Source organism: Nocardia sp. NPDC058499 (assembly GCF_042719915.1).
Taxonomy (GTDB): domain Bacteria; phylum Actinomycetota; class Actinomycetes; order Mycobacteriales; family Mycobacteriaceae; genus Nocardia.
Genome location: NZ_JBHXMZ010000001.1, coordinates 446,423 through 504,093 on the forward strand (window position 1 = coordinate 446,423; position 57,671 = coordinate 504,093).

At 65.5% G+C, this 57,671-nt stretch carries 55 protein-coding genes and 1 pseudogene (2 of these 56 running past the window's edge); 31 read left to right on the forward strand and 25 right to left on the reverse strand.

The window, feature by feature from the left end:
- The 3 genes from ACFWPH_RS02040 to ACFWPH_RS02050 all read right to left on the reverse strand — a co-directional run.
- Positions 1-761, reverse strand: partial view of an ABC transporter permease gene (locus tag ACFWPH_RS02040; protein ID WP_378747586.1) — the 5' portion only. The gene continues 181 nt to the left of window position 1, outside the view; only the first 761 of its 942 coding nucleotides appear in the window; its start codon is at positions 759-761; its stop codon lies beyond the left edge, outside the window.
- Positions 746-2,092 (reverse strand): ABC transporter substrate-binding protein, encoded by a 1,347-nt coding sequence (locus ACFWPH_RS02045; RefSeq protein WP_378747587.1) that lies wholly within the window; start codon positions 2,090-2,092, stop codon positions 746-748. Before ACFWPH_RS02045 ends, ACFWPH_RS02040 begins: the two co-directional genes overlap by 16 nt.
- 328 nt (positions 2,093-2,420) lie before the next feature.
- Positions 2,421-3,464 (reverse strand): fused (3R)-hydroxyacyl-ACP dehydratase subunits HadA/HadB, encoded by a 1,044-nt coding sequence (locus ACFWPH_RS02050; protein ID WP_378747588.1) that lies wholly within the window; start codon positions 3,462-3,464, stop codon positions 2,421-2,423.
- A 234-nt stretch (positions 3,465-3,698) separates the two neighbouring features.
- Here ACFWPH_RS02050 and ACFWPH_RS02055 point away from each other — a divergent pair, with 234 nt between their 5' ends.
- Positions 3,699-3,923 carry a CopG family transcriptional regulator gene (locus ACFWPH_RS02055; protein ID WP_084493443.1) on the forward strand — a complete coding sequence of 75 codons (225 nt, stop codon included), beginning with the start codon at positions 3,699-3,701 and terminating at the stop codon, positions 3,921-3,923.
- Between the two features lie 8 nt (positions 3,924-3,931).
- Positions 3,932-4,336 (forward strand): type II toxin-antitoxin system VapC family toxin, encoded by a 405-nt coding sequence (locus ACFWPH_RS02060; protein WP_063916121.1) that lies wholly within the window; start codon positions 3,932-3,934, stop codon positions 4,334-4,336.
- A gap of 336 nt (positions 4,337-4,672) precedes the next feature.
- Here the strand turns inward: ACFWPH_RS02060 and ACFWPH_RS02065 are convergent, their stop codons facing one another.
- Complete coding sequence (locus tag ACFWPH_RS02065) at positions 4,673-5,008, reverse strand: hypothetical protein (protein WP_378747589.1); 336 nt, start codon at positions 5,006-5,008, stop codon at positions 4,673-4,675.
- Positions 5,009-5,478: 470 nt separating this feature from the next.
- Between ACFWPH_RS02065 and ACFWPH_RS02070 the strand changes: the two genes are divergently transcribed.
- Both ACFWPH_RS02070 and ACFWPH_RS02075 read left to right on the forward strand, forming a co-directional pair.
- A complete protein-coding gene (locus ACFWPH_RS02070; protein WP_378747591.1) occupies positions 5,479-6,360 on the forward strand; it encodes a helix-turn-helix domain-containing protein in 882 nt (293 codons plus the stop codon).
- Entirely contained in the window at positions 6,357-6,560 is a 204-nt protein-coding gene (locus ACFWPH_RS02075) for a DUF397 domain-containing protein (protein WP_062974153.1), read from the forward strand. Before ACFWPH_RS02070 ends, ACFWPH_RS02075 begins: the two co-directional genes overlap by 4 nt.
- A gap of 237 nt (positions 6,561-6,797) precedes the next feature.
- On the opposite strand, the gene ACFWPH_RS02080 is transcribed toward ACFWPH_RS02075, so the two are convergent.
- The 5 genes from ACFWPH_RS02080 to ACFWPH_RS02100 all read right to left on the reverse strand — a co-directional run bounded on the left by ACFWPH_RS02080 (position 6,798) and on the right by ACFWPH_RS02100 (position 11,821).
- Positions 6,798-7,100: a hypothetical protein gene (locus ACFWPH_RS02080; protein WP_378747592.1), complete on the reverse strand. Its 303-nt coding sequence runs from the start codon at positions 7,098-7,100 to the stop codon at positions 6,798-6,800.
- Between the two features lie 91 nt (positions 7,101-7,191).
- The gene (locus tag ACFWPH_RS02085) at positions 7,192-7,662 is read right to left on the reverse strand and encodes a hypothetical protein (RefSeq protein ID WP_378747593.1); all 471 of its coding nucleotides are present in this window, start codon (positions 7,660-7,662) and stop codon (positions 7,192-7,194) included.
- Between the two features lie 337 nt (positions 7,663-7,999).
- A complete protein-coding gene (gene cmdF / locus ACFWPH_RS02090; RefSeq protein ID WP_378747595.1) occupies positions 8,000-9,586 on the reverse strand; it encodes a tyrosine 2,3-aminomutase in 1,587 nt (528 codons plus the stop codon).
- Positions 9,586-11,157 carry an MFS transporter gene (locus ACFWPH_RS02095; RefSeq protein WP_378747596.1) on the reverse strand — a complete coding sequence of 524 codons (1,572 nt, stop codon included), beginning with the start codon at positions 11,155-11,157 and terminating at the stop codon, positions 9,586-9,588. The genes cmdF and ACFWPH_RS02095 overlap by 1 nt, the downstream gene beginning before the upstream one ends.
- A complete protein-coding gene (locus ACFWPH_RS02100) occupies positions 11,096-11,821 on the reverse strand; it encodes an SDR family NAD(P)-dependent oxidoreductase (protein ID WP_378747597.1) in 726 nt (241 codons plus the stop codon). The genes ACFWPH_RS02095 and ACFWPH_RS02100 overlap by 62 nt, the downstream gene beginning before the upstream one ends.
- A 134-nt stretch (positions 11,822-11,955) precedes the next feature.
- Here ACFWPH_RS02100 and ACFWPH_RS02105 point away from each other — a divergent pair, with 134 nt between their 5' ends.
- Positions 11,956-12,498: a MarR family winged helix-turn-helix transcriptional regulator gene (locus ACFWPH_RS02105; protein ID WP_378747598.1), complete on the forward strand. Its 543-nt coding sequence runs from the start codon at positions 11,956-11,958 to the stop codon at positions 12,496-12,498.
- Here ACFWPH_RS02105 and ACFWPH_RS02110 read toward each other — a convergent pair.
- The 7 genes from ACFWPH_RS02110 to ACFWPH_RS02140 form a co-directional block, all read right to left on the reverse strand.
- Positions 12,487-13,689, reverse strand: a complete 1,203-nt coding sequence (locus ACFWPH_RS02110) for a 3-deoxy-7-phosphoheptulonate synthase (protein ID WP_378747599.1) — start codon at positions 13,687-13,689, stop codon at positions 12,487-12,489. The two genes, ACFWPH_RS02105 and ACFWPH_RS02110, sit on opposite strands and share 12 nt — an antisense overlap.
- A gap of 25 nt (positions 13,690-13,714) precedes the next feature.
- Positions 13,715-15,163: an amidase family protein gene (locus ACFWPH_RS02115; protein ID WP_378747601.1), complete on the reverse strand. Its 1,449-nt coding sequence runs from the start codon at positions 15,161-15,163 to the stop codon at positions 13,715-13,717.
- On the reverse strand, positions 15,160-16,179 hold the full coding sequence (locus ACFWPH_RS02120; RefSeq protein WP_378747602.1) for a hypothetical protein: 1,020 nt from the start codon (positions 16,177-16,179) through the stop codon (positions 15,160-15,162). Before ACFWPH_RS02120 ends, ACFWPH_RS02115 begins: the two co-directional genes overlap by 4 nt.
- Positions 16,176-16,478 carry an acyl carrier protein gene (locus ACFWPH_RS02125; RefSeq protein ID WP_378747603.1) on the reverse strand — a complete coding sequence of 101 codons (303 nt, stop codon included), beginning with the start codon at positions 16,476-16,478 and terminating at the stop codon, positions 16,176-16,178. The genes ACFWPH_RS02120 and ACFWPH_RS02125 overlap by 4 nt, the downstream gene beginning before the upstream one ends.
- A 38-nt stretch (positions 16,479-16,516) precedes the next feature.
- Entirely contained in the window at positions 16,517-16,804 is a 288-nt protein-coding gene (locus ACFWPH_RS02130; RefSeq protein ID WP_378747605.1) for a hypothetical protein, read from the reverse strand.
- A 119-nt stretch (positions 16,805-16,923) separates the two neighbouring features.
- Positions 16,924-18,771, reverse strand: coding sequence for a prenyltransferase/squalene oxidase repeat-containing protein (locus ACFWPH_RS02135; RefSeq protein WP_378747606.1), 1,848 nt, complete (start codon positions 18,769-18,771; stop codon positions 16,924-16,926).
- Complete coding sequence (locus ACFWPH_RS02140) at positions 18,663-19,976, reverse strand: hypothetical protein (protein ID WP_378747607.1); 1,314 nt, start codon at positions 19,974-19,976, stop codon at positions 18,663-18,665. The genes ACFWPH_RS02135 and ACFWPH_RS02140 overlap by 109 nt, the downstream gene beginning before the upstream one ends.
- Positions 19,977-20,198: 222 nt before the next feature.
- Between ACFWPH_RS02140 and asnB the strand changes: the two genes are divergently transcribed.
- The 5 genes and pseudogenes from asnB to ACFWPH_RS02165 all read left to right on the forward strand — a co-directional run bounded on the left by asnB (position 20,199) and on the right by ACFWPH_RS02165 (position 24,732).
- Positions 20,199-22,025: an asparagine synthase (glutamine-hydrolyzing) gene (asnB, locus tag ACFWPH_RS02145; protein ID WP_378747608.1), complete on the forward strand. Its 1,827-nt coding sequence runs from the start codon at positions 20,199-20,201 to the stop codon at positions 22,023-22,025.
- Between the two features lie 101 nt (positions 22,026-22,126).
- The gene (locus tag ACFWPH_RS02150; RefSeq protein ID WP_378747609.1) at positions 22,127-22,549 is read left to right on the forward strand and encodes an organic hydroperoxide resistance protein; all 423 of its coding nucleotides are present in this window, start codon (positions 22,127-22,129) and stop codon (positions 22,547-22,549) included.
- 350 nt (positions 22,550-22,899) lie between these two features.
- Complete coding sequence (locus tag ACFWPH_RS02155) at positions 22,900-23,370, forward strand: hypothetical protein (RefSeq protein WP_378747611.1); 471 nt, start codon at positions 22,900-22,902, stop codon at positions 23,368-23,370.
- Between the two features lie 67 nt (positions 23,371-23,437).
- Positions 23,438-23,644 (forward strand): annotated as a pseudogene (locus tag ACFWPH_RS02160) (transposase); the annotation flags it as partial.
- A 398-nt stretch (positions 23,645-24,042) separates the two neighbouring features.
- Complete coding sequence (locus ACFWPH_RS02165; protein ID WP_378747612.1) at positions 24,043-24,732, forward strand: SAM-dependent methyltransferase; 690 nt, start codon at positions 24,043-24,045, stop codon at positions 24,730-24,732.
- A 293-nt stretch (positions 24,733-25,025) separates the two neighbouring features.
- Here ACFWPH_RS02165 and ACFWPH_RS02170 read toward each other — a convergent pair whose 3' ends face one another.
- From ACFWPH_RS02170 to ACFWPH_RS02195, 6 genes are all read right to left on the reverse strand, one after another.
- Positions 25,026-26,702, reverse strand: a complete 1,677-nt coding sequence (locus tag ACFWPH_RS02170; protein WP_378747613.1) for a fumarate hydratase — start codon at positions 26,700-26,702, stop codon at positions 25,026-25,028.
- 160 nt (positions 26,703-26,862) lie between these two features.
- Positions 26,863-27,396: an NUDIX domain-containing protein gene (locus ACFWPH_RS02175; RefSeq protein ID WP_378747615.1), complete on the reverse strand. Its 534-nt coding sequence runs from the start codon at positions 27,394-27,396 to the stop codon at positions 26,863-26,865.
- Between the two features lie 36 nt (positions 27,397-27,432).
- On the reverse strand, positions 27,433-28,650 hold the full coding sequence (mftD, locus tag ACFWPH_RS02180; RefSeq protein ID WP_378747616.1) for a pre-mycofactocin synthase MftD: 1,218 nt from the start codon (positions 28,648-28,650) through the stop codon (positions 27,433-27,435).
- A complete protein-coding gene (gene mftE / locus ACFWPH_RS02185; RefSeq protein ID WP_378747618.1) occupies positions 28,647-29,348 on the reverse strand; it encodes a mycofactocin biosynthesis peptidyl-dipeptidase MftE in 702 nt (233 codons plus the stop codon). Before mftE ends, mftD begins: the two co-directional genes overlap by 4 nt.
- 115 nt (positions 29,349-29,463) lie before the next feature.
- Positions 29,464-29,685, reverse strand: a complete 222-nt coding sequence (locus ACFWPH_RS02190; protein WP_378747619.1) for an acyl-CoA dehydrogenase family protein — start codon at positions 29,683-29,685, stop codon at positions 29,464-29,466.
- 161 nt (positions 29,686-29,846) lie between these two features.
- The gene (locus ACFWPH_RS02195; protein ID WP_378747620.1) at positions 29,847-31,040 is read right to left on the reverse strand and encodes an IS110 family transposase; all 1,194 of its coding nucleotides are present in this window, start codon (positions 31,038-31,040) and stop codon (positions 29,847-29,849) included.
- Between the two features lie 263 nt (positions 31,041-31,303).
- Here ACFWPH_RS02195 and ACFWPH_RS02200 point away from each other — a divergent pair, with 263 nt between their 5' ends.
- The 10 genes from ACFWPH_RS02200 to ACFWPH_RS02245 all read left to right on the forward strand — a co-directional run bounded on the left by ACFWPH_RS02200 (position 31,304) and on the right by ACFWPH_RS02245 (position 40,746).
- Positions 31,304-32,143 (forward strand): IS5 family transposase, encoded by an 840-nt coding sequence (locus tag ACFWPH_RS02200; protein ID WP_378747621.1) that lies wholly within the window; start codon positions 31,304-31,306, stop codon positions 32,141-32,143.
- Positions 32,144-32,352: 209 nt separating this feature from the next.
- Positions 32,353-33,537, forward strand: coding sequence for an IS110 family transposase (locus ACFWPH_RS02205; protein WP_378748210.1), 1,185 nt, complete (start codon positions 32,353-32,355; stop codon positions 33,535-33,537).
- A gap of 189 nt (positions 33,538-33,726) precedes the next feature.
- A complete protein-coding gene (locus ACFWPH_RS02210; protein ID WP_378747622.1) occupies positions 33,727-34,704 on the forward strand; it encodes a class I SAM-dependent methyltransferase in 978 nt (325 codons plus the stop codon).
- Positions 34,705-34,899: 195 nt separating this feature from the next.
- Positions 34,900-35,487: a mycofactocin system transcriptional regulator gene (gene mftR / locus ACFWPH_RS02215; protein ID WP_378747623.1), complete on the forward strand. Its 588-nt coding sequence runs from the start codon at positions 34,900-34,902 to the stop codon at positions 35,485-35,487.
- A gap of 145 nt (positions 35,488-35,632) precedes the next feature.
- Positions 35,633-36,541 (forward strand): STAS domain-containing protein, encoded by a 909-nt coding sequence (locus ACFWPH_RS02220; RefSeq protein ID WP_378747624.1) that lies wholly within the window; start codon positions 35,633-35,635, stop codon positions 36,539-36,541.
- 10 nt (positions 36,542-36,551) lie between these two features.
- Positions 36,552-36,962, forward strand: a complete 411-nt coding sequence (locus tag ACFWPH_RS02225; RefSeq protein WP_378747625.1) for an STAS domain-containing protein — start codon at positions 36,552-36,554, stop codon at positions 36,960-36,962.
- A complete protein-coding gene (locus ACFWPH_RS02230) occupies positions 36,952-37,365 on the forward strand; it encodes an anti-sigma regulatory factor (protein WP_378747626.1) in 414 nt (137 codons plus the stop codon). The genes ACFWPH_RS02225 and ACFWPH_RS02230 overlap by 11 nt, the downstream gene beginning before the upstream one ends.
- Positions 37,358-38,005 (forward strand): SpoIIE family protein phosphatase, encoded by a 648-nt coding sequence (locus ACFWPH_RS02235; RefSeq protein ID WP_378747627.1) that lies wholly within the window; start codon positions 37,358-37,360, stop codon positions 38,003-38,005. Before ACFWPH_RS02230 ends, ACFWPH_RS02235 begins: the two co-directional genes overlap by 8 nt.
- A 16-nt stretch (positions 38,006-38,021) precedes the next feature.
- On the forward strand, positions 38,022-40,361 hold the full coding sequence (locus tag ACFWPH_RS02240; protein ID WP_378747629.1) for a SpoIIE family protein phosphatase: 2,340 nt from the start codon (positions 38,022-38,024) through the stop codon (positions 40,359-40,361).
- A gap of 46 nt (positions 40,362-40,407) precedes the next feature.
- Positions 40,408-40,746 (forward strand): STAS domain-containing protein, encoded by a 339-nt coding sequence (locus ACFWPH_RS02245; RefSeq protein ID WP_378748211.1) that lies wholly within the window; start codon positions 40,408-40,410, stop codon positions 40,744-40,746.
- A gap of 590 nt (positions 40,747-41,336) precedes the next feature.
- Here the strand turns inward: ACFWPH_RS02245 and ACFWPH_RS02250 are convergent.
- On the reverse strand, positions 41,337-42,377 hold the full coding sequence (locus ACFWPH_RS02250) for an LLM class F420-dependent oxidoreductase (protein WP_378747630.1): 1,041 nt from the start codon (positions 42,375-42,377) through the stop codon (positions 41,337-41,339).
- Positions 42,378-42,506: 129 nt separating this feature from the next.
- Here ACFWPH_RS02250 and ACFWPH_RS02255 point away from each other — a divergent pair, with 129 nt between their 5' ends.
- From ACFWPH_RS02255 to ACFWPH_RS02290, 8 genes are all read left to right on the forward strand, one after another.
- A complete protein-coding gene (locus ACFWPH_RS02255; RefSeq protein WP_378747631.1) occupies positions 42,507-43,166 on the forward strand; it encodes a cyclodeaminase/cyclohydrolase family protein in 660 nt (219 codons plus the stop codon).
- 218 nt (positions 43,167-43,384) lie between these two features.
- The gene (locus ACFWPH_RS02260) at positions 43,385-43,666 is read left to right on the forward strand and encodes a hypothetical protein (protein ID WP_378747633.1); all 282 of its coding nucleotides are present in this window, start codon (positions 43,385-43,387) and stop codon (positions 43,664-43,666) included.
- A 274-nt stretch (positions 43,667-43,940) separates the two neighbouring features.
- Complete coding sequence (locus ACFWPH_RS02265) at positions 43,941-45,092, forward strand: glycosyltransferase family 4 protein (RefSeq protein WP_378748213.1); 1,152 nt, start codon at positions 43,941-43,943, stop codon at positions 45,090-45,092.
- Complete coding sequence (locus ACFWPH_RS02270) at positions 45,089-47,200, forward strand: glycogen debranching N-terminal domain-containing protein (RefSeq protein WP_378747634.1); 2,112 nt, start codon at positions 45,089-45,091, stop codon at positions 47,198-47,200. The genes ACFWPH_RS02265 and ACFWPH_RS02270 overlap by 4 nt, the downstream gene beginning before the upstream one ends.
- Before the next feature lie 119 nt (positions 47,201-47,319).
- Positions 47,320-48,072 carry a L,D-transpeptidase family protein gene (locus ACFWPH_RS02275; protein ID WP_378747635.1) on the forward strand — a complete coding sequence of 251 codons (753 nt, stop codon included), beginning with the start codon at positions 47,320-47,322 and terminating at the stop codon, positions 48,070-48,072.
- Between the two features lie 397 nt (positions 48,073-48,469).
- On the forward strand, positions 48,470-49,444 hold the full coding sequence (locus tag ACFWPH_RS02280; protein ID WP_378747636.1) for a hypothetical protein: 975 nt from the start codon (positions 48,470-48,472) through the stop codon (positions 49,442-49,444).
- A gap of 68 nt (positions 49,445-49,512) precedes the next feature.
- Positions 49,513-50,505 (forward strand): Acg family FMN-binding oxidoreductase, encoded by a 993-nt coding sequence (locus ACFWPH_RS02285; protein ID WP_378747637.1) that lies wholly within the window; start codon positions 49,513-49,515, stop codon positions 50,503-50,505.
- Between the two features lie 73 nt (positions 50,506-50,578).
- Positions 50,579-51,172 (forward strand): TetR/AcrR family transcriptional regulator, encoded by a 594-nt coding sequence (locus ACFWPH_RS02290; protein ID WP_378747638.1) that lies wholly within the window; start codon positions 50,579-50,581, stop codon positions 51,170-51,172.
- A gap of 11 nt (positions 51,173-51,183) precedes the next feature.
- On the opposite strand, the gene ACFWPH_RS02295 is transcribed toward ACFWPH_RS02290, so the two are convergent.
- On the reverse strand, positions 51,184-52,197 hold the full coding sequence (locus tag ACFWPH_RS02295) for an SMP-30/gluconolactonase/LRE family protein (RefSeq protein WP_378747640.1): 1,014 nt from the start codon (positions 52,195-52,197) through the stop codon (positions 51,184-51,186).
- A 168-nt stretch (positions 52,198-52,365) separates the two neighbouring features.
- Between ACFWPH_RS02295 and ACFWPH_RS02300 the strand changes: the two genes are divergently transcribed.
- From ACFWPH_RS02300 to ACFWPH_RS02310, 3 genes are all read left to right on the forward strand, one after another.
- Complete coding sequence (locus tag ACFWPH_RS02300) at positions 52,366-54,207, forward strand: flavin-containing monooxygenase (protein WP_378747641.1); 1,842 nt, start codon at positions 52,366-52,368, stop codon at positions 54,205-54,207.
- Between the two features lie 85 nt (positions 54,208-54,292).
- Positions 54,293-55,204 (forward strand): ATP-binding cassette domain-containing protein, encoded by a 912-nt coding sequence (locus tag ACFWPH_RS02305; protein WP_378747642.1) that lies wholly within the window; start codon positions 54,293-54,295, stop codon positions 55,202-55,204.
- On the forward strand, positions 55,201-56,811 hold the full coding sequence (locus ACFWPH_RS02310; RefSeq protein WP_378747643.1) for an ABC transporter permease: 1,611 nt from the start codon (positions 55,201-55,203) through the stop codon (positions 56,809-56,811). Before ACFWPH_RS02305 ends, ACFWPH_RS02310 begins: the two co-directional genes overlap by 4 nt.
- 127 nt (positions 56,812-56,938) lie before the next feature.
- On the opposite strand, the gene ACFWPH_RS02315 is transcribed toward ACFWPH_RS02310, so the two are convergent.
- Positions 56,939-57,671, reverse strand: partial view of a cytochrome P450 gene (locus ACFWPH_RS02315; protein ID WP_378747644.1) — the 3' portion only. Its footprint extends 470 nt past the window's final position; the window shows 733 of its 1,203 coding nt (coding positions 471-1,203); its start codon lies off the right edge, out of view; the stop codon is at positions 56,939-56,941.

Here is a 57,671-nt window from a genome sequence, read left to right on the forward strand (position 1 = left end):
CCGCCGAACAGGGTGCCGACGGAGGTGGCGAACGACATCGCGATGGTCGGCCACGCGAACGGCAGGATATGACGCAGCAGCACCGTCCGCTCCGGAAGGCCGTTCAAGACTGCGCTTTCCACATGCGGCGCGGCGGCGGCATCGGTCACCGCCCCTCGGACGACCCGGAGGTTCCAGCCCACTTGCGGTATCGCCAGGGCCACCACCGGCAGGATCAGCATTTCCGCACCGGCCGGGTATCCGGACCGGTCCGTGAAGGTCACCGCAGGCAACCAGCCCAGCCAGAGGGAGAAGACGAGTACGAGCAAGGTCGCGATGACGAATTCGGGGACCGCGATCACGAAGGCCGAACCGGGCTGGAATACGCGCGCGGAGCGACCGGTGGGCCGGGCAGCCCACCACAGTCCCAGCAGCAGCGCGACCGTCACCGTGACAAGCAGGGCGAGGGACGCCAGCAGCAGTGTTTGCGGGAACTTGTCCGCCAGCAGCTCGTTCACCGGCTGCCCGCGCGCAGTGGTCCCGAAATCACCCGTGACCGCGCCACTGAACCAATCCCAGAAGCGGGCGGGGAGCGGCCGATCCAGGCCGAGTTCGTGCTCCTTGGCCGCGACCCGTCCCGCGCTCGCATCCCGCCCCAGCACGGCCCGGGCCGCGTTACCGGGCAGCAGGTCGACGACCACGAACACCACTGCGAGCAGGGCGATCAGCAGTCCGATGCGACGCGCCACCGTCACGGCGAATCCGATCAACGCGATAACCACGCCCGCTCGAGCTGCACGCGACCGTATCCGCCCAGTGTCGGCAGGCCGTGCACGGACCGGGCGGCGATATCGATTCCGTCGGCCATCCCCCATACGAGGTATCCGCCGTGATCGTGCTGGATTCGCTGGATCTCCCGGCACGCGGCGGTGTACTCCGGGCCGGGCGGTGCGGCGAGGGCCTCGGTGTAGGCCTGGTCGAACGCGGCGTCACGGAATCCGGTCTCGTTCCATTTCGTCCGCGAATACATGACCTTGCTGGCGAAGAAGACCACCGAATCGTTGGTGCCCCAGTTCACCGTGTACAGCGGCGCCGTCAGCCAGGTCTCGTCGTAGAAGGCGTTGGCCTCCTGCACGACGACCTCGACCTTCAACCCGATATCGGCGGCCTGGCTCGCGAAAACCTTCGCCGATTCGACCTCACCCACCGCTTCCTGTTTCGTCAGCAGGCGATACGTCTTCGCGGTATCGAATTTCGCGTCGGCGAGCAGACCCCGGGCGCGGTCGAGATCGCGTTCGCGCTGCGGGATCGACGTATCGTATTCGGGGTCGGCGGTGCCGAGGATATCGTTGGCGACGGTGCCGTACCCCGACAGCACCTGCGCCACCATCGCTTCGCGATCCACCGCGAGCCGCAACGCCTCCCGCACCCGGGGGTCGGCGAACGGCCCGTCGGAGGTGCGCATCGCGATCGCCACCGCGACATCGTCCGGACGACGGATGACCTCCAGATCGTCCCGCGTTTCCGCCGTCCGCCCGGCCACCGCGCCCACACTCGAGGCGAGATCGATCTGGCCCGCCATGACCGCGTTGGCCATCGATTCAGGGCTTTCGAACAGCGTGACCTCGATGGCGTCCAGCAACGGGGCTTCCCGATACCAGTTCTCATTGCGCACCAGGCGTGCGTTGCCGTTGTCGTAGGACTCGAGCCGGAACGGTCCGGTGCCCACGGCCGCGGTGAAATCGGTGGTCCCCGCGGGTACCACGAACGTCATCATCCGCAGCAGCAGCGGTAACTGGCTGTTCGGTGCCGCACAGGTCAATACCACCGCGTTCGCACCGGCGGCCTGGATAGCGTCGCCGGACGGTACGGGGACCTTGGTTTCGCCCGCGATCTCCCGTAGCCGGCGCAGCGACCAGACGACATCGTCGGAGGTCACGGGGCGGCCGTCGTGGAACCGCGCTCCCTCCGCGATCGTGAAGGTCCATTTCCGCTGCTGCGCATCCGCTTCCCAGGTCGAGGCCAGCCGCGGAGCCACATTCGGATCCGCGCCGGGAACGGTCAGCGCATCGTAGACCAGCGAGGCGATCAGGAAATCACTCTCGTTGCTCAAGGTCTGATGTGGGTCCCGCTCGATTTTCGACGATTTCCCGATCGCACCGACCCGAAGTGTTCCCCCGGGCTGCGGTGGGCCGTCCGGACTTTCGGATGATGAGGAACCGTCACCGCAACCGGCAACCAGCAATACCGCACCCAGACCCAGGCCTGCCTTCAAGATATGACGCCTGTTCAGTTCCACAGCTCGACCTCATCCAGCCCGATACAAGGTTAGCCTGTGCTAACCGGAATGAGGTTACCGCAACCACCGGTCGCGCAGCAGTGCTTCCAGCGGCCGATCCCTCGGCCTGTGCCCGGGGTCCGGGTGAGCAGACCGGCGAGGACTATGCGAGGCGGACGTCCGCGGTCGCGAGGCCGAAGATCTTGCGGCCCGCGGATTTCGCGGCGATGACGACAACGGCGCTCCTGGTCGCGGGGTCGACCGATTTGATCCGGCCGGTGAACTCGATAGTGCTGCCCGCGGAACCGGATTCGACGACGGTATAGTTCGACAGCCGTACCTTGTACCGGAGCATCGCCCCCGGGTCGCCGAGCCACTCGGTGACGAATCCCGCCCCCAGCCCCATCGTGAGCATGCCGTGGGCGATCACATCCGGCAGGCCCGCGAGCGCGGCGACGTCACCGTGCCAATGAATCGGATTCGCATCACCCGAAACTCCGGCGTAATTCACCAGATCACCCAGCCGCAGCCGCACGGTTCGCGCGGCGAGTTCGTCACCGGCCGCGATGTCCTCGAATCGGAGTGCAGTGCGCAGAGCACGTGTCCGGGAAACCGTGGAAAGCCGCGGGCCGTCCTCCGGAACCGGATGTTCGGCCTGCGGCCCGTCCACACCATCGGGCGTTACCGATCCGGACGGTGACCTCTCGAGGCCGTGCATGAGCACGCGCTCGAATGCCTGGCCGATACCCGCGTCGACTTCTTCTCCGGTGACGCCGACCACCGTCGTATGCATGATGTGGACGACGTCGCCGGATTGATCGGTGAAGGTGTTGGTGACGGTGAGCAGGTCTTTGCCCGCGATGGTGCGCACCGACGAGAGTTCGACATCGCTGATCAACCGGTCGCCGGTGTGCAATGGTTTATGCAGTTCGAAGACCTGATCGGTCTGCACGAATACGTCGTAGCCGGTGATGACCTCTTGGAAAAGCCTGCGGTTGGCGAGCATCGCGGCGATCGAGACAAAGGTGGTCGGCGCAACCAGCTCACTGTGCCCGAGCGCCCATGCAGCGTCCTCGCTCCAGTGCGCCGGGTGGAAATCCTGGACAGCCCGCGCGTATTCGCGGATCTTCTCCCGGCCCACCTCGTAGTAGTCGGGTACGCGGTAGCGGTACCCCACCAGACCGGCCGTATCCAACGCTGTTTCCACCAAGCTCTCCTCGTTCCAGAATTCCTCCGGCACTCGTCGCCGACCGCCGTAGAACCACATGCATGAGCGATCAACCCTCGCACACGATATGTCCTGCGGGCAGAAGACGCTGATCACGCCTCGTTTCTGCACTGATGTTGCGGTTCCGATCCGGTTCGTCCGGATCATGTCACCGATATTGCGTGGGTCGCGGCACTGGCTCAGAGCCGACACACAAGGGTATGCTGGCATACCATGAAGCGGACGACCATCAAACTCCCAGATGACCTGGACGGCCGGATACGCCATGAAGCGGCTCGGCGGGATATGACGGTTTCCGACTGGACACGGGAAGCACTAGCAGCACACCTGCCGAACGCTGGAGCAAGAAGGTTCGGCGCGGCCGGCGCCGGCCGTAGCGGACGGTCGGATATCTCCGAGCGAGTAGAGGAGATCTTGCGCGGGGAGTGGGACCGATAGCCCGGCTCATGGTCGACGCAGGTCCACTGTATGCCTACGTCGATGCGGACGACGCACATCACCGCAGCTGCCTGGAGTTGCTCCAGAACCATCGCGGACCATTGGTCGTCCCCACGCTGGTGATCACCGAGGCGGCCTACCTCATCGGTACCCGCCTCGGTTCTGAAGCGGAGGTGCGCTTTCTCGGCGATTTCGCCGAGGGCCTGTTCGAGGTGGAACCGGTACACCCCAAGGACTGGTTGCGCATCGCCGAGCTTGTTGCCCGATACCGCGACTGGCCGCTGGGGACGGCTGACGCCTCAGTAGTTGCCGCGGCCGAGCGACTGGGTATCGAGCATATTGCCACGGTCGATCGGCGACACTTCGGCGCGGTCCGGCCGCGTCATACGGCGGCCTTCCAGTTGCTTCCGTGATCTCTACCTGGGTCGGGTATCCGCAATGTCAGGCGGCGTGTTGCTCTCCCGCGGAACGTCGACCGCCACAAAAATCGGACTCGTCGGTCATCGCTGTCGAACTCCGATAGCCATGCACAGGTCGCACTCCCGTGCAGCGCCACCATGGCCGGGCCTCGGCCTCCGTCGGTGTCCGACTACTGGGACCGACGCTCACGCAGGACACCGCGATCCCGGCCACGTACTCTCGGACTCGCCACCGCAACGTCCACGGCCGGGGCGCACAGGAGCTATTCAGGCCACCACAGGGCGACCGTGAGGCCCGCCAGGCCCAGGACCAACTGGGCCAGCGCCAGATCAGCCATCCCCTGGTCTCTCCCACGGCCGGTCGGCACCGATCCAGCGGTGACCACGTGGGTACGACCGCATCGGGGTGATCAGCACCGCGAGGTCCGTGACGAACTGCCGCACCGCATCCGCATGCTCGAAACCCGGAACCACCACAGCCTCGGCGGCGTAGTCCTCCACGTGCCGGGCCACAGCCAGCGCGGTCACGAACGGGCCCGCTCCGGTGAAAACAGTGAATACGAGCCGATACCCCTGCCGGGCCGCCAGCTCGCTCAGATCGACGGCCGGTATCGGCACATCGCGCCGGATCAGAGCTATCGCGGCGGGAAGTTCAGCAAGCGCCACGCGGACCTCCCGGCTCGGCACACCAGCACCGAAGGGCGTGCGCGATACGTTCCAACCGTTCGATCGGCGGTAGCATCGCCGCGGGACCGTCCGGAACGCCGGCCACTCCCGGCATACGGGCGGGTAGTCGATCCGGTGCTGCCGCGTCTGATGGAAGGCGTTCCCGTAATCCTTTGACAGACATGGTCAATCCTCTGCTTCCGGAATAGTGTTGGCATGCACCCGGCGCAGGGTCCGACAGTGCATCAGCAGCCGAACTGTGAATGTCGGACCACCAGCTCGCGGCGCTCCGGGCGTTGAACCGGTGTCCCCAGCACTTCTGAGGCCGGCCTGCGCCGGGTGCGTCCTCAGTAGATCTCTGCCGCAACGACTTCGACAGAGCTACCGTGGAGTTTCCATGGCCGACAGCATGGTTTTTCTCCATGGACGCATCCATATTCCATCGATCCGATTAGCGAAGGTAAGAAGCGATGCCCCCTGGATCCACCCTTCCGCGGCGCGCTCTGGGCCGCCAACTGCGAAAACTTCGTGAACGCAACGGGTTCACCGCAACGGCGGCCTCCCGAATCGCCGAGACGAGTCCCCAGACCTACGGCCGGCTCGAAGACGGCCGCATCACCAAGGTCACCGATATGCTGTTGAATACGCTCGCGAACGCCTACAAGGCCACCGATACCGAGCGACGGCTCCTACTCGCGCTGGCGCAGGAGATCCGCACATCGTCCACCAACGGGGGCGGTTGGTGGCGCGCCTACGCGGATTCATTGGCCACCAATTTCGACCATTACCTGTCACTCGAAGAAGCGGCGAACTGGGTCACCTCGTGGCAAACAACCCTGGTACCAGGGCTACTGCAGACACGGGAGTACCGCCGTGCGATCACATGGGCGACGTCTCCGGATACGCCATCCAAGGAAGTCGATCGTATGCTGGATATGGCCGCCAAGCGACAATCCATACTCGACCGCGAAGGATTCCGCTTCGAGGCGCTGCTGGCCGAGGGGGTACTGCACTACCAGGTCGGAAACCCAGAAATCATGGCGGCACAGATTCAAACCCTGCTGGAAAAGTGCGAACAGGCCGAGATCCGGTTTGTTCCGTTCCGTGCCAAGAACCCCTGCGGTCTCATTGCCTCCCCGTTTGTATTGTTCTCCTTCCCACCGCTACTGACCTCCAAGCTTCAGGAACCGCCGGTTGCCTACGTAGAGGGACTCGCCGGCGATCTTTACCTGGAACGGAGGACAGAGGTCAGCATGTATTCCCAGGAAGCCGAGAAGATCCGTCATGTAGCGTTGTCCAGGTCGGCATCGAAGAATCTGATGCTGAGGGCATTGAAGGAGTGGCAAGCGTGACCGATCAGACGGCCGCCCAATGGTTCAAGAGTAGCCGGAGCCATGGCGGGAAGGATTGCGTAGAAGCCGCCCATCTGAACGGAGGCTTCGTCGGTGTTCGGGACTCCAAGAACCCGAGCGGTCCCGCGCTGATCCTGACCCCCGGCCAATGGGATGCGTTCCTTTACGCCGCGAAGTCGGGCCGGTTCGACCGGCCGTAACCGCCGCCGGCAGATCACCCGCCGAAGATCAACCACTCGATCGCCGTACGACCTCGAGATTGGGCATTGCGGCGACCGAGCTCATCCGAGAAGTCCTGGTGATCCATTCTTTGAGCACGTGGCACGGCACTGGCTCAGAGTTCGCCGAGGACCTACTCGAGGTAGATCCCGTACATACCCCAGAGCTGGTTGCGCATCGCCGAACTCGTTGCCCGGTACCACGAACGGGAGCGGTTTTCAGTGACTGCCGAGATCGATACTGAGAATCTTCACGACGGCGTGGGGGTCACCCTGCTTCCCTTCCCGGGTTGCGTTGCAATATTGATAATCGATCCGCCCGGCACCGCTGATCTCGTAATGGATGGTGCGCGAGTACCCCGCCCATTTCGGGCCATGATGCTTACCTCGGAGCACCGTTGTGGTACCCACAGCGGGCGGTGTGCCGGGCGTGGAGGAGACATGGTCCCAGAACTGGCATGCCGAGGTGACCCCGACGCGATCCGAGAGTTCGTTCCACACGCCGAGGTACTGGCGGTGCACCAGAACGCGATAGGCCGGCTTGGTGGACGGTCGCCCGCCTGGCGAGCGGGCGGCGACGAATGGCCGATACGCACCGGGCAACGGGTGGCGGTCAGGCATCGTCGCTCGGCTGGGGAGCGTCTACCTCGATGAAATCGGACTCGTCGACGGCGCCGGAGTGCACGGCCCGGCGCAGGGGATCACGCATCACCGCCGCAGTGGTGGCCCATGCATGCAGGACTTCGCGCAGCGGACCGGGATCCTCGGATGCCACGGTGAGCACCACAGCATTGCGAATCTCGGTCAATGCCTCGGCACGGTCATCGCTGTCGAACTCCGACAACCACGCCAGTCCGCCCAGCTCCACCGGGGTCGGAGCCGCGGTGCGCGCGAGTACGGCTTCGGCGGCGAACAGCTGAGTGATCGTGGCAGTCGCTTCACGTAATGCGGCGATCCGCTGCGCTTCCAGCATGACAAGCACCGAGCCGTCGGTATCGCGCAGCGAGGCCGACGACTGCTTCGCCTCGTCGAGAAACTCGCGGCGCCGCGCGCCCGCGAGATCGCTCACCTGAAACATGGACATGCCAGAATAGTAGCAAAATCATGGCATCAAGATTCAGTGGAACCTTCCGTTGCCTACACCGAACTGCGAGGCGACACCGTAACGTCAGGGAGCCGACCAGGCGAGACGACATCGGGTGCCAGAGGTAGGCGACACGGAATGTCAGTAGGTGGACCTTCTTGACCCCGAGCCTGGACACGAGGCTTGTGATTTCCCCGGGGGCTGAGGGGTTCCGCCGGACACCGTGCCATGGGACTGGAGGTCCTCGGGAACATCGTGTCCGTGCACCGGGCTCACCTCCGAGTTCGCAGGGTTGTCGGCCTGGTGCTCTGAGAGGCGTCGGGCTCCGAACGATATCTCAGTACATCGGGATTCCGCTTTGGTGCGCCGTGTCCAGGAGTTTCCCGTGGTCAAGCGCTGCGGCAACCAGTTCGAGGTCGTCGCCCATGAATCGATCGCTGTCCAGGGCGGGAACGAGTGAACGCAACAGGTCGTAGGTCTGCTTACCCGCCGGGCTGAGTTTCCGATACCGCCCGGAGACGTCTACTGCCTGCGCCGCAGCGAGCCATTCGATCGCGAGTATCCGAGTGTTGTTGCGCAGCACACGTCGGGCATTTCGTGCGGCAATCAGACCCATACTGACCACATCCTGGTTGTCACCGTTGGACGGAATGCTCTGGATGCTCGCCGGTCCGATCGTCCGGTTTTCCGCCACCAGCGCGGTGGCTGGGTATTGTGCTCCCGCGAATCCGCTACTGAGGCCGGGTTGCCCCGCGACCAGGAACGCGGGCAGGCTGTCGTTCAGATGACGATTCAACAGTCGGTTGAGTCGTCTCTCCGACAGCACACCGAGCTGTGTCAGCGCGATGGTCACGTAGTCCATCACGAACGCCACAGATTGGCCATGGAAGTTGGCGCCGTGAAAGACCTCGTCGTCCTCGAACACCAGAGGATTGTCATTGGCTGAATTCAACTCGGTCTCCACCACGTGCACGGCGTGTACCAGTGCGTCGCGGACCGCGCCGAGTACTTGCGGAACCGCCCGGAGCGAGTAGGCCTTTTGAAGATAGGTGTCAGTGGTTCGTACCGAGTCGCCGGTTCCCTGCTGATGTCGAATCGCCGACAGCAACCCCGAGTGTCGCTGCAACAGGCCACTCCCCTCGGTCAAGGCGAGAATATTGGCTGCAGTCTCGATCTGTCCGCGGTGTGGCTTCGCCACCTCGTGGCCTTTGGCGGCGAAAGGCCCGGCCGATGCCCTCAGCACCTCCAGTACCAGGGCGGTAACCATTTCCGCCTGCCGTACTTGGTCGAATGCGTGGCAGAGAACCAGCGCCCCGACACCGGTCATCGCCGAGGTGCCGTTGATGAGTGCCAGCCCTTCTTTGAAGCGAAGCGGTAATGGGATTATGCGGCGTTCCTTCAATATCTCGTCCGCGGGTATGGGCCGACCATCTCTCAGCACGTAGCCCTCGCCGATGACCGTGCTGGCCAAGTGGGCCAATGGCACGAGATCACCGCTGGCGCCCAGGGATCCGATTTCCGGTATCGCCGGAACGATGTTCTCGTTGAGATACAGCGCCAAACGCTCGACGAGCTTCGGCCGCACCGCCGAATGACCCCGCACCAGCGCGTTCAACCGGCTACACAGGATCGCGCGGGATTCGGCTTCATCGAAAAGGGGACCGACTCCCGCGCTGTGGCTGCGAACCAGATTGGTCTGGAGTTCTGTCTCCTTTGCAGTGTCGACCAGGACATACACCATTTCGCCGTACCCGGTCGTGACGCCGTAGATCGGCTGTCCGGCGTGGACGAGCCTCTCGAGCACTGCTCGGTTGCCGGCCACCCGATCGATCGCCTCTGGGGCAATCGCGCATTGCGCTTTCTCCTCGGCGATCCTTCTGACATCTGTCAATCGAAGAGTTTGTCCGTCGATCCGGACAGCCATCAGCCGCTCCTCACACTCTCGGTTTCCGGAACAGCTTGCGGCTGTCCGGTTCCGCGTAGCAGTCTGATCAGCACTGTCATGATCACCGCGAGGACGCCGAGCAGCAGGCAGGTGGCCGCGAAAGCGGAGGCGAAGTCGTTCCACACCATTGCGCCGCCGGCGTCCTGCGGGTTAGCGCCCAGGACGATTCGATAGAGTGCTCCGACAACCGCTACGCCTAATGCCATGGCGGCCTGGGTCATGGTGTTGAGAACTCCGGAGCCCGCCCCGAGCGCCGCCGTCGGCACCTGCGCCATGACGATGCTGGTCAGCGGGGATACGATCAGCCCTTGGCCGATTCCGCCGAGTCCGATTACCGCGGCTAGCAGGGTTAGCTGAAGTTCCCTGTCGGCGTGCACGATGGCTGGCATCACGCCGTAGCCGATCGCCATCATCACCGCACCAGTGATCAGAACTCGAGTTCCGTATCGCTCCATCAGGGAGCGACTGACCAACGACGCGATGGTGAATCCCAACCCGAGCGGAACGAACACCAAACCGGTGCCCATCGGACCGAGGTCGAGCCCGGACTGGAGGTGATAGGTCAATACAAGAAAAAAGCCCGCGTTTCCACTGAAGAACACGATTACCGCGAGCATGCTGATCCGAAATCCGCGCGGCCGGAACAGCCAAGGTGGGAGCAAGGGGTCGCCCCCACGAGCATCCAGACGCCGTTCGTAATACACGAGTCCCAACACGAGCAGAGCGAACAGCGGAAAACATAGCAGGGTCCACATCGGCCAGCCGTGTTCGGGGCCGAGTGACAGCGGGACCAACAGTGCGGGCAGCGCGAGCGCGGTGAGAGCCGCGCCGACCAGGTCCAGCCGGGCGCCCTCCGGACCCCGGCTTTCCTTTACCGTTGGAACGGCCAACAGGATCGCGACTCCGATGGGGACGTTGATCAGGAAGATGGTTCGCCATTCCAATCCGGCGACGTTCCATTGCAGCAGCAAGCCGCCGCCGATCAGACCGGCGATCACGCCGAGTCCGATGACTGCCCCGTATACACCGATTGCGCGCTGTCGATCTCGCGCCTGCGAGAAGGTGCTCTGAATGATCGACAGCACCTGTGGCATGACCATGGCGGCGGCGGCGCCTTGGAGAATCCGCGCGCCGATCAGTTGGTTCGCCGTTGTACAGGCCGCGCACAACACCGACGCCACAGTGAAGGCGAGCACGCCGTAGGCGAAGACCCGCTTTCTTCCGATCAGATCGCCGAGCTTGCCACCGGCAACCATTCCCGCCGCATAGGCGACCACGTAACCGTCGATGATCAACTGGATCTGACTGAAATCTGCTTGCAGGTCCTCCTGCATTGCTGGGCTCGCCACGTTCACGATGAACATATCGACCTGGCCCATGAACGTGGCGAGCAAGACTACGCCGATGCCGATCCATACGCGCCGCGACGGCGCCTGCCTCGACAAGGACAGGGGACGGAACCCAAAGGAACTCAACGAAGGCTCGTATCTATCGGACGGTGTGTGCTCCACCGTTGACGTTGATGACTTGTCCGGTGATATGGCGGGCACCGGATGACGCGAGAAAATAGACGGTTTCGGCGATGTCCGTGGGGACGCCGGCCCGGCCGGTGAAGGTGCGGTCGATCAGAAAGTCGACGCGCTCGGCCGTGAGCTTGTCCCGAAAGAACTCGGTATCGCGGATATATCCGGGCGCGACAACATTGCAGGTGATCTCACGCGGGCCGAACTCTTGTGCCAAGTCGATATTCCAACTCGCCAGGCCGGCCTTCGCCGCACCATAGGAGCCCGCGCCCTGGTCTGCAGCGATGGAGCCGATGTGGATCACGGATCCACCTGAGGTGAGCCGGTCTCCCACTGCATGGGTGGTCAATACCGCGCTGAGTAGATTGGCGTTCAGATTGGTCGACCACCGGCTGGCAACCGCGTGGAGACCGTTTTCCGAAGGTGCATCGAAGTCGGTGTTTCCGCCCGCATTGTTGACCAGCACATCGATATGGTCCGGTAGTTCCGCTGCGGCCGCAATCAGTTGATCGGGATCGGTATTGTCACACGGCAGCGTGCGTACCCCGTCGCCGAGGTCTGCAGCGCGTTTATCCAGGATCTCTTTGCGACGTCCGGTGATATAGACAGTAGCCCCCTCGGTCGCGAACCGGGCCGCTACCGCGTAACCGATACCGGTCCCCCCGCCAGTGATCAGGACAATGCGGTCCATAGAGCACTCCTCTCCTCGTTTAGGTCTAAATGATACGGTTCTTCAGCGTCGAATACCAATCGGGTTATGCTTGCTCGGCGTCGAACCCCGGGAGGCATCTGATGGCGCCGGCATCTGAGGCAGATCGTGATCCCGTGGACGAGATCGCCGAAGCCTGGCAACGCGAACGACCCGGCACACCGACCGAGTCGATCGGCATCGTCACCAGGGTCTGGCGGCTCGCCAAACTATTCGGTGAGGACCGCCGAAAGGTACTGGCCGCATCATCGGTAGATCCAGCGACCTTGGATCTGCTGAGCACACTTCGCCGTAGTTCGCCGCCTTATTCGCTGACCACCAAGGAGCTTGCTCGACGGACCCTGGTTACCGCGGGAGCGATTTCCCAGCGAGTCGCCCGCGCGGAAAGCGAGGGCTTGGTGCGCAGACGCCCCGGCCCCGACAGCCGCAGCGTGCGGGTCGATCTGATGCCGGCAGGCCATCGCCTGGTCGAGCGCACAGTCGATCGTGTGCTCGTCAGAGAGCTTGAACTGCTGTCCAGCCTCGACGCCGAGCAACGCCGACAGCTGAGCGAGCTGCTGGCGATCCTGCTTCACGACGTGCAGGATCGGTGCAATGACCACGGCGTCTCTCATGTCGGCGCACACAATGACGGTGCGGATGATCGATCAGACCAGTAGATCGGCCACGTGGCGCACCAGTTGCTCGGCCTGGCCGGGATTCAATCGGGGGTCGCACGCGGACTCGTACCGGCTCAGGTCCGGGCCGCTGGCCAGTTCTCGGTGGGTTGCCACACATTCCGTGACCGCGTCCGGTGTGATTTCCAGGTGCAGTCCGCCCGGCCAGCAACCATGCTTGCGCAGAATGTTGCTGAACTGCTCGACCTCGTCCATCATGTCGGCAAGCACCCGTGTCTTCTGCCCGGAAGTGGTCGTGCGGGTATTGCCGTGCATGGGATCCGACAGCCACACGACGTCACGTGCGCGCCCGCCCAACGCCGTAACCAGCCGGGGCAGCCGTTCGGCAATCTTGTCGACGCCCTGTCGCACCACCAGGCACAGCCGACCTGCAGGCCGTCCTCGCGTCAGCGTCTCCACGATCTCGACGAGATCCGGCGGCTCGGTCGAGGGGCCCAGTTTGACTCCGACCGGATTGTTGATGCTTTCGGCGAATCTCAGATGTGCGTGATCGAGTTGCCGGGTCCGCTCACCGATCCACAGCATATGCGCCGACGAGGCGTAGCGCCCTCCTTTGACGTGATCAGCCCGGACCAAGGCGCTCTCGAACGGTAGGATCAGGGCCTCGTGGCTGATGTAGGTCGGCGCGAGCATCGAGCAGGTCTTGTCGCCGTCGGCCAGCAGCAGTTGACGCATGAACAAGGAGTGCAATCCTTCTGCGGCGTGGTCGTAGGCGCGAAGCAAACGTGTCGGGTCGGCGCGTCTGGCAGCCTCGGTGGGGGCGAGCCCGTTCACTGCGTCACCCAGATACACCGGCACAACAGATCCATCGGTCCGCATCTCGGTGGGCTTCGACCGCGGTTTGGCATACTGCCCGGCGAAGCGTCCTATTCCGACGGTCGGCAGGCCGATCGCCTCGACGACGTCGCAGAGTTGGTGCAGCTGGGCAGCTTTCGCCTGAATCCTGGGACGCGTGGAATCAGCGAATAGTTCGGCGCACTCTCCGGCTTGGATCACGAACGACTCACCGCGAGCGACGAACTCGAGCTCACCGGCGAGCGCATGGCACGCCTGAGCCTCTACCAGCGGTTGGCGCCGCTGGAGCTCGTCTACGACGTCGTCCAGCAGCTTCGGGTCGGGCCAGTCTGGTTGGTGAGCGGCTTTGATTTCCCGAGGTTCAGAATATGTGGTCACGGTGTTACCTCATGTGCCGAGTTGGTCATCGCGGATACAAACCGAGGTCGCCGGAGCGGCGCTGTACTCGCTGAGCCAGGTCGATCAGGCGTTCTTCACTGCCGGGTGGGCCGATGATCTGCACCCCGAGCGGCGCGCCGTTGATCGGGCTGAGCCGCGCCGGGACGGCGATGGCAGGCAGGCCAGCGAAGCTGGCGACCGGCGTGTAGCCGATGCTCCTGTCGTAGTCGGGGTCGCCCGGCGCCGGAATCGTGCTGACCGGTCCGCCGCGAACTCTCAGATCGGGTGGCGCGGACGGATCCAGCGGCAATATCCAGGCATGGCAGTCGTCGCCGAAACGAGCGCGCACCGACTTGCGACACTCGTCCATGTCCGACAGGACCGCGAAGTACTCGCGGTCACCGACGCGCGCACCGACTTCCAAGGCTTTGGTCGTACTCGCGTCGATCGGTACGGTGATGAAGTGGCGCCACAGTTGGTGTCCTTCCCACGCCTGACGGGCACACAGCTGCCAGGCATCCCCGCGTGAGCGCCACAGGTCATCGATCCGTAGGGAGTCCACCGCATTTCCGTCGTCTGCCAGCCAACCGCACACGGTATCGACAGTGTCGAGCATCTCCGGGCTGCACAGTCCGTCGGAGATGTTCGACACCGCGCCGATCCGATATCGGTCGGCGGTTTCGGCGCCCTCGCTGTCCACGAGGGTGCCGAGGCCCAGCAGTTTCCACAAGAAGGCGAGATCGTCGGCTGTTCTCGCAACCCAGCCGATCGCGTCCATCAGCGGTGATAGCGGGAAGATCCCGTCCAGCAGTGCGGCAGAGTGGGTCATCCGTAAACCGACGGCACCGCAATTTCCGGCCGGCCATCGCATCGAACCGAGCACATCGGTCCCCATGGACAGGTCGCAGAGATTCGCGGCGACGGACACCGCCGATCCCGTACTGGATCCGGCGGGGTGAATATGCGGGAAGTACGGATTCACACAACCCGACCCGACCCCGATGTTCAGCTCGGTGCTGGCGACCTTCGCGATCACTTGCGTCCGGACCTGTTCGATCGAATCCACCGCGACGGCCGAGGTGGTCGGGTGGTGCCGATAGTGCCGCAAGCCGAGACTTGTCGGAAAGCCAGCGACGTCGATGGTGTCTTTCACGCCGACCCGCACGGCGGGCGCCGGTTGCGGGCGTCGCTGTGCAGCGATGGCCCGATAGCGGGCATCCGCGATCGCGGTCCATGCCTCGGTCTGTTCGCTCCATGCGGAGTGATCCCATTCGTCCGCTTCGATGCGTCGAACCCGCTCGGGCAGTGGTATCTCGAGCAGGCTCGGCAGCCGCGGTCGATGGTCGGGATACCTGATCCCGGTCTGGGCGACGAAGCGTGCCATGGTCTCGACCGGCCGACCGGCCGAACCCTTCACACTCGCCGTGACGTCTTCCCCAGCACCGGCCCGCGTGTTCTCCCCCCTGGTCGTCATCCGCCGGCCTCCACTGCCGGGGCCTGACGGGTTGCATCGTCGATCTGAGAGTACAGCGCTGTCACCGCGACCTTTCCGGTCAGCGTGCGCGGGATACGGTTCACCCGGTGGACGGAGCGGGGCATGACGAACTCGGCAATGGTCGTGGCAAGACGATCGATGACCTGCTCCGGCCCGAGTTCGAGTTCGGGTGAGCTGTAGAACAATTCGTAGTTTTCGGCTCGAACTGGATCTTGCACCGGCAGACACGCCACGTCCACCCCGGGGACCAGGGTCCGCAGTGTACTGCTGACCTCGTCGAGGTTGCAGCGCCGACCGTTGATCTTGACCAGCGCGGAGGCCCGGCCTTCGAATTTGAACGATCGGGATCCAGATCGGTGGACGAGATCGGGAAGCCGCCACGATTCGGGCGGCTCGGCCATGTCCGACCGTCGGGCCAGTCGGGGGCTGCGGATATGTAGCCACTGGCCGTTCTCTTCGACCGTATCTGCGAATGTCGCATCCGGAAGCAGTGTCCACAACGGTGGCTCGGCCGGCAACGGCGGGATTTGCCGGTAGGCGATGCCCCCGGTTTCGGTGCTGCCGAAGAGTTCGAGGGCGCGGAAGTCGGTGTCGGCCAGGGCAGAGACGACCTCGGTGGTGGCGGGCACGGTCGGCCCTGTCGAGTGGAGTGCTACCACAGACGGCAGTGCGCGCAGCTGACCGAGCATGTGCCGCAGCATCAGCCAGCTCGATGGTAGGCACACGATCAGGGTGCGCTTGCCAGCCGTCGTTGGCGGGAGGCCGATCGGTGTGTGATCCACATGCAGCACCGGGACACCGCGTTGTTCGGGAAGCTGCACACCGAACAAATGGCCGAAAAGATGCCTTTTCGGCGCGAAGCTGACGATCTGATCGATATCGCCGATCAGATCGTCAGCGATCAATACGGCCTCCGCCGCTAGCTGTTCGTGCGTACGCAGCCAGGTCACCGGTGCACCGGTATGCCCGGAGGTCTCGAAACCCAACTCGGTCATAGTCTGGCCTCCAGGACCGCATTGTCTTCCAGCCGCTCCTGGATGAACTGGATGATGCGGTCGATTCGCGAGAACGCATGACGGACATCGTGGGTAACGAAATCGACCTCGAAACCGAATTCTTTCTCCACAGTGGTGATGCATTGGAGCGCGGCAAGGCTGTCGTAGCGGTCACCGAGAGCTTCCGGAAGGATCGCATCCTCGGGCACCTCCGCGCACACGGGACCGAATTGCGCGACAAGCAAGCCTCGAAGACGAGTACGGATGTCATCGATATTGGGAACGTGTGATTTTTTCATCAGATCTACTCCACTCGTGGCGGTAATGAACGTCGGGGTCAGAATTCGGCATCCGCGCGCTGGAGATGTCCACCCACACTGAAATGCACATGGTCCAGCGGGGTCGGCCGGAACTCGATGTAGAGAAATGCCGAGGAATCGCTTGTGCCGAGCGCGTCGCTGATCTCGGCCGCCAATTCCGCGCGGTATTCGTCGTCACGGTCGGGGGCAATACAGCACGTGACGCTGGCGTGCTGAAGACCGGCTTCGTTATTGGGAAGCGCCTCGATCGGCAGACCGCCGACGAATACAGTTCCTTTCGTGGCCGGCTCGAACCGGACGACCACATGCTTTCGGTCACTGCCGTGGTCGGACAGCCATCGGGTCAGTCGAATCGAAATCATCCGACGAGTTGTCGTGGGCATGGCGGGAGCATTGATGATGATGGTCGGCACGAACTCGCCTCTCAGGACAGTGTCAATGCGGGCAATTCCGTCGGGTCACCGCCGAAACGGCGGCGGAGCAGCTGCGCGAGACACTCGGCCAGTTGGCCGCCACCGGCCACGGCCAAGGGGGTCCACGCGGTACCCTGGGGTACGGAAATCCGATCCAGGAACCGGTGCATCGGTCCGGTATCGATGTCGATTCCGAAGCGGTCGGCCGTCGCCGCGGCCTCATAGCTGCTGAGTAGGTCCGGCATTCGGGCGCCCTCGTTGGCGAACCCACCGCTGTTCACGCGATGACGATCCAGCAGTTCGGTCGCCTCCGCACGCGCCTGACTACCGAGGTGACTCCGAATCCGTAGAGCCTGCAATCCGGCTCGCAGAGTCACCGGCGCCCCCGGTACCTGGCGGTAGGCCACCGTGTCACCGTCTCGACAAGCGGCGACGAACCGTAGGACACCCTCGACATCGACTGCCCGCTCGGGTGCGACGTCCAACAGTCGCAGTATTTCCACAGCGGCCGATGTCGAGACGAGGTCCGATCCACGACCGTGCCAGTAGCCGAATCCACCATCGGGGTTCTGTAGCTCCCGCAACCACTCGATGATCTCGCCTCGCGCGACGGGGTCGCCCTGGCCTGCTCCTGCGGCGAGCGCCCACAGGGTGCATCGGATCTCGCTGCCGCGCGCCGGCATGTACATGACCCCGCCTTCGTTCGGCAGTCGGCATCCTTCGAGCCAGCGCAACCACGCGGACCGGTCGGGATGGTCCGGCGAACTGCTCAACGTAGCGGCCGCAGTGCTCAGCGCGTCACCGGCCTCGGACGGCTCGCGATAGGTGAACCCCCCTGCCGAGCATGCCAGTTCGTGCACTCTCGCGACCACTGGAATCGTGTGTGCGCCGAGGTCACCGCCGAGCGCGCGCAGTGAACCGATTGCACAGAACGATGCCCACACGTCGGCCACGTCGTAGCCACTCCACCGGACGAACGCGCCGGCGGAGTTCCGGAGCCCCATGATCCATTCGAGGCAACTCCCACGATCACGAGGACCGCTTCCCAATGCCTCGAGCGTCGCCGTCGCACGATACGTGGCCCACATACACGGAACGGACGCAGCAGCGCCGAAACGAAACCCACCCGCGGCCACCTGCTGCGCGCGAATCCATTCTACGAGCAAGGGAACATTCCACGGTGGTGCGAGCTCCGGCTCCCCGGATCGCAACGCACGCCACGCCATCACGCCGTAGAAGCAGGCACGAGTGTCGGCTCCGTTCGTCGCCGCGTGTTCGGGAGTCCAGCTCAGTCCACCCTCGCGCGTTTGCAACCGACTCAGCCAGGTGAGCAACCGCTGCCGGTCAGGCACATCGCTGCGAAACAGCTCGACCACAGTCCGGGTGGAGAAGTGTGTCGCCCAGACATCCGGAGCCTGGCCCGGCATCATGGCGTACGCGCCATCGGTCCACGAACTGTCCAGCCATGCCAATGTCCGGTCGAGGCGCGGTACCTCGACTCCGAGATCGGCCAATGCCTGCGTGCAATAGAAGGTCGCCCAAGCATCGGAGGCCATGCCCCGGCTCCAGGAGTACCCGCCATCCGAATTCTGCCGACCGACGAGATTGGCCGCAGTCGCCGCCACATCGGGGACGCTATCGACTCGATCCAACCAGCGCAGAGTTCGTACAGCCGCATAGGTACACCAGAGATCGGGCTCACCCGTAGCTATCGACGGCCCTGCGGGCGCGACGGGCGAGTTGCCGACGATCATCGGCTCGTCTCCAACACCCGGAAGTTCGAACGCTTCCAACTCTTCTGCGACGCACCGCTTTTGGTCTGAGCCGGCAGTTGATTGACGAACAGCACCTCGTCCCATTCGACGTGCAATGTGTCGCGGGACCTGCGCTGTAGCCGTTCTACGGTCTCCGACTCGGTGGCCCGGTCCCAGAAAACGTCCCGCTCCAAGAGCAGGCGTGCGAACTGTCCCGAGGCATCCGCTTCTATCAGGTACCCTGTTGCTTCCGTGGCGCCGTAGACAACTTCTTCGACACCCCGGATGTCCAGGCCCACCTGGCGCACGGTCAGCGCGTCAGAGCTGCGACCGAGAACGACGACCACCGGGTTGGCGCTGCCGCACCCACAGCCCGAGCTGACCGTGACACTATCCCCAGTGTCCAGCCGGAGCAGCGCCCGAGCGCTCATGTTCAGCGGCGTCACGATGAGCCTGCCCGTTCCCGACTCAGGTAACGGCACCACCTCGTCACCGAGGGCGAGTTCGAAATAGTTGGTCGCCGACAACAGGTGCAGGCGGTCGTTGCGGCAGGTGGCCGCGAGCGTCCCGGTCTCTGTGCTGCCATAGCTCGCGTCGAACGCGTGGGCGTCCCACCACTGACCCAGCCGCCCACGGAAGGCTGGGGTACTGACCTCACCGAGCAACATCAACTTCGACACCGACCGGTTCATCTCACCCAGCGCACCCCGCTGCCTCAGCAACCGGCTGAATTGCAGCGCCACACCCGGAGCCACAAAGATGGTAGTCGGCTGCAATGCCTCCCACATGCCGATGATGCGATCCCAGTCACAAATGCCGGTAGCGAAGGGGTAGGCCCGGACATGCGGAATACCGAGATATTCACAGACTCCGACGATCATGTCCGCGACCGGCACTACATCGGACGGAACCATGATCAGGACGCGCTCATTCGCTGTGAACAACCGGCGCCAGGCCTCGGCGACGGACACCACATTCCAAATTGTGTCAGCCGCATGTCGCGGTGTCGGGGTCGGGAGCCCCGTAGTACCCGTGGTCTCGTAATATTTCGCGGCGGAATCCATATCAGCCGTCATGAATTTAGCCGGCGCCGCTTTGAGTTGGTCCTTGGAAGTGACCGGCAAAGCTCTGAATTCCGGATTATTGAACTCTCCCAGCGAGCGGTAAGCGCTGGCCCGCCTCGCCCGCGACCACGCAGACGCCAATTTCTTAGAATAAAAGCTTTCGGTGGGCGTCCTGTCGTAATTATCGAGAACCTCGCTGCGGGACCTTTCCAGTAAATGGAAACGGTCAATGCTGTTGACCAGCACGATAAATCCCCCTATCACGCACTGCGGAGTATCCGCTAATACCTATTCCCTCGAATGGTGCCAGTTTAGATCTAAATCGTCAACCCCGCAAGGGGTTGACGCTACAATCTTCCCCATTATAGGATCGCCGCTGCCCATTCTGTGCAGCCCCGTCTGCCGTAATCTTGTAAACTTTTCCATTGCTAACAGTTGAACAGAAAACGAACATTTCAGGAGGAATCCATGTGCGGTATCGCGGGATGGATCGACTTCAGCCGTTCTCACAGATCTGAACGTGCTGTATTGGCGCGAGTAACCGAGACAATGGCGCTCCGGGGCCCCGATTCGAGCGGGCTGTGGCTCGATACCCATGTGGCCCTCGGGCACCGCCGATTGGCGGTCATCGACATCCACGGAGGCAACCAGCCCATGGTGTCCGGCCCGAGCGCCGAACCGCGGGCGGTGCTCTCCTATAGCGGAGAGGTATACAACTTCCGCGAGCTTCGGGCCGAGCTGGCCGACCGGGGCCACACATTCAACACCAGCAGTGACACCGAGGTCGTCCTGAACGCCTACCTCGAATGGGGTATCGACTCTGTTCAGCACTTCAACGGAATGTTCGCGTTCGCGCTCTGGGACGCACGCCGGCAACGCCTTCTCCTGGTCAGGGACCGACTGGGTGTGAAGCCGCTCTACTATGCCAAGCTGGGATCGGGCGTCCTGTTCGGCTCAGAGCCCAAAGCGGTGTTCGCACATCCCGAGTTCGACCGCAAACTCGACCACGACGGCCTCGCCGATATGCTCTCCCTGGCGAAAACACCTGGTAAAACCCCATTTCGAGGCCTCTACGAGCTGCCACCCGGTCACCTACTGGTCGTCGACCGCAGCGGGACCCGCCGCCAACAGTACTGGAGTTTGCAGAGCAGACCCCATGACGACGACATCCCCACCACCATCGGCCATGTGCGCGAGTTGTTGGAGGACATTGTCGAACGCCAGCTGATCACCGATGTCCCCCTGTGTACCCTACTGTCCGGCGGACTTGACTCCAGCGCACTGACGGCGATTGCCGCCAATTCGCTGAAAACGCACGACGCCGGACAAGTCCGCTCCTTCTCGGTCGATTTTGTCGGCAGTGCGGACGATTTCGAGAGCAGTGAATTCCGGCCCGATCGGGACAATCCGTACGCCATCGCCGTTTCCCAGCACGTCGGCACCGTGCACAGCACAATCGAGCTGTCTCACCGAGCACTGTCCGAGCGGGGAGTGCGGCAGGCGGTCCTAGATGCCCACGACCTCCCACTGACTTTCGGTGACGTGGACACCTCATTGCATCTGTTGTTCGCGAATATCAGAAGACGGTCGACCGTCGCACTGTCCGGTGAATCGGCGGACGAGGTCTTCGGCGGCTATGTCTGGTTCCACGACCCAAAAGTCATCGGGAACGACGATTTTCCCTGGCTGAGCCGTATGCAACTCATCACCTCCGATCTGCTCACCGACAACTTTCGCAACCAGACCCAGTTCGACAGTTCGCGGATCGACAGCTACAAACAAGCCATCGACGAGGTGGAGCATCTGTCCGATTACGACCAGCAGAATCGTCGAATGCGCGAGATCAGCTATCTCCACCTGACTCGGTGGCTGCAGATTCTTCTCGACCGCAAAGACCGCCTCAGCATGGCCGCAGGCCTGGAAGTGCGCGTACCCTTCTGCGACCACAGGCTGGTCGAATACCTATACAACGTCCCATGGAGTATCAAGAGTTGCGATGGGCGGGAAAAAAGTGTCCTGCGTGGAGCCGTCGCGGATCTACTGCCGGCATCGGTGCTGAGTCGAAAGAAGAGTCCCTACCCCACCAACGGCAGCGACCACTACGAGCAAGAGTTGCGAGAGTCGGTGACCACCCTCCTCGACGAGAATTCCTCACCGGCGTTCGACATGATCGATCCCGATCGGTTGCGGACTCTGCTCGAGCGACCTCGCGGCTATTTCTATACACAACTGCACCGAAATCCGCTGGAAACAACCCTGATACTCCACGATTGGCTGCTCGCCAACTGGGGCTGATCGGCATCCGGAGGCCGCGCAACGCCACAGGCACGGCGGGCGTACCCGCCCCCTGATGTCTGTTCGATATCCATCCACCGAAAAGAATCGATAGGACCGACGTGAACATCTTGTATACCGCAGAAGCTCTTGCCACCGGAGACGGACGGAACGGACACGCACGGACCACTGACGGCAAGCTCGACGTGCCGCTGTCCGCCCCCAGAGAACTCGGTGGCGCAGGGGAAGGCACGAACCCCGAGCAACTCTTCGCCGCCGGCTACGCCGCGTGCTTCCATGCGGCGCTCCGCCTGGCTGCGAAGGATGCGGATCATAATGTCGCTGATTCCGGAGTTGGCGCGCGGGTCGGTCTCGGGTCCGACGATAGCGGTGCATTCGGTCTCACCGTCACGCTTGAGGTTTCCCTGCCGCACCTGTCGCCCCAGGAGGCGCAAGTCCTCGCCGACAAGGCGCACCAGCGCTGTCCATACTCGAACGCGATCCGCGGCAACGTCGACGTTCTGGTCACTATCGCTCGCAATTGACTCAGCACGGCATCACCGCGCCTTTCAGGATCTACAGAGATCCTAGCCGCCAACGATGGTAGATCGAGCGTACATCTTCCTGGCTGACCTGCCATCCCCGATTTAACATCCGCTAGACAGCCGGATCGTGGTGTTTTCCCGACAGTGCCGCGCCACTGTCGTGTGCGGATCGGCCGGTGAGGACTCGAATCCGGCGCCGGACGAGCAGCCGACGCGCGACTCGGGGAAACCTGCTGGACAACTCTCTCCATCCCTGGGTATCCCGTTGTCGGGTAACGAATGCCACACGAGCAGCAACATTTGCGGATGACCAGCTCGCTGAAGCGAGGGTGAGGAGCCCTGGGGAGTGTGTGCTCCTGGCCGGGGTCGCCGTCCACGGTGATCGGGTCGCTGTCGACGGCGAAGTGCTCGCCGAGGGCCACCCGGTACGGGATGCGTGGATCGGGCAACCCGATCCTGTGATGAATGCCTCGAACCACCCGGTCGGCTACTGCGACCTCCCCGAAGAAGCGCAGTTCCGGGAACGGCCCTGCGGCTGCGGGTGCGGCGAGATATCCACCCGTGATTTCCTGCCCGGCCACGATGTACGCGCCTTCCAGGACCGGGTCCGGCGGATGTTCGCCGGATCGGCGCTCGAATTCATCCGCTGGGTCGACCGCATGGCCGGCGAACACGGCGTACCCGTGATCTCGCCTACGGCGCATACCCGGCTGTCACCGATGATCAACGCGAACTGCTCTCGGGACAGGCGTTCTCTGTTGGCCTTCCATACTCCCCGGCCCGAGGTCCATGCCTCCTCTTCGGTCATTCTCGGAAAGTAACCGACATGCTCCCGCCTTACAGGGCGTCTTACGTGGGTGTAATTCGTTGTCCGGCATGATGTGACCCGTGGTCGACAGGCTTGCTCATAGACTGGTCCCGGATGCGTTGTGGGACATCGTGAAACCTCTGCTTCCCGAGTTCACGCCCAGGCGGCAGGACGGCGGGACTTCACCTGTGGACGAGCGCGCTGTGTTCACCGCAGTCGTGTTCGTGTTGACCAGCGGTTGCGCGTGGCGCCACCTACCGCCCTCGTTCGGGGTGAGCGTGCTGACCAGGATTGTCACCTATCTGGAGTTCTGACCGAAGCGCCCCATAGAACAAGGCCCAGCCGGCTGTCCCGCAGGGCGGGAAGGTCAAACATTGCCGCGTCGAGAGCGCGTGAGCGCCGGAGAACGGCCGTGAACCCTCTAACCGACCCGAAGGCCGGGTGTCGCCGGCGGCATCGGTGGGGCTCGAGGCAGCGAGGGACAAGGAGACGTGGAGTGCGTCGCGGCCGTATCCAAATGTCGATCAGTATCTGAAACTTCTCGAACGTACTCGAGCCGGGCTCAACGCCCTCGATGTTCAGACTTCGGCGGCGTGCGAGGTCACACGTGATGACTGCGAACGTCCGCAACACGAGGTGGACGGTGTGATCGCACGGTGGAACGCCGAACATCCGGAGGTACGCCGTGACTACTGACCGGGCAGGCGCCGCGATGCCGTCGACGAGGCTCGAAGGGGCGGCGGAGCTCGCGGGGTTCGGTTTCGACCGGCCGAGTGTTGCGCGAGTGTGGAACTCGATGCTCGGCGGGAAGGACAATTACCCGCCGGACGAGCGCGTCGTTCTGGAATTGGAGCAGCTTGCGCCGGGACAGCCCGCTGCCGCCAGGGCAAGCAGGGAGTTCCAGCAACGGGTCCTGTGGTACCTCGTGAGCACGGCCGGAGTGCGGCAGTTTCTCGATCTCGGTGCCGGTCTGTCGTTTCCGGAGCCCGGTCGGATGAATACCCACCAGGTCGTGAATACGGTGCGCGGGGTCGCTGAAGCGGACCGGGCAACAGTTGTCTACATCGATAGCGACCCGGTCTGTGTCGCGCACGGTCGTGCACTGCTCACAAACGGGCAGTCGCATTATCTTCCCCGCGATATCACCGATCCGCATCTGCTGCACGATCCAGCCGTCGCCACATACTTCGACCTCGACCATCCGATCTGCGTCTTGCTGTGCGGGGTCCTGCCTCACCTCGACGATCGCCTCGATCCTGCAGGGATCGTGCACGGCCGGGCGGAGGTGCTGCCGCCGGGCGCGTTCCGGGTCCTCACCCACCTCCACGACCCTGGCGGGCTCCTGCACCGAACAGCGGCCGTGTGTCAGACCTGAATCTGGGAATGCTCGGGTCCGGCCGGTTTCGCACTCGCGCGCAGATCACCGGCTTTTCGATGCCTGCAGATCGTCGAGCCGGGCCTGGTGCGGCCGGGCGATTGGTGGCCGTGCGGTCCGCCTGCCCGGTTCCGGTCGGTGGCGGAGTGGTTGCTGCTTTCGGGGTCGGCTGGAAGGGGTCATGTCAGTAAGCTCACTGAGGTGGCCGATACCTGGATTGGACCCGGGCCTCATCGAGACCAGCACGGCCCCGCAGGGGCGACCCGGACCAGGCCTGCGCATGGGGGTTCAGCTCAGACCCGTTCTTTGGACCGGGTGCGCACGCGCAGGGCGATCGGTTTCTGGGTTTCGGCGAAGAAATCGTTGCCTTTGTCGTCGACCACGATGAACGCCGGGAAATCCTCGACCTCGATCTTCCAGACCGCTTCCATACCCAGTTCGGGGTATTCGAGGACCTCCACCGATTTGATGCAGTCCAGGGCGAGCCGGGCGGCGGGGCCGCCGATCGAGCCGAGGTAGAAACCGCCGTGTTCCTTGCAGGCGCGGGTGACCTGGGCGGAGCGGTTGCCCTTGGCGAGCATGACGAAGGAACCGCCGGCGGCCTGGAATTGGTCGACGTAGGAGTCCATGCGGCCCGCGGTGGTGGGGCCGAAGGAACCGGAGGCGTAACCGTCGGGGGTTTTGGCGGGGCCGGCGTAGTAGACGGCCATATCCCGCAGGTACTGCGGCATCTCCTCGCCCGCGTCGAGCCGTTCCTTGATCTTGGCGTGCGCGATATCGCGGGCCACCACCAGCGGACCGGACAGCGAAAGCCGGGTCTTGACCGGGTATTTCGACAACTCGGCGCGGATCTCGTCCATCGGCCGGTTCAGGTCGACCTTCACGACATCGCCGCCGAGGATCTCGTCGGTCTGTTCCGGCAGGTACTGCGCGGGTTCGCGTTCGAGCTGTTCCAGGAACACACCCTCGGGCGTGATCTTGGCCAGCGCCTGCCGGTCGGCGGAACAGGAGACCGCCAGGGCGACCGGGCAGCTCGCACCGTGCCGGGGCAACCGGACCACGCGCACATCGTGGCAGAAGTACTTACCGCCGAACTGGGCGCCGATACCGAACGACTGGGTCAGTTTGAACACTTCCTGCTCGAGTTCGAGATCGCGGAAGGCGTGCCCGGCCATCGAGCCTTTGGTGGGCAGGTTGTCCAGATAGTGCGCAGAAGCGTATTTGGCGGTTTTCAGCGCGAATTCGGCGCTGGTACCGCCGATGACCACAGCGAGGTGGTACGGCGGGCAGGCCGCGGTGCCCAGTGAGCGGATCTTCTCGTCCAGGAATTCCAGCATCCGGGTGGGATTCAGGATGGCCTTGGTTTCCTGGTAGAGAAAGGATTTGTTCGCCGAACCGCCACCCTTGGCCATGTACAGGAATTTGTAGGACGGCTGCGCGGGATCGCCCGGCGCGGAATACAGCTCGACCTGGGCGGGCAGATTCGAGCCGGTGTTCTTCTCGTCCCACATGGTCACGGGCGCCAGCTGGGAATACCGCAGATTCAGTTTCGTGTAGGCGTCGAAAACGCCACGGCTGATCCATTCGGCGTCGTCCACGCCGGTGAGCACGCCCTCGGACTTCTTACCCATCACGATGGCCGTGCCGGTGTCCTGGCACATGGGCAGGACGCCACCGGCGGAGATATTGACGTTCTTGAGCAGGTCGAGTGCGACGAACCGGTCGTTACCGCTGGCCTCGGGATCGTCGATGATCCGGCGCAGCTGCGCCAGATGCGCGGGCCGCAGATAGTGGCTGATGTCGTGCATCGCCTCGGCGGTGAGCATGCGCAGCACCTCCGGGTCGACCTGCAGGAAGGCCCGGCCGCCGGATTCGAAGGTGCGGACACCCTCGGTGGTGAGCAGCCGGTACGGGGTGTCGTCGGCGCCGATCGGGAGCAGGTCTGAATAGCGGAACTCGGGAGCGGTCACCGATCGCACTCCTTCGGAAGTGGGCTGCGGGTGGAACAGAGCACAGCCACGGTGGACGCCGCTGTACCGGAGGTCGAGCACAGCGAGCTTAGCGACCGGCCCCCACGCAGCCGGAAGTTAGGCAAACCTAAATCGTAACCTCCGGAGGGCGTCCGCGGCGCTACTGCCGATGAAGTTTCAGCAACAGGTAGGCGGCCAGCGACGGACTGTCGGCGATCACCCCGTCCCGCAGCATGCCCTCCACATCCGACCGCGAAAACCACTGCTGGTGCATGTCCTGCTCGGTGTGCTCGCGATTCGGCTCACCGGGCGACAGATCTGTGGCGAGGAAAACATGGCACCCCTCCCCGGTCATCGCATTCGCGACCTGGACCCGGCCGAGCCACTCCAGCCGGCCCGCCGTGAAACCGGTTTCCTCGGCGAGTTCGGCCGCGGCCAATTCCTCCGGAGTTCCCGTCACCCCGGCCGGAAACGCGCCCGACGGGAACTCCCAGGTCCGGGCGCGCACCGGGTACCGATATTGCTCCACGAGATGGAAGCCCTCGTTGTCCATGGGGATGACGAGCGCGAAGTCCGGTTTCTCGATCACCGAGTACAGGCCGGGTGACCCGTCCCCGCGCTCGATCCGGTCCTCACGCACCGTCAACCACGGATTTTCGTACACGACCCTGGACGCCACGGTTCTGATGCTCACGCGTCCAGTGTCATGCCGCGACCAGCCGGCTGCCGGTTATACGGCTTCTGCGGCCGAGTCCGGAACCCGCAACTGCGCCGGCGCCTCGACGCCGAGCCGGCGTTCGAAACCCTCCGGAATCACGATGTCCGACCGGTCCAGGTCGGTGACGTTGGTCTTGCGCAGCCCGAGCAGCGCGGAATCGATACCGCCGCGCAACAGGTCCAGTACGTTCTCGACCCCGGCCTGCCCGTTGGCCGCCAGACCCCACAGGTAGGCGCGGCCGATCATGACCGCCCGGGCACCGAGCGCCACGGCCTTCACGACATCGCTACCGCGCCGGATACCGCCGTCGAGCAGGATCTCGATCTCGTGGCCCACCGCATCGGCCACCACCGGCAGTGCACGGATGGACGCCGGGGTGCCGTCCAGGTTGTTACCGCCGTGGTTGGACACCGAAATGGCCGCGACACCGGCATCGACTGCGCGCCGGGCGTCGTCCACCCGCATCACACCCTTGAGCATCACCGGGCCGTCCCACTGTTCGCAGACCCAGGCCACATCGGACCAGTCCGGGGCCGCGGTGCCCATCCATTCGCCGTAGGCGCCGAAGAAACCGGGGGCGGGGGCATCGCCGAGCGCCATATTGGGGGCGGTGAGGTCGGGCAGGGCACCCGAACGCAGGTAGGCGGTCAGCCAGCGCGGTTTGGTGATGACCTGCGGCGCGAAACTCGCCATGGTGCGCAGGTCCAGTTTTTCCGGGATGACCGGCGAACCCCAGTCCCGGCCCATCGAGAACGACCAGTCGAGGGTGAGGATCAGTCCGACCGCGCCCGCGGCCTTCGCCCGTGCCATCCGCGCGGAGATATCGTCCTTGCTACCGCACCAGTAGAGCTGGAAGAAGGTCATCGGATTCGCGGCGACGACCTCCTCCACGGGTTTGCTGGCGAAGGAAGACAGCCCCATGGCGGTGCCCCGGGCGGCCGCGGCGCGCGCCACGGCGACCTCACCGTCGGGATGGACGGCCTGCACACCGGTCGGCGAGATCATGACCGGCATCGAGATCTGCTGGCCCATCACGGTGGTGGACTGGTCGCGTTCGCCGATCGGGCCGGCGACGTGCGGGGCGAAACCGAGCTCGGTGAACGCGGCCTGGTTGTCGTCGATGGTCTGGCCGCGCTCCGAACCGGCGACCAGGGCGCCGTACACGGATTTCGGCAGCCGCTTCTTGGCCCGGCGGTGCGCCTCGGCGACGGTTTCGAACCACGGATTCATGGTCGGATCCTTTCCACTGGTTCCGGCCACCATTGCCGGACCTGATCGAACAACTGGTTGACGAGCTGGGTGAGCAACCGCTCGCCCTCGGCGGCGGTGGCGCCGGTGGGATCGCCGAGGACCCCGTTGGCGCTGACGGCACGCACCCCACCGGCGCGCAACTGTGGCAACACCTCCGGCAGGGGGCGGGTGTCACCGGGCCGGGCGCGATCGGCGCGGACACGGTCCGGTGAAAGAGTGAGCTGCAGTGCGGTTTCGGTGCGGCCGGCGTGGGCGTCGCCGGAGTAGCGCGGCAGGAACAGCCGGATATCGCGGGATTCGCTACGCAACAGGGCTACGGCCCGGCGCAGCGGTTCCACATTTCCGCCGTGCCCGTTGACCAGCACGATCCGCTCGAAGGTATCGGTGGCCGACCGGCACAGTTCGACGATCAGCAGTTCCAGCGCGCCCTGCCCGATGGAGAGTGTGCCCGGGAAACCGCTGTGCTCACCGCTGGCGCCGTAGGCGACAGCCGGCGCGACCACCACGTCACGGCGGCGGGCGGCCAGTCCCGCGCACAGCGCGCCGGCAATGTCGGTATCGGTGGACAGGGGCAGGTGGGGGCCGTGCTGCTCGGTGGATCCCACGGGTACCACGAGCAGCGCCCCGCTGTTGCCGAGGTCACCTGCCTCCGGCCATGTGAGGTCCGCCACCAACATGCCGCCGACATTAACGTCAGCGACTGACAAAATCAACAGTGTTGCGGCAAAGAGGTCATCCACATTCCTCGACCGGCCGAGTGCTGGGCTCGATCGAGACGAATGCCCGGTGCGGTCATGCCCGGCGCGGTACCGGGATCACGTACCTGCGGTACAGGAGGTCACGCAATACCTCGTTACCGCCCTCGACGATCGACACATAGCGCATGTCCCGCAGCAGCTTCGCCATCGGTGACTCGTTGGTGTAGCCGAGGCCGCCGAGCAGTTCCGACCCTGCGCCGGCAATATCCCACCCCGCTTGGCCACAAAACATCTTGACGGTCAGTGCGTTCTTCAACGTGCCCTGCCTAGGCCGTGTTTCATAAGCCCGTGGGGCAAGTGCGGAACCCGTTGTCCGGGTGGAGAAGTTGGTGATATGGCGAGGTCTCCGGTAACTGGTTTGATCGACCAAGATCCAACTGAACACCGGAGACTTCCCAATGGAGTTGTCAAGCCGGGTCAGGCCGCCGCTGTAGCGGCTGGGGAGGGTTGGTAGACTCGGTGGTCGCGGATGAGCGCCCATACGACGTTGACGCGTCGTCGAGCGAGTGCGAGGACTGCCTGGTTGTGGCGCTTTCCTTCGACTCGTTTCCGGTCGTAGAACCGCCTCGATTCCGGACAACAGGTGATACTGACCATGGCTGACATGTAGAAAACACGGTTGAGGCCGCGGTGGTAGCGGCGGGGCCTGTGCAGATTGCCGCGGATCCGGCCGGAATCCCAGGGCGCCGGCGCGAGCCCAGCGAACGCGGCCAGGCGGTCCGGGGTCGCGAAGGAAGCCATGTCACCGCCGGTGACGGCGAGAAATTCCGCGCCGAGCAAGCTTCCGAACCCGGGAAGGCTGGTGATCACCTCGGCGAGTTCGTGCTGGCGGAATCGGGTCTCGATGAGTCTTTCGGTCTTCTTGATCTGGTCATTGAGCGCCATTACCTCTTTGGCCAGTTCAGCTATCACGGTGGCGGTCAGCGCCTCACCCGGCAGGCGGATGTGCTGCTGGTGAGCGGCGGCCACAGCCGCTGCCGCGATCTTGTCGGCGTGACGGGCTTTCCTGGTACGTAACCAGCATCCGAGCCGGGCCAGGCCGATTCGGCGTAGTGCGGCGGGGGTTTGGTAGCCGGTCAGCAGCATCAGCTGCCCGGTGCGGGTGAGGTCTTCGAGGGCGCGGTCGAGTGCCGGGAAGATCCCGACCAGCAGACCTCGCAGCCGGTTGATGACTCGGGTGCGGTCGGCAACCAGGTCGCTGCGTCGGGCGGTCAGCAGCTTCAATTCCACGATGACCTCGTCGCCGGGACGCAGCGAGCGCAGGTCACGCCGCATCCTCGCTTGATCGGCGATGATCGTGGCGTCTCGTGAGTCGGTCTTACCTTCGCCTCGGTAGCCGCCGGCCGCGCGATTGAGCGCACGGCCGGGCAGGTAGAGCAGTCGCTGGTCGTGGGCGACGAGCAGACCGATCAGCAATGCCGCACCACCGTCGGGCACATCCATCGCCCACGTGGCCTGGTCACCGAAGTCGGCGGCATCACCCATCAGACGCAGGAGTTCGGTCTCGTCGTTTGCGATCCGCCTCGACAACAGACGCTTTCCTTCGGAGTCGATGACCACGCAATGGTGGTGAGTTCTTCCGACATCGACGCCGGCCCAGATCTGGGCCATGAATACCTCCGGTCGCTCGATACACATTCGTCCTGCGGACGACCACGCCGGCGTTGTCCTACACAGCGATTCGCTCGCACATCCCAATTGGCGGCCGGGTCGTCGCGGGGAACCGGGCGGCCAAGTCTCCGGAGCCATAAAACGGCGACCTCGTGAAAGCCACACCCGGTTCCCCAGGGCCTTCAGACCTTACGACTGGCCTGCACGACCCGGGAAAAAGGTAGGACCTCGTGAACAGCGTAACGGCGTCGTGCCGTGCGGATTTGACTGATGCCCAATGGGCGATGCTGGAACCACTGCTACCTGCCGGTATGAAAGCCGGCCGGCCGCCGCGGTGGTCGAAACGACGCTTGATCGACGGGATCCGGTGGCGGATCCGCACCGGCAGCCCGTGGCGTGACATCCCGCCAGCATATGGGCCGTGGCAAACCGTCTACGGGTTGTTCCGCCGCTGGCAGCGCGACGGAACATGGGAATCACTGCTGACCGCGCTGCAAGCCCACGCCGACGCGGTCGGCGGTATCGAGTGGACAGTGAGTGTGGATTCCACGATCGCCCGAGCCCATCAACATGCAGCCGGGGCCCGCCGTGACTCGGACCGGCAGGTCGAACCGGCGGGTGGTTTCGACGCCGAACCCGCTGATCACGGGCTCGGGCGCTCGCGTGGTGGGTTCACCACGAAACTGCATCTGGCCGCTGATCAGTGCCAGCGCCCGCTGGCGCTCGTGGTTACGCCCGGTCAGTGGGCGGACTGTCCGCAGTTCGCGACGGTGCTCGGCGAGATCCGGGTCCCGCGACTCGGGGTCGGTGGCACCCGGTCTCGCCCGGATCGGGTGCTGGCCGATAAGGCGTATTCGTCAGCGGCCAACCGTGCTTACCTGCGGCGACGCGGGATCAAGGCCACGATCCCGACCAAGGCCGACCAAGCCGCGCATCGCGCGGCGAGAGGCCATGCCGGCGGCCGGCCGCCGGCGTTCGAGCCGAGCCTCAACGTGTTGCGGCATGCGGTGGAATGCGCGATCAGTCGCCTCAAACAGCACCGGGCAGTGGCCACTCGCTACGACTGTGAGGATGAATGGGTGCCGCCCCCGGCGGTGGTCTGACCCGCGCTATGACTGGCCATCGGGCCTTGAGTTTGATCTGTCGACCACTGTCGGGGGTGGTGCTTGCTGCCGCCGGACCAGGCCGGATGTGTCCCGATAGGGGCCTTGCCGCGAACAAGGCACCATCACAGTCCTGACCATCCACGCCCGGCCCGGCGTCGGCCAGCTCAGTCCCGAATCCGTCAGGAGACAGCCGACTCGTGCCCAGCATGCCGCAAGCCGACCACTCTGGTCAGACCGACACCAGCGACGAAACCGTGATCCTGGGAGTCGATACCCACAAAGACACCCACGTCGCCTTCGTTATCGGAGCTCAGGAAAATGCACTGGGGCACTGCGCGTTCCCCACAACGACAGCCGGATATCGGCAGCTATTGAGCTGGGCGAAGGGTTTCGGCAACCTGCAGCGCGCCGGAATGGAGGGCACCAGCTCCTACGGCACCGCGCTGACTCGCTACCTGCAGGAAGCCGGCGTGCGTGTCTTGGAGGTCAATCAGCCCGACAAAGGGAATCGACGCCGCCGCGGCAAGACCGACGTCATCGATGCCGAGGCCGCCGCCAGGGCCGTGCTGTCGGGCCGCGCGAAAGCCGTTGCCAAGACCAGCGACGGACCCGTGGAGATAGTGCGCATGCTCAAGATGACCAAGGAATCGGCGACCAAGTCCCGATCACAAGCCATCAACCAGCTCAAAGCCGTCGTGGTCCGCGCCGATCCGGCATTGCGTGAATCGCTGACCGGGCTGACCAATCCCCGACTGATCCAGCGCTGCGCCGACCTCGAACGCCCGGCCCCGACGACCGCGGAAGCGGCCGCGGTCTACACGCTGCGGTCTCTGGCACGGCGCATCCTGGTTCTGACCGAAGAGATCGACGACCTCACCGCCCAGATCACCGCCACCATCGCCGCCTCCTGCCCCGCGCTGCTGGACTGCTACGGCGTCGGCCCAGACACCGCCGCAGCCTTGCTCGTCACCGCTGGCGACAACCCCGAACGCCTCCACAACGAGGCATCCTTCGCTGCCCTGTGCGGCGTCAGCCCCATCGAGGCATCATCGGGAAAAGCCAGACGCCGCAGACTCAACCGCGGCGGCGACCGCCGCGCCAACTCCGCCCTCTACACCATCGTCATCGCACGTCTGCGCTGGAATGCCGCACCCGCGACTACGTCGCCCGCCGACAATCCGAAGGTAAGACCCGCCGCGAGGCCATCCGATGCCTCAAACGTTACGTCGCGCGAGAGATCTATCAGATCATCACCACATCCAGCAGCCAGACCGCCACTCCGCTCGCCACAGCCGCTTGACATCCATAGGGGCATCAAACTCGCTGTCCGATACCTGGCTACCGTCCGGGTCGCCGCGATCAACCTGTGGTTATCCGGCCACGGCTTATGAAACACGGCCTAGTGCCAAACATGTTCCATTGCACTACACAAGGAGTTGCACCGCAGCATCAACTCCGACTCCCGAGCCTATCGGCCGGTGACACACCGAACCCGACCGCCCGGCACGGCCTCCGGACTGCTCAAAGACCTTCGACTTCCCGGGATTCCACGACTGCACCGAGAGACCAGGAGAAAGACAGTGAACAACGCCACCGAAATTCTGGAGGATTTCAAATGCCTTTTGGAAATGAATACCTCCGATTCCGATATCGCACCCAGCGATCCCCGCAGCCGTCGGATGAGACGGGCGATTTCGTCGATTTACGAGGCGACCGCGGCGGAGTCTTCTAAAGGCGAGATATGGAATTGGGGGGTTCACGACGAGACGCTTGCCGAAGAGTTGAACCGGCTCGCCCCGGATCTTACAGAATTCGGCACCGACGGTTTCTCCGAACAACTCTATCTCCTCGCGGTACGCGATTGTCCGATACCCCTTGACGCCTACGACGGACTGACGGTTCTGGAAGTAGGATGCGGTTTGGGAGAGGGACTGAACCTCTTGTCCCGGTTTCTGGACGCGAAGAGCATGATCGGGCTCGACCTCGCACCGAGCGCTGTGGCGCGCGCCAACGCGCTGCTGTCCCGTGGCGACTCTCTCCGGTTCGTCCAGGGTGATGCCGAACAGTTACCTTTCGGAGACAATGAGATCGATTGTGTCCTCAACATCGAGAGTTCGCACAACTACCCGAATCTGAGCCGATTCTTCAGCGAAGTCGAACGGGTCCTACGTCCAGGTGGCGTGCTATCGCATGTCGATCTGTACACCCGGGCGCGATATGAACGAATGGAACGCCTGAAGCGCGAGAACACCGGCCTCACTTGGATTCACAGCCGGGACATTTCACCCGAGGTCCGGTCATCGGTGGTCCGTCGCATGGCGCCCGGCAGCCTGTTTCGTACGTCGTTCCAGCGAAAAATGGAGGTGTCCGGCACGTGGTTCCTCCCGCGCCGCATCGGAGAGTATTTCCAGATGAACGGCTATGGCGCAGAGTTCGCCGGTGTCGAGAACGACCGTTTCATCCGCGCCCTCAAAGCACTGCGTGTACTATCGCACCTCCCCTTCCCGATCGAGAGTTACTGGCATCATGTAGCCATCAAACCCCCGGCAGACCAGTGAGTTCACCTCATGGACTTGGCGCAGCGCCTGGCCCTACCCTCCCGGCCCAGCTCGACAATTGAGCGCCGGAGTGGTCGAACGAGGCCTGACGAGGAGCCACCGGCGCGGAGTGACGGCAATGGTCCCCGGACCACATCTGTAGGAAGAACAGGCCCCGGTATATCGCACCGACGAAGTCAGCGGCAAAATCGCATCGTGACGGCACAGCATTCGCGAGGACGCCCCCGAGGCACCACCAAGCGCGAACTCGAACTGATCGCCATGCAGATGTTCGATGAACAGGGGTTCGACGAGACCACGGTCGAGCAGATCGCAGCGGCGGCAGGAATCAGCGGACGTACCTTCTTCCGTTACTTCCCTGGTAAGGCCGAAGTCCTCTGGTTCTCATTCGACGACGAGGTCGCCGGGTTGCGTGCCGCCTTCGCCGCCGTAGGACCGGACGAACCAATGATGGCGGCTGTCCGGCGGGTGGTGGTGAACGCCAACCACTATCGAGCCGAGGATGTCGCGGAACTGCGAACCCGGATGAAGTTGGTGGCCGAGGTCCCAGCACTGTCCGCCACCGCTGGTGCCCATTACGACGCATGGGAACGCACGGTGAGCGAGTTCGCGGCCTCCCGGCTGGGCGAACCGGCGGATTCGTTGATCCCGATGGCGGTGGGCCGGACCACCCTGGCTGCCGCTCGTGCAGCCTTCGACGCGTGGCTAGCCCGCGCCGATTCCGATCTGACCGCTTACCTCGACCATGCGCTCGCGGCATTGGAAGGAGGTTTCGTCGTATAGTACGCACCTCAGATCACAACTTATGAGTAACCGGACTCACAGGTTTGACCAGCATGGGAACGAGGGTATGACTAGGCTCGGTATCGGCACGACCGCCGAAGTCACTACCATGTACCGGACCGCCGTCGAAAGGGGCACAAGTTACATGTCCGAGGTGTCCATGGACCTTTCGGCGGACTCATTGGCCGAAGTTCCCGTCGACAAACTGCTCCCCCAGCTCGTCGAACATCTGCGCCAGAACCGCACCGCACTGCGGGAGGAGTGGGCACGGCGCATCAGTGAAGCACGGCTGCTCACAGCGATGACGCCCGAGGAGGTTTTCTCCGAGGCGACCTCGACGTATGACTATTACGTCGAGGTGCTAGAGACCGGAAGTGTCGAAGCACTACAGGGCTACGCCCGTGACCTGTCCGAGCGCATCATCCCGAGAGGGGTGGAAACCGACGAGATCCTCGGCATGGTGTTGCTGCTGCGAGACGTTTTGGCCCGCTCGTTGTTCGAGAAGTACCAATCCAACTTCGACCTCCTCAATGCTGTCCTCGACGCCTACGAGCCGGCCGCGAATCGGATCGCCAACACGGTGGCCATCTCCTTCGTACAAGAACGTGAGCGCGTAATACGACAGCAGCAGGAAGCGATCCGTGAGCTGTCCACCCCAGTGCTCCAGGTACGCGAACAGTTGCTGATCTTGCCGATAATCGGCGTTCTCGACAGTCAGCGGGCCCGGCAGCTCACCGAACAGCTGCTGAGGGCGATACGAGACAACCGCGCGAAGGTTGTGGTCATTGATATCACCGGCGTGCCCGATATCGACTCCACGGTGGCCAACCACCTGGTACAGACTGTGGATGCCTCCGGTTTGATGGGCGCGAGCGTGATCATGACCGGCTTGTCTTCGGAGATTGCGTTGACCCTCGTGACCATTGGCTTGGATCTGTCGAAGGTGAACGCGGTCGGCGATCTGCAGGGCGGCATCGAGGAAGCGGAGAGGTTGCTGGGCTACGAAGTATCCCGTGCAACTGCAACCGAACGCAGCGACCGCGATTCGCGCTGACGGAATCGATATGCCGGTACCGATCCTCAAACAGGGCACATATCTGATCGCGTCAGTACAATCCGCACTCACTGACGCCGACACCGAGCGCCTACAGTCCGACCTGATGAGCCAGGTAAGCAAGTATCGTGCCCAGGGCATCATCGTCGACGTGACAGCCATCGATGTGATGGATTCCTTCGCCGCCAGATCTTTGCGCACTATCGCGCATATGACGCAGCTGCGTGGTGCTGAGACCGTCATCGTCGGCCTGCAGCCCGAGGTCGCCTTCGCTATGGTGCAACTCGGCCTCACCTTCGAGGATATGCACACCGCACTTGACCTCGAGGAGGGCCTGGCTTGGCTGAACCGGAAGGCTTCGGCCAAGCACCGGCACCAGCACCATCACCAGCTCCGAGATGGTCGTGACAGTGGCCGCTGATCGGGTGGTAATCGCGGTGAAGATGTCGAACGACATCGTGACCGCACGTCAGGCCGGGCGTGAGCTGGCCGAGGAACTCGGCTTCACGCTCACCGACCGGACCATGATCTCCACGGCGATCTCCGAGGTCGCCCGGAATATCACCAGTTACGCCGGCAGCGGCGAGATCCGCCTGCAGGTGGCCGAGCGCGACGGACGTCGCGCTCTCGTGGTCCAGGCCAAGGACCAGGGGCCGGGCATCATCGATATCCCGCGCGCCATGGAAGACGGGTACTCCACGGGCCGGGGCCTCGGTTTGGGCCTGCCGGGCGCCGAACGGCTGATGGACGGGATGTCCATCGAATCCGCACCCAATCAGGGCACGTTGGTGGAGATGTGGAAGTGGGTACCCCAGGGTGCATGAGGACGGCTTCATCGGCCGGATCGAATGGGCCGTGGCCGGCCGCGCTCTTCCCGGACAAGATGTTTCCGGGGATCGCTGCGTGGTCCTGGACACCGGTACCGGCTCCGTACTTTTCGCGGTACTCGACGGTCTCGGCCACGGCAGCGCCGCGGCGGCAGCGGTGGATCGCGCAACCCGGATCCTCGGCGAGAACTGTGCCGAACCGTTGGATGTGCTGATGGTGCTGTGCCATCGGGCGATGTCGGACACCCGCGGCGCCGCGGTGACGCTGGCGCTGTTCGGCGCGCAGGAAGCACAGTGGCTCGGCGTCGGGAATGTGGATTCCCAGGTGGTAACCGCGGGACCCACCGGGCCGCAGGTCAGCGCCACCGTATTGCAGAGCGGCGGGATCGTCGGCTACCGGCTGCCACCGAACCTGCAGCCGCAGACCGTGCCGGTGCGCCCGGGCGATCTGCTGCTCATGTCCACCGACGGGGTGGTGGTCGAACCGGACGCGGGTATCGACCTGGCCGCGTCGACGGCGGATATCGCCCGCGAACTCGTGGACCGGCATGCCAAGGACACCGATGACGCACTGGTGCTCGCCGCCCGGGCCCGCGGTGTCGCCCACGACGCCGCGCCCGGACACGAAGCGTCATGACCCGCCGGGGCAGGATATGAGCGAGATCCTGACGGCGTTCCTCGACACCTATGCCGATGCCTTGCGCCGTCATCTCGCCGCGCCCGAACGCGACGGGCTGGCCGAAGCGCACGAACTCGGCCGCCGCGCGCTCGTGGAGGGGATCAGCCTCCTCGACCTCACCGAGCACCACTTCCGGGTGGCGAAACAGGTACAGCTCGAAGCGGATGAGCAGGAAACTGCTGCCACCGGGGCCGCCCGCGCCGACAGCCCGCTGGCCGAGAACGCGCTCGAATTCCTGTTGCAGACCTTGATCACCCTCGATGTGGCCACCCGCGGCTACCTCGACGGCACCCGCCGCTACGAACAGCAGCGTTCCCGCGCCGACGATCTCGCCGGACGCGACGAATTCCGTACGGCGCTGGTGGAATCGCTGCAGGACGGCTTCTTCGTCGCCGACGCCCGCGGCTCGATCATCGAGGTGAACAAGGCTTTCGGTGAGCTCACCGGATACGGCGCCTCGGGCGTGCCCTATCCGATACCGCATCCGTGGTCGATACCGGAGGGACCGCGCTACCCCGATCTGGGGACCGAGGCGTCGCGGTTCGTGGTGCCGATCCAGCACAAGGACGGCCGCCGCCGCTGGATCGGGGTGAGCACCAGCGCACTGGTGCAACCGGACGGCGAGGAACATATCTTCGTCGGCACCGTCCGCGATGTCACCGCCGAACACGACGCCCAGGCCCGCGATCAGGCCGCCAACCGCCTCGCCACCGCCCTGGCCGCGGCGACCACGGTGGCCGAGGTGCTCGAGGTGGGGCTCGACGAACTGCGGCGTACGGTCGGCGCGGAAACCGCGGTGGTGGCCGTCTGGGCCGCGCATCAGGCGCCGGAGGTGCATGCCTCCGGAACACCGCCCACCGGGTCCACGGAGGCGACCGCCACCGGTCTCGAACCCGCCACCGAGGCCATTCTCAAACGCGCGCGACTGCGCCCGGGACGCACCCTCATCGCCGTCCCCGAGGGCGCGGGCAGCGCGGAGGGGATCGTGGCACCGCTGGGGGAAACAGGGGACGCCGCCCTCTGGTTGCGGTTCGCCGTACCGCGGGTGGTCGACGCCGCCGATTGGACACTGTTCTCGCTGCTCATCGGGCATCTCAGTCTCGCCGTACAGCGGGCACGCAACTTCGACCAGGCCCGTTCGACCTCGCTCACCCTGCAGCGGGCCATGCTCGGCCCGATCGAACTCCCACCCCGCTTCTCGGTGCATTACGAGCCCGCGCTGCCGCCGCTCGAGATCGGCGGCGACTGGTACGACGTGGTGCCGCTACCGGACGGGACCATCGGGGTCGTGGTCGGTGACTGTGTGGGGCGCGGATTGTCCGCGGCCGTGGTGATGGGTCAGCTACGCACAGCCGCCCGCGCGCTGCTGCTACGCGGTGCCGGACCGGCGCAGCTGCTCACCGAGCTGGACCCGGTGGCCGCGCGTATCCCCGGGGCCCTGTGCACCACCGTCTGCGCGGCGGTCCTCGACCCGGTACGCGGGCTGGTCCGCTACAGCAATGCCGGGCATATGCCGCCCATCCTGGCCGATGTGGACAAAACCGGCCGGCTGCTCGAGGGCGGCCGGTCCGTCCCGCTGGCGACCTTCGAAACGCTGCGCCGCCCCGAGGCCACCACTCCCCTGCCGCCGGGATCGACGCTGGTGTTGTTCACCGACGGGCTGGTGGAACGCCGCGGCGAGGATATCGACGAGGGTTTCACGAAGATCGCCGAAACTCTGGCCGATGCGGCCGAGAAACTACCGCGCGAGGTGGCCGATTCGGTACTTTCGGCCCTGCGGCCGGACGGCGGATACGACGACGATATCGCCATGGTGGTCTACCGCCAGCCCCCGGAACCGCTGAAACTGGACCTACCCGCCCGGCCCGACCGGCTGACCATGCTGCGACGCAGCCTCACGGCCTGGCTGTGCGCGGCGGCGGTCCCGCACAACCTGACCGCCGATCTGGTCGCCGCGACCAACGAGGCGTGCAGCAACAGCATCGAACACGCCTATCAGGAAGGCGCCGCGGATACCGAACGGGTGATGATCAGCGCCGAATGCGACGGCGACCGGGTGGTCATCGAAACCACCGATACCGGCACCTGGCGGCCCCGCCCCGCAGATCCGGGCCCGCGGGGCCGGGGAATCGATATGATGCGGGCACTCACCGAGGAACTCGAGATCGACCATCCGGGTCCCGGCACCCGGGTGCGGATGTCGGTGACCCTGCCGGCGATCACGTTCCCGGTGGCCAGCGCCCTGCGCGGAACGAACAACCGCTCCCGCGGGGGTACGATGCAGCGAGATCGAGAGGCCCATGGCAGATTGTGATGATGTGACGAACTCTTCCCCGGACGCGAACCCACTGACGGATACGATGACGACTTCGGTCGCCGACCACGACGGCGTCACCGTGCTCACGGTGACCGGCGAGGTCGATCTCGCCACGGCACCCGCCCTGGAGACCGCGATCGACACGGCACTCGACGCCGGCACGGACAATCTGGTCATCGACCTCGCGGCCGTGAGCTTCCTGGCCTCGGCCGGGATGGCCGCACTGGTCGCCGCACATCAGCGCGCCGGGGACAAAACCACCATCGCCCTGGTCGCCGAGGGGCCGGCTACCAGCCGTCAGTTGAAGATGACGGCGCTGGACCAGGTCTTCGATCTGCATTCCACCCTCGACGACGCCTTGGCGAGCGCCCGGGGCGCCTGACCTCACCGCCGCCCCGGCGATCCGCCCGGCTCGACCGGCGGTCGCCGGGACCTGCGGCACCGCACGATTCCCGTAACCGGCGATTCGGATCTGCTCCGGTTTCACATACCGCCCGCAAGAGGACAGGGTCCGCGCATCCCGGGATACGCGGACCACAGCACTCCGAATTCGGGCGAAACTTCCACGGCCACGGCTACGGAGCCCCTGCTCGCGAACAGTCCCCGAACGTGGCCATTTTCTGCCCACGGTTTCGCGGCCACGACCCGAGACAAACCGAGCGAGAATCCACGGGTGCCGAATCGGCGATACGCCGGAGCTTTCCAGGCACGCCGGACCGCCCTGCTCGCCGGCAATCGGACCGGGTCGGCCGGTAGCGGGCATGACGCCTCGGACCGGCCCGGCGATGTCGAATGGACCCCGACCACGATGCCGATCGGCCGTACGAACTGCGGCCGCACACGATCTGCGGCCGATGCGGTTCATCGTCGCCTCAACCGGCGATACGGCAGCACTCCCGGAGTTCGAGGCCGGGCATTCCAGCCGGGTGCGCGAGGCCGTCATCTGCCTCGCGCACCCGGCCGGCGCTCAGGTCAGTCGCAGAGGGTGCGGAGTTGTTCGATCAGCGCAACCCGGTCGGCCGGGGTGGCCGCCAGGGGTGCGACATTGAGGACGGTGACGCCGGCTTCGGCGAAGGCGGCGATACGTTCCTTGACGTATCCGGCGGGGCCGATCAGTGAAACATCCCGGACCAGCTGGTCGGGAACGACCTGGGTCGCCTCGTCCTTCTTCCCCGCGAGGTACAACTCCTGGATGCGGTCGGCCTCGGCGCCGTAGCCGTACTTGGTGGCGAGGGTGTGGTAGAAGTTCTTGCCCTTGGCGCCCATACCGCCGATATAGAGCGCGAGCATGGGTTTGACGAATTCCAGGAGCGGCTCGACGTTCTCACCGATCGCCAGGGCCGGGCCGGCGTAGACGTCGAGCGGGCCGAGATCCGGGTCACGCTTCTGGGTGCCCGCCCGCAGGGCGTCACCGAAGACGGCGTCGGCGCGTTCGGGCAGGAAGAAGATCGGTTGCCAGCCTTCGGCGACTTCCGCGGCCAGAGCGACATTTTTCGGGCCGAGTGCGGCCAGCAGCACCGGGATACGTTCGCGGACAGGATGGTTGATCAGCTTCAACGGCTTGCCGAGACCGGTACCGGCGCCTTCGGGAAGCGGGATCTGATAGTACTTGCCCTGGTAGGTGAGCCGTTCCCGGCGCCATACCTTGCGACAGATCTCGATGAGTTCGCGGGTACGCCCGATCGGCGCATCGTAGGGGACGCCGTGGAAGCCCTCGATGACCTGCGGCCCGGAGGCGCCCAGGCCCAGCACGAAGCGGCCGTCGGAGACGTAATCGAGCCCGGCCGCGGTCATCGCGGTCAGCGTGGGTGTGCGGGTGTAGAGCTGCATGATTCCCGAGGCCAGTTGCAGCCGGGAGGTTTTGGCCGCCAAGTAGCCCAGAGCACTCACCGCGTCGAACGAGTACGCCTCTGGGACGAACACGATATCCAGGCCGGCCCGTTCCAAATCGGCCACTTCGGCCGCGGCTTCCGTGAAGCCGCCCGAATAATTGATGCTCAATCCGATCCGCATGCCCTCAACATAAACCCGGCTACGGGGTGGCCCGGCACCGGCCACGCCGATGGACGCGGTAGGTTGAGGGCAGTAACCCCGTGCGCAGTGCAGCTAACTTCGAGCTACCGTGTCGAGAAAGGCCTGATCGTGTCGCAGCCCACCCAATCGCCCCCACCCACCGAATCCGGTTTCGGCGGATCGCCGATCGGCGACTACCTGGGCGAACTCGCGGCGAAGGTGCCGGCGCCGGGCGGCGGCGCCGTCGCCGCACTACATGCGGCCCAGGGTGCGGCACTGGTCGCCATGGTCGCGCGGTACACCACCCGGGCCAAGGACGTCGAGCACCGGCCGGTCGTCGACCGGATCATCGAGGCGGCCGACGCGGCCCGCGAGCGCGCGCTCGCCCTCGCCGACGCCGATGCCGCGGCCTTCACCGCGGTGGGGGCGGCGTACAAGCTGCCCAAGGAATCCGAGGCCGAGAAGACCGAGCGCGGCACCGCGATCGAGGCGGCACTGCTCGAGGCCGCCCGGGTTCCCGCGGCCGTGGTCGACGCGGCCGACGGTGTACTGGCCCTCGCAGCCGAATTGCTGCCGATCGGAAACCCGAATGTAGTCACCGATATCGGCGCTGCCGGTGCGGCCGCACGGGCCGCCGCGGTGACCTCACAACTGAATATCGAGATCAATCTGGGGTCACTTCCGGCCGCACGCGCCTCGGCATTCACCGAGGTCCTGGGCCGGATTTCGGAAATCGCCGCACGCGCGGATTCGCTACACCAGGAAGTGCTCCATGCGGTCCGTACCTGAAACGCGTGCACATATCTGCACGCGCGAATTAACCAGGTATATGCCGAACTGGGATTATTCGAGATATTAGGAACATCACGGCACGCGTAGAATGGGCGGCGTTCGGAGATATTCACAGCGCTCCACCGCTCGACCCAGGCACCATCGGCTAGACCGGCCGGCGGAGTTCCGGTGGCCGGGAACTGTTTGCTCCAGCTCGACGAGTGCAGGAGGTAACGGTGAGGATCGGGTACACATCGACGCCGGTAGCGGCGGAAGTCTCTGAGCCGGGAATCGATGTCATCACCGAACACGGAGTCGTCTCCAATATCGCCGACTGCTCGGCGGATCCGGGCACTTTGACACCGGGCCAGGCCCGGCGCGCCCACGATATCCACAGACTCTGTTCTCCCGAATGTCTGGTCCGCAGACGCGCCGGCCTGACCCTGGCCATCGCCGCACCGCCGGACCGGCCCGCTTTCGGTATTTCGCCCGGCCGCTCGGCCTGTTACGGCGATTGATATTCCCGCGCGGCGGAGGCGAACAGCCCCGCATGCCGCGCTTCATTCTGCCCGCCGGGATATTCCGGCGTGCTTTCAATAGCTCCACGCGCTCCCAACGAATGGTTCTTGATCAGCTCCACCCATTGGCCGGGCGGCGCTCGACAACTGTCGTGCGGCCACTAAACGAGGAGGAAAGTTGAGCACCATATTCACGAATGCGGAATCCGAATCGGATACTCCGGCGCGAAAACCCCGGCGCGCCCGCTTCGGCGGGGCCGGGCGTAACCACCCGTTGAACATCGTGCTGGTCGCGCCGCCGTATTTCGATGTGCCCCCGGCCGGTTACGGCGGCGTCGAGGCCGTGGTGGCCGAACTCGCCGACACCCTGGTCGCGCGCGGGCACCGGGTGACGCTACTGGGCGCCGGAAAGCCCGGTACGGAAGCGGAATTCGTGCCGGTCTGGGAGACCACTCAGGCCGAACGGCTCGGCGACCCGTTCCCCGAGGTCGTGAACGCGCTGAAGGTGCGGCGCATGGTGGAGAAACTGGCCCGCTCGCGGCATATCGACATCATTCACGACCACACGTTCGCCGGTCCCCTGAACGCCCCTGCCTACGAGAACCTGGGCATCCCGACCGCCGTCACTGTGCACGGGCCGGTCGACAACGATATGTGGGAGTACTACGGCGCTCTCGACGAGCACACCCGCCTGGTGGCGATCAGTGACCGGCAGCGGGAGCTCGCGCCGAGTTTCAACTGGATCGGCCGGGTGCACAACGCCTTGCGCCCGAGCGAATGGCCGTTCCGCACCGAGAAGCAGGACTACGCGCTGTTCCTCGGCCGCTACGCCCCCTACAAGGGGCCGCATCTGGCCCTGCGGGCCGCACACGAAGCCGGGATCAAACTCGTTCTGGCCGGTAAGTGCAACGAGCCGCCGGAGAAGGCGTTCTTCGCCAAGGAGATCGAACCGCTGCTCACCGATACCGACCACATCTTCGGGGAAGCGGATGCGGTCGCCAAACGCGAACTCCTGGCCGGTGCGCGCTGCCTGCTGTTCCCGATCCGCTGGGAAGAGCCCTTCGGCATCGTGATGATCGAGGCGATGGCCTGCGGTACGCCGGTGGTGGCGCTGCGTGGCGGCGCGGTGGAGGAAGTGATCGAAGACGGTGTCACCGGCATCATCTGCGATCATCCGGACGAATTGCCCGCCGCCATCGCGAAAGCGAGCGAACTCGACCCGCATGCCTGCCGCCGCCGCGTCGAAGACTATTTCGGCGTGGATCAGCTCGGTGCGGGCTACGAGGCCGCCTATTACCGCATACTCGATGCATGGGACGAGGCCCACAGCAGGGGCCAGGCACTGTCCGCCGTCGGTATGCGCCGCACCGCGGTACCCGCGATCCGCGCCGACGCCGGCACGACACCGGTATGGAGTAGGGCATGAATGCAACGCCGAGTATTCTCAACTCCGGCCAGCCCGCCGCCATCAATGGCGGCGGGGGGACGGTCACCCTGGTCGAGGCAAGCACGTTCTGCCTTTCCGACCCACTCGGCGATATCCATTCCGGCACTTCGCAAGGACTGTTCTATCGCGATGCGCGGGTGATCTCGCGCTGGGAACTGCGCCTGGACGGCCAGCCCGCCGAACATCTCACGGTGCTCACGCCCGAGGCGTTCAAAGGCAGGTTCATCCTGCGTAAGCCCCCGCGGGCCGGGGTCGCCGACAGCACTGTGCTGGTGGTCCGCCGCCGGCTCATCGGCAACGGGCTCAAAGAGGCCATCTCCGTGCACAATCTCGGTCACGAGGACACGGCGATGACCATCACGTTGTTCGTCGACTCCGATTTCGCGGATCTGTTCGCGGTGAAAGAGGGCCGCAACCACGGCGGCGGCGCCGAACACAACGCCGTCGACGGCGATCTGCATCTGACCGACCACAACGAACCCGGTCGTGGCCTGACCATCACCGCCACCGGCGGGGCGGTCATGCTGCCCGGCACCATCACCTGGCAGGTGGTGGTGCCGGCGCGGGGCCGCTGGGATACCGAGATCCTGGCTCAGCCCGTGGTCTCGCACCGCAGGGTGCAGATGGCTTTCGGTGACGACGAGGACAGCCCGATCAGCCGGCTCAAGGCGTGGCGGGCCACCGCCACCGATCTGACCGCCACCGATCCGGCCTTGTCCGATGTCCTGCAGCGCACCGAGAGCGATCTGGGCGCCCTGCGTATCGACGGCAGTACCGACGGCGCCCCGGCCTATGTGGCCGCGGGCGCGCCCTGGTTCATGGCGCTGTTCGGCCGGGACAGTCTGCTCACCTCCTGGATGGCGCTGCCACTGGATTCGGCGCTGGCGGTCGGCACCCTGCGACGCCTGGCCGATCTACAGGGCACGAAAGTCAATCCGATCACCGAGGAAGAGCCGGGGCGCATCATGCACGAGATGCGGCACGGCCCGGCCAGCGGCCAGGTACTCGGCGGCACCGTGTACTACGGGTCGGTCGACGCCACGCCGCTGTTCGTGATGCTGCTGGCCGAATGCTGGCGCTGGGGCGCCGGGGACGCGGTGGTCCGGGAACTGCTCCCGGCGGCGGACGCGGCGCTGGCCTGGATCGACGAATACGGTGACTCCGACGGCGACGGGTTCGTCGAATACCGACGCAAAACCGATCGCGGGCTGAGCAATCAGGGCTGGAAGGACAGCTTCGACGCGATCAACGACGCGACCGGGCATCTGGCCGAACCGTCCATCGCGCTGTGCGAGGTCCAGGGGTACGTGTACGCGGCGCGGCGGGCCCGCGCCCAGCTCGCCGAATACTTCGGCGATACGGGCACCGCCGAACGCCTGCGCGAACAGGCCGAAACGCTCAAGGCGCAGTTCGACGAGGCCTTCTGGGTCGCCAAGAACGGCTGGTACGCGGTGGCTCTGGACGGCCAGAAGAACCAGGTCGACGCCCTGACCAGTAACGCCGCGCAATGCCTGTGGACGGGAATCGTTTCCGACGAACGCGCCGCCGAACTGATCGAACGGCTCGCCGATGTGGCCATGGACAGCGGTTTCGGGCTGCGCACCCTGGCCGCCACGATGGGCGCCTTCAACCCGATGAGCTATCACAACGGCTCGGTATGGCCGCACGACACCGCCATCGCCGTGGCCGGACTGTTGCGGTATCGGCATATCCCGGGTGCGAGCGAACTGGCCGAACGGCTCACCACCGGCCTGCTCGACGCCGCCGGCGAGTTCGGCGGGCGGCTACCCGAATTGTTCTGCGGTTTCGCCCGCACCGATTTCCGATCACCGGTCCCCTACCCCACCTCCTGTTCCCCCCAGGCCTGGGCGAGCGCCGCCCCGCTGCTGCTGGTGCGCTCTTTCCTCGGCCTGTCCCCGTGTGCGCCGACGCGCACCCTGCGGGTGACCCCGCAGCTTCCGCGGGAATGGGGCAAGGTCGGGCTGACCGATCTGCGATTGGGTCCGGCCACGGTGAGCATTCACGCCGAAGGCTCGACCATGCATGTCCACGGGCTACCCGATGACTGGAAACTTGTCACCGAATAGCAATCGCCCGGTGTGTCTACATCGCAAACGGGTGCCGGGACGATATCCTGGCTGGTTTAGTTGATCATGCCCCCTTAGGATGGACTTCTGTCCACCAGTCCTCCTTAAGGGGTGGAACCATGAATATTGTTGCCCGGCACCTGTTTCTGGCTCTCGCGATCGCACTGTCGATGATCGTCGTCCCGGCGGGGGCACACGCCGCGACCGCCGGTGAAACCGGCTCCGCCGCGGTCACCTCGGTCGCACCGGCCGACGGCGCAGTCGTCGGAATCGCCCATCCGGTTACCGTCCGGTTTTCCGATCCGGTCACCGACCGGGCCCGCGCGGAGAAAACGCTGTCGGTCACCGCCGACCGGCCACTGCCCGGAACCTATTCCTGGCACGGTGACCGGGAACTGACCTGGACACCCAGCGGGTTCCTCCCGGCGAACACCACATTCACGGTGAATTTCGGTGATCAGCGCACCCAGTTCCAGACCAACGGCGGAGTGGTCGCCGACGCGAACATGTCCACCCACACCTTCACCGTCTCCATCGGCGGTCACGTGGTGCGGACCATGCCGGCGTCCATGGGTAAGCCCGGTTACGAAACCCCGACCGGCACTTACCCGGTCCTGGAGAAGTTCCGCAACCTCATCTTCGATTCCCGCACCATCGGGATTCCGCTGGATTCGCCGGAGGGGTACCTGATCGACGGCGAATGGGCGGTACGTCTCACCTGGGGCGGTGTGTTCGTCCACTCCGCACCGTGGTCGGTGGGTCAACAGGGGAATTCCAATGTCAGCCACGGGTGTATCAACCTGGCACCCGGTGACGCGTCCTGGTACTACGAGAACGTCGGTATCGGTGATCCGGTGAACATCCACTGGTGAGCCGCCACGGCCCCTGCGCTGCGCCGCGCCCGCGGATCCACTAGAACAATGGACAGCGAGCGCGCGCAGTGAATCGATGAAGGGGGCCCGCGTGATGGACCGACCACCGCCGGGACCCGGCACACCCGGGGCCGGTGGGGAGAACCCGCCCACCCGGCCGGGCCCCTATGCCGGCGACCCGGGCCGGACGCGACCCCCGGAACACACGTTCCCGGACTACGGCGAACAACCGCCCGACCCCCACGCCGCATTCGGCCCCGTACCCCCGGCCTCTCCAGGCCCCGCCCCCGGGGACACGCCCATCGACCGAGCCGACCCCATGCCCACAGTGCCCATCCCGCGGCTACCGGACGCGGGCAGTGGCCACCCGGGATCTCCCGTCGAGCCCCCTGGGGGCGTGGCAGACCCGGAACTCCTGCCACCGGCCGTGACCGAACCGCAGTATCTGCCACCGGCCCCGGCCGGTTACTCGACGCCACCGCCGGGTTCCGCACCCGGTCATTTCTCGTCGCGCGCCGCCGAGCAGCCCGCGTACGCCGGATACGAGGGCAGTTGGTCGGACTGGATGACGTCTTCGGACGGCTATCCACCGCGACCCGGCGGCGAGTCCGCACAACCGGACGGCACCGGCACCGGATCGGCTTCGTGGGGCGACGGACCACCGGTCGATGACATTCCGGCGGATAGTCCGGACGGGTCCGTGGCGGGCGCACCGGATCCGGATGCCGGCACCGTGCCGGCCACCGCGCGTGACCGGCTCCGGGCCCGTCTGACACCCCGCGAGGTGCCCGCACCGACACCGGCATCCACCCGCACCCCCGGCACTCCGGGGCGAAACCGGCTCCTCCCGGTACTACTGGGCGTGGCGGGGGTCGCGGCGCTCGGGGCCGCCGCCTATGTGCAATTCGCGGTGGTGGGAGCCGGCGAACCCGACCCGGCGCCCGCGGCGGCGAATCCACCCGCGTCCCGGGCACAGGACATCCCGCCGGCAGCGGACCCGAACTGCCCGGCCGAGCGCCTCGGGAACACGGTGCAGGGGAACGGTCCCGGCGGCACCGCTTCCGGAACCGATGCCATCTTCGGTTTCCAGCACGCCTACTACGTGACCCGATCCGGTGAACAGGCACGGACCGTGGTCGCTCCGGATGCCGCGGTCCCGCCCGCCGCCGATATCCAGCACGGTATCGACACGATTCCCGCGGGTACGACGCACTGCCTCCAGATCACACCGGGGGCATTCGTCGGCCAGTACACCGTGGTCGTCACCGAACACCGGCCCGGATCCGCGCCACTGGGATACAACCCGCAACTGGTGACGACGATGCGAATCGGTGACCGAACCCTGATCACCGGTATCGGCCCCATGCCCTGACTGCCACGATTCGGTGCGGATCCCCGCAGGTGGTGGTCGGGGGCCCGGTAGCCGGGCAGACTCGGAAGATGGACGCTATCGGTACGGCTCGGGTTCCCGACCATCCGACGGTGCAGGCCGCTCTCTCCCTCGCTCGCCGCGCCCCTTCGGTCCACAACACCCAACCCTGGCGGCTGGTCTTCGACGGCCATCGGCTGCAGTTGTACGGCGATACCTACCGGCGATTGTCCTCGGCGGATCCGCAGGGCCGGCAGCTGATCATCAGCTGCGGCGCCCTGCTGGACCATATTCGCACCGCGTTCGCGGCGGCGGGCTGGTCCACCCGGGTGACCCGGTTGCCCGATACCGCCGCGGACCATTTCGCCGAGATCGAGTTCGAACCCGCACGGGATGTCTCCGATACCGTCCGGGCGCGCGCGGCGGCCATCGATCGCCGCTATACCGACCGGTTGCCGATGCTGCCGCCGCGCGATTGGGAGCGGGTGGAGCCCGTACTTCGGGCCGTGGCGGCGGACTGCGAGGTCACCGTGACCGTGCTCGCGTCCTCGGCCCGGCTCCGGCTGGCCGCCGCATCCGCGCAGTCGGCGGCGTTGCGGGCCTACGATCCGCAGTACCTGAACGAACTGCACTGGTGGGCCGGTAACGACGCCCCCGCCGACGGTGTCCCGCTCTCGGCCCTGGTGTCGGCCGCGGAACTCGCCCAGGTGGGGGTGGGCCGGGCCTTCCCGGCCGCGCCGCCCTCGCTACGGCGCGGCGAACTCACCGATGCGTCGCAACTGCTGGTGCTCGGCTCGGCCGCGGATACGCCCGTCCAATGGTTGCGGGCCGGCGAGGCCCTGTCCGCGGTGCTGCTCGAATGTACGGCCGCGGGGCTGGCCACCTGCCCGCTGACCCATATCACCGAGGTGCCGACGAGCCGCCGCGCCATCGCGAACCTGGTGCCCGGACGAGTGGAACCGCAGGTGGTTGTCCGGGTCGGTACGGCGCCCACCACTGCCGCGCAACCGCCGACACCACGCCGCCCGGTGGGTGATTTCCTGGAGCTGCACCGGTTGGGCTGATGCGGTTCACGGCGCGGGGAGCATCGGGCAGAATGCCCGGTTGTCCCGCCCGGCCACCCGTTACTCTGTCGTGATGACGACCCAGCAGCCCGGTCCGGAGGAGCGGCGGCCCGCGAATCGCGGACCGAAGGCTGCCGCCCACAACCGGGCGGCCCTGATCACCGCGGCCCGGGAGATCTTCGCGGTACAGGGCTTGGCCGCACCGCTCTCGGCGATCGCCCGCCGGGCCGGGGTCGGGCAGGGCGTGCTGTATCGGCATTTTCCCGATCGGGAGGCCATTGCGGCCGCGGTCCTGGAGAAGAATGTCCGGGAGATCGAGGGGGCGGCCGCGGCCGACGGCGCCACGCTCGCCGCGGTGCTCGGGGTGGTGACCTGGCATCAGACGCAGTCGGCCGCGTTCATCGGCCTGTTGCACGCCGACGGGATGAACCACCCCGCCGGTAGCCGGGCGTGGTCCCGGAGCCTGTCCGAACGGGTCGAGAACGCCCTGCGCCACTGCCTACCGGCCGACCATCGGCTGGGCGCGGACGATCTCATGCTGGCCATTGCCATGGTCTCCGGCGCCGCCACCGGTCCCACTCCGCAGGAACGTGAGCGCCGCGCGGTGGCGGCCTGGCGCCTGCTCGGCATCACGGTGGGACCGGTGCGCCCGTTCGAGGACGAGTGAGGCGTCCGGTGTCACCCGCCGTTCGACTGGCGGATACCTTCCGCGAGCGCCTCGAATGTGTACAGATAGCCACCGGCGGGGCCGCTGACGGTCATGTACGCCGTGGTCGCACCCGGTGTGATCGCCACATTGGTCGCCGATTCCAGGCCTTCGGTGCCATCCGGTAACTCCACTGTCGCGAGCCGCTGCCCGTTCGGGCTGTACACGGCCATCGCGGCCCGGCCGTGCAGGGCCTGGTAGAGATTCCCGGCCGCGTCCACGGCGATCGAGTCGGTCTGGGCGATACCGCCGTCGACCCGGATGGCGGTGTGCCGGGGGCCGGTTCCGCCCTTGGCACCGAGGTGCAGGTAGGAGATCCGGTTCTCGATCAGCTCGCTGACCCACAGCCCGCGATAGCCGGGGTCGAACGAGATCCCGTTCGGCGCCGCCAGGTCGTCGGCCAGGACGGTGGCCTGCTTGCCGGTCCGGTCGATCCGCACCACCCGTCCGATCGCAGCGCCGTCGGAGAGACCCCGGGAATCGCTGATGTAGAGGTTGCCCTCCTGGTCGAAGGCGATATCGTCGGGCTGCATCCGGGCACCGCCGACGGGGCCGGTGAAGAAGGTCCGCCGATCGGTGCCGCCGGGAGCCAGCGAGACGATCTCGCCGTGCGCGAAGTCGGTCAGGTAGGGCCGGCCGTCGTGCGGGCTGAACTGGGCCGATGTATAGGCGCCCCGGTCGTCGGTGAACAGCGAGCGCGAGGTCTTCTGTTCGATATCGACCCGCATCACTTTCGGCTCGCCGGCGGGTGCGGGGACGTCGACGACGATCAAATCACCGTTCTCGTCGAACGTCGGCCCTTCCAGCAGGGTCATTCCGTTCTTTTCCGGTGTCGTTTTCAGGCGCATGAATTCCTCGGCGGCGATGGTCGGTCCCGCGCCGTTGTGTGCTGTTTCGCCGGCGCTGTCGCCGGTACCGCACCCGGTCAGGACCAGCGCTGCAAGCGTGGCCGATGCCGTCAGGAATCGGATCCGAGGTTGTCGCATGGAGGTTTCGCTCTTTCTTCCTGGGGCTGTCGTGACGACAACCCTAACCGGACACTGTTGTCCGGTACTTGTTACCGTAGGTGAAGGACGCTCCCGCCGAGAGCAGTTCGCCAGTAGCCGGAGATCCGGCCGGTCCCCCGACAGCCGAGAGAATCGAGGCCCCCACCCATGACACCGTCCGCGCCAGCACCGACCCCCGAAGATCTCGCCACACTGCGGCGCCGCTATCACCATGAGCGCGAGCGACGGGTACGGCCCGACGGCACCGGCCAATACCTCGCCACCGATGCCGAATTCGGCTACTACGCCGCCGACCCCTACGTGGGCGAGGTGGCCGAGCGCGCGCCGCGCAACGACACCGTGGACGTCGCCGTCGTCGGCGGCGGATTCGGCGGAATACTGGCCGGAGCACACCTACGCGATCAGGGCGTGGAACGGGTCCGGATCATCGATACAGCGGGCGATTTCGGCGGCACCTGGTACTGGAACCGCTACCCGGGCATCCACTGCGATATCGAATCGCATGTCTACTTGCCTCTGCTCGACGAGACCGGATACGTGCCGGAATGGAAGTACTCACCCGGCGAGGAGATACGGCGCCACGCAATCCGGATCGCGGAAGAATACGACCTCTACCCGGACGCCCTGTTCTCCACCACTGTCACCGACCTGACCTGGGACGACACCACCGAGTACTGGCTCGTGACAACGGACCGCGGGGACTACTTCTCCGCGCGATACGTCATCACCGCCACCGGCACCCTGACCGAGCCGAAACTGCCGGGGATCCCCGGCATCCAGGACTTCCGGGGCCACACGTTCCACACCTCCCGCTGGGATTACAGCTATACCGGCGGCACCCCGGACGGCGGGATGACCGGGCTCCGCGACAAACGGGTGGGCGTCGTGGGCACCGGCGCGACCGGGGTCCAGGTCGTTCCCATGCTGGCCGCGGATACCGCACACCTCTATGTGTTTCAGCGCACCCCCTCCACTGTCGGCGTCCGGGCCAACCGCCGGACGACGGCCACAGACGTCGGCGCGGACCGCGCGGGATGGGCCCGGGAACGCCGGGACAACTTCCTGCGCATCGTCTCCGGCGAAACGACCGAGGAGGATCTCGTGGCCGACGGGTGGACGGCATCGGCCGGCCTGCTCGAAAAGCTGTTGCCCAGCTTCCGGCGGCGCGGCGACCGCGAAACCTTCGAAGCCGCCTACGAAGTGGCCGACGCCGTCAAGATGAACGATATCCGCGACCGCGTCCGGCAGACGGTCACGGATACGGAGACGGCGGAAAAACTCGCGCCCTGGTATCGGTACGCCTGTAAGCGACCCACGTTCTCCGACAACTACTATCCGGCATTCAACCGCAGCAACGTCACCCTGGTCGATACGGCGGATTCGCACGGGATCGAGCGGGTCACCGAAAACGGCGTGGTCGTCGACGGTATCGAGTACGAACTCGACTGTCTGGTCTTCGCCACCGGATTCTCCGTCGGTATCTCCGGTATCCGCTCCGGCAAACTCCCGGTCCGGGGCCGGGGCGGCACTCTGCTGCTCGACGCGTGGGACCGGCACGGCACCCGGACCCTGCACGGATTCACTGGAAACGGGTTCCCCAACCTGATCCATATGGGCCCCCAGCAGAACGCCAGTAGCGTCAATTTCACCCATATCCTGGACGAACAGGCCTGCCACGCCGCCGCCCTCATCGCGGCCGCCGAGGCCGCGGATGCCCTCGTGGAACCGTCCCGCGCCGCCGAGGACGCCTGGCTCGAAACCCTTTCGCAGGACGCGCCGGACCACGAGTGGTTCCACGCCGAATGCACCCCCGGCTACTACAACCGGGAGGGGCGTGGGCGTACCAGCGGAGCGGGCGCGTATCCGCACGGCGCCTATGCTTTCCACGAACTGCTGCGGCAGTGGCGAGCGGAATGCATCGACGAAGCACTGCGGGCCAGGAGTTCCACCGGCGAGCTCGCTCCGCGACCGGAACTGGTACCCCGGTGAACTGAGCACCGCACACCTGTGGGCGCCCCGATGTCCCGGCGCGGAAAACCCGCGAATCCCGGCGGCACCGGAATAGGGTGCATTCATGACAGCCGCGATCGATATCTCCGGTCTGGTGAAGAAATTCGGCCGCACTCGTGCCCTGGACGGTCTCGACCTGCAGGTCTCCGCCGGCGAGGTACACGGTTTCCTCGGCCCCAACGGGGCCGGTAAATCCACCACCATCCGCGTGCTCCTCGGTCTGCTGCGGAGCGACGGCGGATCGGCGCGGTTACTCGGCGGTGACCCGTGGGCGCAGGCTGCCGAACTGCATCGCCGGCTCGCCTATGTTCCGGGTGATGTGAACCTGTGGCCCGGCCTCACCGGCGGCGAGGTGATCGATCTGCTCGGGCGGCTGCGCGGCGGCCTGGACGAGAGCCGACGCAAGGATCTGCTGGAACGATTCGACCTGGACCCGACGAAGAAAGGCCGCACCTATTCCAAGGGCAACCGGCAGAAGGTCGCCCTGGTCGCGGCGCTCGCCTCCGATGTGGAACTACTGCTGCTCGACGAGCCCACCGCAGGCCTGGACCCTCTGATGGAGGCGGTATTCCAGGAGTGCGTGGAGGAGGTGCGCCGGGCGGGCCGGACCGTGCTGCTGTCCAGCCATATCCTGGCCCAGGTCGAGGCGCTGTGCGACCGGGTGACCATCATCCGGCACGGCCGGGCGGTGGAATCCGGGACGCTGACCCAGCTACGCCACCTCACCCGGACCTCCATCGACGCCGAAACCCAGCGCCCGATCACCGGCCTGGACGAACTACCCGGTGTCCACGATCTGATCGCCGACGGCACCCGCGTCCGCTTCCAGGTGGACACCGTCGACCTGGGTGCGGTGATGGAACATCTGACGCCCTTCGGGATCCGCACACTGACCAGTCAACCTCCGACTCTCGAGGAACTGTTCCTCCGCCACTACGGCGACGAACTGGCGGCGGCGGGGGTGCCGGAATCGTGACCGTGCGGAATCCGGCCCGATATGCGGGCACATTCACCGGTACCGGTGTCCTCACCCGGTTCGCGCTGCGCCGGGAACGCCTGCCACTGGTGGCCTGGATCGTGGGCGGCACCCTGATCTACTGGTCGCAGGCGGTCGCGTTGGACGCCGCCTACCCGGAGCAGGCCGAACTGGATGCGCTCGCCGAGAGTTTGGGCAGTAATGCCGCGATGATCGCGATGGCGGGACCACCGCGGGTGCTGAACACGGTCGAAGGCCAGGTCGCCTTCCAGTCCGCTGCATTCGGCATGCTGGTGGCCGGGCTGATGAGTATGTTCCTCATCGGCCGGCACACCCGGTCCAACGAGGAATCCGGCCGCGACGAACTCATCCGGTCGGGTGTGGTGGGCCGCTACGCCCCTTCCTGCGCGGCGGCGCTGGTGACGGTGGCCGCGAATATCGTGCTGGGCGCGGCGATCGCGCTCAGCCTGATCGGCTACGGACTCCCGGCCGCGGGCTCGATCGCGCTGGGGGTCGGCGCCACCTGCGCCGGACTGGTGTTCGGTGCGGTCGCCCTGCTGGCGGCCCAGCTCAGCGCGAGTACCCGCACCGCCTATGCGATCACCGGCGCGGTGCTGGGCATCTCCTATCTGCTGCGCGCGGTGGGCGATGTCGGCAACGGCGTCCTGTCCTGGTTCTCGCCGCTGGGCTGGGGTCAGGCGATGCGGCCCTACGACAACGAGATCTGGTGGCCGGCGCTGCTGTCGATGGTGGTCGCGATCGGCATCGGGGTGGCGGCGGCACGGGTGCTGGACCGGCGGGATTTCGGCGCCGGAATGCTACCGCCCCGGCCCGGGCCGGCGCGGGCGCCGGAAACCCTGCACGGCACGTTCGGCCTGGCCTGGCGGCTCCAGCGCGGCAGTCTGGTCGGCTGGGCGCTGGGTATGTTCTTCGGCGGCCTGGCCTTCGGCACGATCGGCGACGATGTCGAGGATCTGCTGGGGGAAATCGACCTGAATCAGGTGCTGGGCCAGAACATGGGCAGTATGGTCGACGCCTTCTATGCGATGGCCGTAGCGATACTAGCCATCATCAGTTCTGCGTACACGATCTCCGCCGGATTGCGCCCGCGTGGTGAAGAGGCGGCCGGGCAGGCCGAGCCCCTGCTCTCCACCCAACTCTCCCGTTTGCGGTGGCTGGCCGGGCATGCCGTGATCATGCTGGCCGGTTCGGCGGTCGTGATCGCGCTCAGCGGGTTCGGGATGGGCCTCACCTACGGCATTCTGGCCGGCGATCTATCGCAGGTGATCACGCTGACGGGTGCCGCGCTGACCTACCTCCCGGCAGTGTGGGTGCTGGGCGGGATCACCCTGTTCCTGTTCGGGTTCGCACCGCAGGCCACGGCCTGGGCGTGGCTGGCGATGGCGTTCTGCGTGGTCGTGCTGATGTTCGGCGCGACCCTGAAGTTCCCCGGCTGGCTGATGAGCCTGTCGCCGTTCGACAATATCCCGCTGGTACCGGCCCAATCGTTCGACCTCGCCCCGGTTCTGATCACCCTGGCGGTGGCCCTGCTGCTCTGCGCGGCGGGCGCGTTCGGCTTCCGCCGCCGCGACCTGGAGACCAACTGATCGCCGCACGGCCCGGCCGCGCAACCGGGGCCGCACGCCCGGCGTAGACATGTCCCTCGCCCGGGTTCACCGCAAGGCAGTGGTCCCCGGTCGGCGGGCTACCGTCATTCCGGCCCGGCCGACGGTTTCAGTGACCGCCGGTGAGTATCGGCGGACTCGCGGGGAAAGTGACCGGCAGCGAGACCAGGGCTCGATGGAACGGGCCCGGTCGCCAGCGCAGTTCCGCACGCGGTACGGCGAGCTGCATTTCCGGGATCGCGTCCAGGAGCTGGTCGATGGCATCGCGCACGATCAGCAGCGCGACCGATTGGGCCGGGCAGCTGTGCGGGCCGATACTGAACGCCAGATGCGACCGGTTGTGGGCGAGGCCGCCGGTATTGATCGACGGGTCGTTGTTACAGGCGCTCATACTGATCAGCACCGGTTGATGCGCCGGCAGCCAGATACCGTCGATCAGGATGGGCTGGCGCGGATAACTGATGCAGTAGTTCGCCAGCGGTGGATCGTTGAACAGCACCTCGTCGAGGGCATCGCGGGTGGACAGACTGCCGTCGAGGACCGTGGCGGCGAAACGCTCATCGGTGAGCATCAGCAGCAAGGTATTCGAGATGAGGCTCTGCGGCGGTTCGGTACCGGCGCCGTACATCAGCGCCAGCTGCTGACGGATCTCCTCGTCGCTGAGGTGAACCGGATGCTGCACCAGACGGCTGGTGATATCGTCGCCCGGCCGCAGGCGTTTGAGCCGGGCCAGCTCGAGCAGAGCGTCGGCCTGCGTCGCATTACCCGCTTCCGCATCCACCGTGTCGAACATGGCCGCCAGTCCCTGTGCCGCCCGATGCCCGAGTTCGGGTGGGCAGCCG

What these genes read in the sequence shown, in the direction of transcription:
- ACFWPH_RS02055 (WP_084493443.1), top strand. Translation starts at nt 3,699, where the DNA reads ATGAAGCGGACGACCATCAAACTCCCAGATGACCTGGACGGCCGGATA.
- ACFWPH_RS02060 (WP_063916121.1), top strand. Translation starts at nt 3,932, where the DNA reads ATGGTCGACGCAGGTCCACTGTATGCCTACGTCGATGCGGACGACGCA.
- ACFWPH_RS02070 (WP_378747591.1), top strand. Translation starts at nt 5,479, where the DNA reads ATGCCCCCTGGATCCACCCTTCCGCGGCGCGCTCTGGGCCGCCAACTG.
- ACFWPH_RS02085 (WP_378747593.1), bottom strand. Translation starts at nt 7,662, where the DNA reads ATGTCCATGTTTCAGGTGAGCGATCTCGCGGGCGCGCGGCGCCGCGAG.
- cmdF (WP_378747595.1), bottom strand. Translation starts at nt 9,586, where the DNA reads ATGGCTGTCCGGATCGACGGACAAACTCTTCGATTGACAGATGTCAGA.
- ACFWPH_RS02100 (WP_378747597.1), bottom strand. Translation starts at nt 11,821, where the DNA reads ATGGACCGCATTGTCCTGATCACTGGCGGGGGGACCGGTATCGGTTAC.
- ACFWPH_RS02115 (WP_378747601.1), bottom strand. Translation starts at nt 15,163, where the DNA reads ATGACGACCAGGGGGGAGAACACGCGGGCCGGTGCTGGGGAAGACGTC.
- ACFWPH_RS02120 (WP_378747602.1), bottom strand. Translation starts at nt 16,179, where the DNA reads ATGACCGAGTTGGGTTTCGAGACCTCCGGGCATACCGGTGCACCGGTG.
- ACFWPH_RS02125 (WP_378747603.1), bottom strand. Translation starts at nt 16,478, where the DNA reads ATGAAAAAATCACACGTTCCCAATATCGATGACATCCGTACTCGTCTT.
- ACFWPH_RS02135 (WP_378747606.1), bottom strand. Translation starts at nt 18,771, where the DNA reads ATGGGACGAGGTGCTGTTCGTCAATCAACTGCCGGCTCAGACCAAAAG.
- asnB (WP_378747608.1), top strand. Translation starts at nt 20,199, where the DNA reads ATGTGCGGTATCGCGGGATGGATCGACTTCAGCCGTTCTCACAGATCT.
- mftD (WP_378747616.1), bottom strand. Translation starts at nt 28,650, where the DNA reads ATGAATCCGTGGTTCGAAACCGTCGCCGAGGCGCACCGCCGGGCCAAG.
- mftE (WP_378747618.1), bottom strand. Translation starts at nt 29,348, where the DNA reads ATGTTGGTGGCGGACCTCACATGGCCGGAGGCAGGTGACCTCGGCAAC.
- ACFWPH_RS02195 (WP_378747620.1), bottom strand. Translation starts at nt 31,040, where the DNA reads ATGGCCCAGATCTGGGCCGGCGTCGATGTCGGAAGAACTCACCACCAT.
- ACFWPH_RS02205 (WP_378748210.1), top strand. Translation starts at nt 32,353, where the DNA reads ATGCCGCAAGCCGACCACTCTGGTCAGACCGACACCAGCGACGAAACC.
- ACFWPH_RS02220 (WP_378747624.1), top strand. Translation starts at nt 35,633, where the DNA reads ATGTCCGAGGTGTCCATGGACCTTTCGGCGGACTCATTGGCCGAAGTT.
- ACFWPH_RS02225 (WP_378747625.1), top strand. Translation starts at nt 36,552, where the DNA reads ATGCCGGTACCGATCCTCAAACAGGGCACATATCTGATCGCGTCAGTA.
- ACFWPH_RS02240 (WP_378747629.1), top strand. Translation starts at nt 38,022, where the DNA reads ATGAGCGAGATCCTGACGGCGTTCCTCGACACCTATGCCGATGCCTTG.
- ACFWPH_RS02245 (WP_378748211.1), top strand. Translation starts at nt 40,408, where the DNA reads ATGACGACTTCGGTCGCCGACCACGACGGCGTCACCGTGCTCACGGTG.
- ACFWPH_RS02250 (WP_378747630.1), bottom strand. Translation starts at nt 42,377, where the DNA reads ATGCGGATCGGATTGAGCATCAATTATTCGGGCGGCTTCACGGAAGCC.
- ACFWPH_RS02270 (WP_378747634.1), top strand. Translation starts at nt 45,089, where the DNA reads ATGAATGCAACGCCGAGTATTCTCAACTCCGGCCAGCCCGCCGCCATC.
- ACFWPH_RS02275 (WP_378747635.1), top strand. Translation starts at nt 47,320, where the DNA reads ATGAATATTGTTGCCCGGCACCTGTTTCTGGCTCTCGCGATCGCACTG.
- ACFWPH_RS02285 (WP_378747637.1), top strand. Translation starts at nt 49,513, where the DNA reads ATGGACGCTATCGGTACGGCTCGGGTTCCCGACCATCCGACGGTGCAG.
- ACFWPH_RS02290 (WP_378747638.1), top strand. Translation starts at nt 50,579, where the DNA reads ATGACGACCCAGCAGCCCGGTCCGGAGGAGCGGCGGCCCGCGAATCGC.
- ACFWPH_RS02295 (WP_378747640.1), bottom strand. Translation starts at nt 52,197, where the DNA reads ATGCGACAACCTCGGATCCGATTCCTGACGGCATCGGCCACGCTTGCA.
- ACFWPH_RS02300 (WP_378747641.1), top strand. Translation starts at nt 52,366, where the DNA reads ATGACACCGTCCGCGCCAGCACCGACCCCCGAAGATCTCGCCACACTG.
- ACFWPH_RS02305 (WP_378747642.1), top strand. Translation starts at nt 54,293, where the DNA reads ATGACAGCCGCGATCGATATCTCCGGTCTGGTGAAGAAATTCGGCCGC.